General features: G+C 56.2%; 46 protein-coding genes, 4 tRNA genes and 1 pseudogene (1 of these 51 running past the window's edge). 24 read left to right on the forward strand and 27 right to left on the reverse strand.

All coding sequences use genetic code 11. From position 1 onward, the window contains the following. Positions 1 to 44: 44 nt before the first annotated feature. The gene (locus L8V01_RS10490; protein ID WP_269946995.1) at positions 45 to 2,096 is read right to left on the reverse strand and encodes a glucose PTS transporter subunit IIA; all 2,052 of its coding nucleotides are present in this window, start codon (positions 2,094 to 2,096) and stop codon (positions 45 to 47) included. Positions 2,097 to 2,401: 305 nt separating this feature from the next. Next, a complete protein-coding gene (gene rpsA, locus L8V01_RS10495) occupies positions 2,402 to 3,862 on the reverse strand; it encodes a 30S ribosomal protein S1 (RefSeq protein ID WP_023021654.1) in 1,461 nt (486 codons plus the stop codon). Positions 3,863 to 4,111: 249 nt separating this feature from the next. On the opposite strand from rpsA, the gene L8V01_RS10500 reads away from it, so the two are divergent. Both L8V01_RS10500 and L8V01_RS10505 read left to right on the forward strand, forming a co-directional pair. Next, complete coding sequence (locus tag L8V01_RS10500; RefSeq protein ID WP_269946996.1) at positions 4,112 to 4,831, forward strand: class I SAM-dependent DNA methyltransferase; 720 nt, start codon at positions 4,112 to 4,114, stop codon at positions 4,829 to 4,831. 9 nt (positions 4,832 to 4,840) lie between these two features. Next, positions 4,841 to 5,311 (forward strand): RDD family protein, encoded by a 471-nt coding sequence (locus L8V01_RS10505; RefSeq protein WP_269946997.1) that lies wholly within the window; start codon positions 4,841 to 4,843, stop codon positions 5,309 to 5,311. Here the strand turns inward: L8V01_RS10505 and L8V01_RS10510 are convergent. The 3 genes and pseudogenes from L8V01_RS10510 to polA form a co-directional block, all read right to left on the reverse strand. Continuing rightward, positions 5,275 to 5,565, reverse strand: a complete 291-nt coding sequence (locus L8V01_RS10510; RefSeq protein ID WP_269946998.1) for a hypothetical protein — start codon at positions 5,563 to 5,565, stop codon at positions 5,275 to 5,277. The genes L8V01_RS10505 and L8V01_RS10510 overlap by 37 nt on opposite strands. Before the next feature lie 141 nt (positions 5,566 to 5,706). Continuing rightward, a pseudogene (locus tag L8V01_RS10515) lies at positions 5,707 to 6,666 on the reverse strand (DNA glycosylase AlkZ-like family protein). Continuing rightward, entirely contained in the window at positions 6,650 to 9,298 is a 2,649-nt protein-coding gene (polA, locus tag L8V01_RS10520; RefSeq protein WP_269947037.1) for a DNA polymerase I, read from the reverse strand. Before polA ends, L8V01_RS10515 begins: the two are co-directional and overlap by 17 nt. 150 nt (positions 9,299 to 9,448) lie before the next feature. Here polA and L8V01_RS10525 point away from each other — a divergent pair. Continuing rightward, positions 9,449 to 9,522: transfer RNA gene (locus L8V01_RS10525), tRNA-Leu, on the forward strand. Positions 9,523 to 9,579: 57 nt separating this feature from the next. On the opposite strand, the gene L8V01_RS10530 is transcribed toward L8V01_RS10525, so the two are convergent. Beyond that, on the reverse strand, positions 9,580 to 10,095 hold the full coding sequence (locus L8V01_RS10530) for a hypothetical protein (RefSeq protein ID WP_269946999.1): 516 nt from the start codon (positions 10,093 to 10,095) through the stop codon (positions 9,580 to 9,582). Positions 10,096 to 10,573: 478 nt separating this feature from the next. Further along, complete coding sequence (locus tag L8V01_RS10535; RefSeq protein WP_269947000.1) at positions 10,574 to 12,757, reverse strand: LamG-like jellyroll fold domain-containing protein; 2,184 nt, start codon at positions 12,755 to 12,757, stop codon at positions 10,574 to 10,576. A gap of 423 nt (positions 12,758 to 13,180) precedes the next feature. On the opposite strand from L8V01_RS10535, the gene L8V01_RS10540 reads away from it, so the two are divergent. From L8V01_RS10540 to L8V01_RS10555, 4 genes are read left to right on the forward strand one after another with little or no spacing between them, the layout of a single operon-like run. Further along, entirely contained in the window at positions 13,181 to 14,017 is an 837-nt protein-coding gene (locus tag L8V01_RS10540) for a DUF368 domain-containing protein (protein ID WP_269947001.1), read from the forward strand. Continuing rightward, the gene (locus L8V01_RS10545; RefSeq protein WP_269947002.1) at positions 14,017 to 14,904 is read left to right on the forward strand and encodes an ABC transporter substrate-binding protein; all 888 of its coding nucleotides are present in this window, start codon (positions 14,017 to 14,019) and stop codon (positions 14,902 to 14,904) included. The genes L8V01_RS10540 and L8V01_RS10545 overlap by 1 nt, the downstream gene beginning before the upstream one ends. Beyond that, a complete protein-coding gene (locus L8V01_RS10550; protein ID WP_259887212.1) occupies positions 14,897 to 15,850 on the forward strand; it encodes an amino acid ABC transporter permease in 954 nt (317 codons plus the stop codon). Before L8V01_RS10545 ends, L8V01_RS10550 begins: the two co-directional genes overlap by 8 nt. After that, the gene (locus L8V01_RS10555; RefSeq protein ID WP_269947003.1) at positions 15,850 to 16,614 is read left to right on the forward strand and encodes an amino acid ABC transporter ATP-binding protein; all 765 of its coding nucleotides are present in this window, start codon (positions 15,850 to 15,852) and stop codon (positions 16,612 to 16,614) included. Before L8V01_RS10550 ends, L8V01_RS10555 begins: the two co-directional genes overlap by 1 nt. A gap of 37 nt (positions 16,615 to 16,651) precedes the next feature. Here L8V01_RS10555 and L8V01_RS10560 read toward each other — a convergent pair whose 3' ends face one another. Genes L8V01_RS10560 through L8V01_RS10595 form a run of 8 tightly spaced genes read right to left on the reverse strand, consistent with a single transcriptional unit; the run spans position 16,652 to position 23,876 of the window. Beyond that, a complete protein-coding gene (locus L8V01_RS10560) occupies positions 16,652 to 17,395 on the reverse strand; it encodes a TSUP family transporter (RefSeq protein ID WP_269947004.1) in 744 nt (247 codons plus the stop codon). After that, positions 17,392 to 17,865 carry a pantetheine-phosphate adenylyltransferase gene (gene coaD, locus L8V01_RS10565; RefSeq protein ID WP_269947005.1) on the reverse strand — a complete coding sequence of 158 codons (474 nt, stop codon included), beginning with the start codon at positions 17,863 to 17,865 and terminating at the stop codon, positions 17,392 to 17,394. Before coaD ends, L8V01_RS10560 begins: the two co-directional genes overlap by 4 nt. A gap of 29 nt (positions 17,866 to 17,894) precedes the next feature. Beyond that, positions 17,895 to 18,476 carry a 16S rRNA (guanine(966)-N(2))-methyltransferase RsmD gene (gene rsmD / locus L8V01_RS10570; protein WP_269947006.1) on the reverse strand — a complete coding sequence of 194 codons (582 nt, stop codon included), beginning with the start codon at positions 18,474 to 18,476 and terminating at the stop codon, positions 17,895 to 17,897. Then, positions 18,477 to 18,689 carry a biotin/lipoyl-containing protein gene (locus tag L8V01_RS10575; RefSeq protein ID WP_269947007.1) on the reverse strand — a complete coding sequence of 71 codons (213 nt, stop codon included), beginning with the start codon at positions 18,687 to 18,689 and terminating at the stop codon, positions 18,477 to 18,479. It abuts the gene before it with no gap. Between the two features lie 19 nt (positions 18,690 to 18,708). Then, the gene (locus L8V01_RS10580) at positions 18,709 to 20,841 is read right to left on the reverse strand and encodes an ATP-dependent DNA helicase RecG (protein WP_269947008.1); all 2,133 of its coding nucleotides are present in this window, start codon (positions 20,839 to 20,841) and stop codon (positions 18,709 to 18,711) included. Between the two features lie 2 nt (positions 20,842 to 20,843). Then, positions 20,844 to 22,187, reverse strand: coding sequence for a DAK2 domain-containing protein (locus L8V01_RS10585; RefSeq protein ID WP_269947009.1), 1,344 nt, complete (start codon positions 22,185 to 22,187; stop codon positions 20,844 to 20,846). 10 nt (positions 22,188 to 22,197) lie between these two features. Beyond that, complete coding sequence (locus L8V01_RS10590; RefSeq protein WP_269947010.1) at positions 22,198 to 22,836, reverse strand: uracil-DNA glycosylase; 639 nt, start codon at positions 22,834 to 22,836, stop codon at positions 22,198 to 22,200. 2 nt (positions 22,837 to 22,838) lie between these two features. Then, the gene (locus tag L8V01_RS10595; RefSeq protein ID WP_269947011.1) at positions 22,839 to 23,876 is read right to left on the reverse strand and encodes a thiamine-phosphate kinase; all 1,038 of its coding nucleotides are present in this window, start codon (positions 23,874 to 23,876) and stop codon (positions 22,839 to 22,841) included. On the opposite strand from L8V01_RS10595, the gene L8V01_RS10600 reads away from it, so the two are divergent. After that, a complete protein-coding gene (locus tag L8V01_RS10600) occupies positions 23,824 to 24,723 on the forward strand; it encodes a DUF3515 domain-containing protein (protein WP_269947012.1) in 900 nt (299 codons plus the stop codon). The two genes, L8V01_RS10595 and L8V01_RS10600, sit on opposite strands and share 53 nt — an antisense overlap. A 13-nt stretch (positions 24,724 to 24,736) precedes the next feature. On the opposite strand, the gene L8V01_RS10605 is transcribed toward L8V01_RS10600, so the two are convergent. Beyond that, the gene (locus L8V01_RS10605; protein ID WP_269947013.1) at positions 24,737 to 25,798 is read right to left on the reverse strand and encodes a D-alanine--D-alanine ligase family protein; all 1,062 of its coding nucleotides are present in this window, start codon (positions 25,796 to 25,798) and stop codon (positions 24,737 to 24,739) included. 22 nt (positions 25,799 to 25,820) lie between these two features. Beyond that, entirely contained in the window at positions 25,821 to 26,819 is a 999-nt protein-coding gene (locus tag L8V01_RS10610; protein ID WP_269947014.1) for an NAD(P)H-dependent glycerol-3-phosphate dehydrogenase, read from the reverse strand. A gap of 159 nt (positions 26,820 to 26,978) precedes the next feature. Between L8V01_RS10610 and L8V01_RS10615 the strand changes: the two genes are divergently transcribed. Further along, positions 26,979 to 27,977, forward strand: coding sequence for an NUDIX hydrolase (locus L8V01_RS10615; RefSeq protein ID WP_269947015.1), 999 nt, complete (start codon positions 26,979 to 26,981; stop codon positions 27,975 to 27,977). Between the two features lie 100 nt (positions 27,978 to 28,077). On the opposite strand, the gene L8V01_RS10620 is transcribed toward L8V01_RS10615, so the two are convergent. The 3 genes from L8V01_RS10620 to leuC all read right to left on the reverse strand — a co-directional run bounded on the left by L8V01_RS10620 (position 28,078) and on the right by leuC (position 31,209). Then, complete coding sequence (locus L8V01_RS10620; RefSeq protein WP_269947016.1) at positions 28,078 to 28,974, reverse strand: hypothetical protein; 897 nt, start codon at positions 28,972 to 28,974, stop codon at positions 28,078 to 28,080. Positions 28,975 to 29,175: 201 nt separating this feature from the next. Beyond that, complete coding sequence (leuD, locus tag L8V01_RS10625; protein WP_269947017.1) at positions 29,176 to 29,766, reverse strand: 3-isopropylmalate dehydratase small subunit; 591 nt, start codon at positions 29,764 to 29,766, stop codon at positions 29,176 to 29,178. A gap of 21 nt (positions 29,767 to 29,787) precedes the next feature. Next, positions 29,788 to 31,209, reverse strand: coding sequence for a 3-isopropylmalate dehydratase large subunit (gene leuC, locus L8V01_RS10630; protein ID WP_269947018.1), 1,422 nt, complete (start codon positions 31,207 to 31,209; stop codon positions 29,788 to 29,790). 52 nt (positions 31,210 to 31,261) lie between these two features. Here leuC and L8V01_RS10635 point away from each other — a divergent pair, with 52 nt between their 5' ends. The 6 genes from L8V01_RS10635 to L8V01_RS10660 all read left to right on the forward strand — a co-directional run bounded on the left by L8V01_RS10635 (position 31,262) and on the right by L8V01_RS10660 (position 39,867). Further along, entirely contained in the window at positions 31,262 to 31,945 is a 684-nt protein-coding gene (locus L8V01_RS10635) for an IclR family transcriptional regulator (RefSeq protein WP_269947019.1), read from the forward strand. A gap of 179 nt (positions 31,946 to 32,124) precedes the next feature. Further along, positions 32,125 to 32,418: a hypothetical protein gene (locus tag L8V01_RS10640; protein ID WP_269947020.1), complete on the forward strand. Its 294-nt coding sequence runs from the start codon at positions 32,125 to 32,127 to the stop codon at positions 32,416 to 32,418. 218 nt (positions 32,419 to 32,636) lie between these two features. Beyond that, positions 32,637 to 35,285, forward strand: coding sequence for a YhgE/Pip family protein (locus tag L8V01_RS10645; protein WP_269947021.1), 2,649 nt, complete (start codon positions 32,637 to 32,639; stop codon positions 35,283 to 35,285). A gap of 3 nt (positions 35,286 to 35,288) precedes the next feature. After that, entirely contained in the window at positions 35,289 to 37,496 is a 2,208-nt protein-coding gene (locus tag L8V01_RS10650; protein ID WP_269947022.1) for a YhgE/Pip domain-containing protein, read from the forward strand. An 866-nt stretch (positions 37,497 to 38,362) separates the two neighbouring features. Next, positions 38,363 to 38,953, forward strand: coding sequence for a DUF6932 family protein (locus L8V01_RS10655; RefSeq protein ID WP_269947023.1), 591 nt, complete (start codon positions 38,363 to 38,365; stop codon positions 38,951 to 38,953). Beyond that, positions 38,950 to 39,867 (forward strand): hypothetical protein, encoded by a 918-nt coding sequence (locus tag L8V01_RS10660; RefSeq protein WP_269947024.1) that lies wholly within the window; start codon positions 38,950 to 38,952, stop codon positions 39,865 to 39,867. Before L8V01_RS10655 ends, L8V01_RS10660 begins: the two co-directional genes overlap by 4 nt. 99 nt (positions 39,868 to 39,966) lie before the next feature. Here L8V01_RS10660 and L8V01_RS10665 read toward each other — a convergent pair whose 3' ends face one another. The 3 genes from L8V01_RS10665 to L8V01_RS10675 all read right to left on the reverse strand — a co-directional run bounded on the left by L8V01_RS10665 (position 39,967) and on the right by L8V01_RS10675 (position 44,158). Beyond that, positions 39,967 to 40,635, reverse strand: a complete 669-nt coding sequence (locus L8V01_RS10665) for a hypothetical protein (protein ID WP_269947025.1) — start codon at positions 40,633 to 40,635, stop codon at positions 39,967 to 39,969. Positions 40,636 to 41,484: 849 nt separating this feature from the next. Continuing rightward, a complete protein-coding gene (locus L8V01_RS10670; RefSeq protein ID WP_269947026.1) occupies positions 41,485 to 42,912 on the reverse strand; it encodes a hypothetical protein in 1,428 nt (475 codons plus the stop codon). Between the two features lie 883 nt (positions 42,913 to 43,795). Continuing rightward, on the reverse strand, positions 43,796 to 44,158 hold the full coding sequence (locus L8V01_RS10675) for a helix-turn-helix domain-containing protein (protein WP_269947027.1): 363 nt from the start codon (positions 44,156 to 44,158) through the stop codon (positions 43,796 to 43,798). Between the two features lie 233 nt (positions 44,159 to 44,391). Here L8V01_RS10675 and L8V01_RS10680 point away from each other — a divergent pair, with 233 nt between their 5' ends. Further along, positions 44,392 to 45,588, forward strand: a complete 1,197-nt coding sequence (locus L8V01_RS10680; protein WP_269947028.1) for a hypothetical protein — start codon at positions 44,392 to 44,394, stop codon at positions 45,586 to 45,588. Between the two features lie 5 nt (positions 45,589 to 45,593). Further along, complete coding sequence (locus L8V01_RS10685) at positions 45,594 to 46,139, forward strand: hypothetical protein (RefSeq protein ID WP_269947029.1); 546 nt, start codon at positions 45,594 to 45,596, stop codon at positions 46,137 to 46,139. A gap of 214 nt (positions 46,140 to 46,353) precedes the next feature. On the opposite strand, the gene L8V01_RS10690 is transcribed toward L8V01_RS10685, so the two are convergent. From L8V01_RS10690 to gltX, 4 genes are all read right to left on the reverse strand, one after another. Continuing rightward, a tRNA-Glu gene (locus L8V01_RS10690) sits at positions 46,354 to 46,429 on the reverse strand. A gap of 651 nt (positions 46,430 to 47,080) precedes the next feature. Beyond that, positions 47,081 to 47,156: transfer RNA gene (locus L8V01_RS10695), tRNA-Glu, on the reverse strand. Positions 47,157 to 47,195: 39 nt separating this feature from the next. Further along, positions 47,196 to 47,267: transfer RNA gene (locus L8V01_RS10700), tRNA-Gln, on the reverse strand. A 234-nt stretch (positions 47,268 to 47,501) separates the two neighbouring features. Continuing rightward, positions 47,502 to 48,995 (reverse strand): glutamate--tRNA ligase, encoded by a 1,494-nt coding sequence (gltX, locus tag L8V01_RS10705; protein WP_269947038.1) that lies wholly within the window; start codon positions 48,993 to 48,995, stop codon positions 47,502 to 47,504. A gap of 232 nt (positions 48,996 to 49,227) precedes the next feature. Here gltX and L8V01_RS10710 point away from each other — a divergent pair, with 232 nt between their 5' ends. The 7 genes in view from L8V01_RS10710 to L8V01_RS10740 are tightly spaced (at most 36 nt apart) and all read left to right on the forward strand, a layout consistent with a single transcriptional unit that may run on beyond the window. Further along, positions 49,228 to 51,645: a choice-of-anchor M domain-containing protein gene (locus L8V01_RS10710; protein WP_269947030.1), complete on the forward strand. Its 2,418-nt coding sequence runs from the start codon at positions 49,228 to 49,230 to the stop codon at positions 51,643 to 51,645. A gap of 36 nt (positions 51,646 to 51,681) precedes the next feature. Further along, positions 51,682 to 53,283, forward strand: coding sequence for a choice-of-anchor M domain-containing protein (locus tag L8V01_RS10715; RefSeq protein WP_269947031.1), 1,602 nt, complete (start codon positions 51,682 to 51,684; stop codon positions 53,281 to 53,283). After that, positions 53,283 to 54,794 carry an anchored repeat ABC transporter, substrate-binding protein gene (locus L8V01_RS10720; protein WP_269947032.1) on the forward strand — a complete coding sequence of 504 codons (1,512 nt, stop codon included), beginning with the start codon at positions 53,283 to 53,285 and terminating at the stop codon, positions 54,792 to 54,794. Before L8V01_RS10715 ends, L8V01_RS10720 begins: the two co-directional genes overlap by 1 nt. Further along, positions 54,787 to 55,653 carry a choice-of-anchor M domain-containing protein gene (locus L8V01_RS10725; RefSeq protein ID WP_269947033.1) on the forward strand — a complete coding sequence of 289 codons (867 nt, stop codon included), beginning with the start codon at positions 54,787 to 54,789 and terminating at the stop codon, positions 55,651 to 55,653. The genes L8V01_RS10720 and L8V01_RS10725 overlap by 8 nt, the downstream gene beginning before the upstream one ends. Further along, positions 55,640 to 56,374: an anchored repeat-type ABC transporter ATP-binding subunit gene (locus L8V01_RS10730; protein WP_394371665.1), complete on the forward strand. Its 735-nt coding sequence runs from the start codon at positions 55,640 to 55,642 to the stop codon at positions 56,372 to 56,374. Before L8V01_RS10725 ends, L8V01_RS10730 begins: the two co-directional genes overlap by 14 nt. After that, positions 56,371 to 57,279 carry an anchored repeat-type ABC transporter permease subunit gene (locus tag L8V01_RS10735; RefSeq protein WP_269947035.1) on the forward strand — a complete coding sequence of 303 codons (909 nt, stop codon included), beginning with the start codon at positions 56,371 to 56,373 and terminating at the stop codon, positions 57,277 to 57,279. The genes L8V01_RS10730 and L8V01_RS10735 overlap by 4 nt, the downstream gene beginning before the upstream one ends. After that, on the forward strand, positions 57,276 to 57,671 hold the beginning of the coding sequence (locus L8V01_RS10740; protein WP_269947036.1) for a choice-of-anchor M domain-containing protein. The gene runs 1,086 nt beyond the window's last position; only the first 396 of its 1,482 coding nucleotides appear in the window; it begins with the start codon at positions 57,276 to 57,278; its stop codon lies beyond the right edge, outside the window. Before L8V01_RS10735 ends, L8V01_RS10740 begins: the two co-directional genes overlap by 4 nt.

Genomic DNA, 57,671 nt, shown 5'->3' on the forward strand with positions numbered 1-57,671 from the left:
TTTGGTGTGGGGCTCCTCTGTCGAATCAAGGTGTCAGCGATCCCTTAGTCCGCTGCTTCCTCCGGCTTCGGGGGAATGCGGAGCAAAACATCACTCGGGGTAACCCGGCCGGTTTCACCGGAGACCGCGCCGAACTTGGCGGCGTTAGTGACCACAACCGGGGTAATCAGGTTATAGCCCTTGGAACGGATGAATTCTGGGTCAAAGCTAATCAACTTATCGCCCGCGGAAATGCGTTGCTTCTTTTCCACGTGAACTTCGAAGCCTTCGCCGCCCAGTTCCACGGTATCGAGGCCAACGTGGATGAGCAGCTGCACGCCATTGTCAAGGCTTAGGCCGACCGCGTGGCCGGACTTCTGAACGGTGAGCACTTTGCCGTCGGCAGGCGCATAAACGGTGTTGCCAGTTGGCTGGACCGCCATGCCAGGTCCCAGCTTTGCCCGAGCAAAGATCGGATCCGGAACCTCCGAAAGGTCTACTGCCTCACCCTCTAGAGGGGACTCCAGCACGATGGAGTCCTGCTCAGCCGGCTTGGCGGCGATGCCAGTAGCAGCAGCGCCCGCAGCGCTGGCAGGAACGGCTCCACCCTTGTCCGAGGCGTCTTCGTCCGCCCCCTTGTGGGACTTAAACTCCGAACGCGCAGCTACCTCTTCAACAGACTCTCCTTGTTCGCGCGCAATTCGCTCCAAATCTGCTTGCTTTTCTTCCGCGGTGCGGTAGCCAAAGAACAATGTCAGGAGGAAGGAGGTTACGAACGCGACGGTGATACCGAGGGCGTAGCCCAATTGCGGAGTCATTGCACTAGTCGTTAGCGCAGAGGTAAAGACAAACGCCTCAGCTCGGACATCGAAAAGACCGATGACTGCGCCACCCAGCGCACATCCCGGCAACAGCCTGTAATAGCTGCGGCGGAAACGCAATAGGATGCCGTACAGCGATGGCTCCGACACGCCGCCAAGCATGCCTGCGGCGAAGGCGCCAATGGAAACCTGGCGCATGGCATTGTTCTTTTCTTTAAAGGATATAACCATGACCGCGCCCACGACGCCGAAGCAGGCGAAGTTCCATGCACCCATTGGCCCCTGGATGAAGTCGTAGCCATAGGTAGCGATGTTTTGGATCATGATGACGTTAAGTGGCCAGTGCAAGCCCATGGGAACCAGGAATGGGTACAGCAGTGGAATAACGATTGCCAGGATAAACGGCGAGAAATCATTGATCTGGTAAAGAACCCAAGAGATGCCATTGCCCACACCAATGCCGAACGGGCCAAGAAGGAAAGCCGTTGCCGGGATCATAATAAGCAAGGAGAAGAACGGCACGAAAACCATGTGCACGGTGCTCGGAATAATCTTCTTAAGGCCCTTTTCCACCCAGTACAGGCCGATTGCTGCCAAGATGGGCGGGAAGACTTGGGAGCCATAAGAGTTGATGACCAGCGGCAAACCGAAGACGTTGACGGTATCGCCCTGTTCGCCAAGGGACAAAAACTCCGGAGTCAAAAGTGCTGCCGGAATAGCGGCAGAGACCCACATATTCGCGCCCAACTTCTGGGCTGCAGTGGCACCGACCATCACCGGCAAGAAGTAGAAGACCGACTGGTACATTGCATGTGCTAGGCGGAAGCCCTCCGGCTGCTCCTCCAGCGGAGCGCGGAAATCCTGGATACCAACAGTATCCGCCAAGATCAGCAGCATGATGATGAGCGAAGCGCCCAAAAGTGCCCAGAGGACTGGGCGGAAGGTATCCGAGAGGAATTCGAAGCAGTAATCTACCCAGTCATATTTGCCACGAACACCGTCATATTCCTTCTTAGAGGAAGAATCCTTGTCGCTGGAGGCGTGTACGCCGGGCTGCTTGATGATTTCGCTGTAGTAGTCAGCAACGCCGCCGCCCATAACCACCTGGTAGCCGTGGGCGCCTTGAGGCACGGTTCCTAGTACCGCTGGGTCGCTGTCGAGCTTGTCCTTGTCAACTTTCCCCGCATCAGCAAGTTGGAAGCGAAGGCGCGTTGCGCAGTGCGTAAGCGACGTGATGTTGTCAGCGCCGCCGATGCTTTCAACGATGTGGGTGGAAGTGTCCTTAACAGATGCCACTTCTTACTCCTCAGTTCAAAACTATTCATAACCAGCAGTGCACTGGCTATAACGTCACATTTGAGTATAAGAGTATTCCCACACGAACAAAAGCCCGTTTTGTGGACTTCTCAGGATCATTCTTCCTGTTTCCACCTTTGTTGGCTGGTCAAAAGCGTGTAAGCCTCTAAACGGCTAGCAAACGATTGCACAAGGTGTTTCAAAAATCACAAAAGCCGCGCCCACCCCATCGTGGTGATGGAGCGGGCGCGGCCGTGCAGCTGTAACGCTAAGCCATAAAGCCCACCGTGAACTAAGCGGTTATCTTAGTTGCCAGCGAGCTTGTCACGCAGTGCAGCAAGCTGCTCGTCGGAAGCCAAGGAGCCGCCAACCTCTGCCTGAGTCTCGGATGCCGGAGCTGCATCGGAGGAATCAGAGGAGTAGTTGGAGGACTCTGCAGACTCAGCAGCCTCAGCGGCTGCGGCGCGGTTGCGCTCGATCTGAGCGGTGTGCAGGTTGAAGCGACGCTCGGACTCTGCGTAGCGTGCCTCCCAAGCCTGACGCTGCTCGTCGAAGCCTTCCTTCCACTCGTTGGTCTCAGGGTCGAAGCCCTCAGGGAAGACGTAGTTGCCCTGCTCGTCGTAGGAGTCAGCCATGCCGTACTTGGACGGATCGAACTCTTCGGTGTAGTCCTCATCTGCCTGCTTAACGGACAGGGAGATACGACGACGCTCGAGATCGATGTCGATGACCTTGACCATAACTTCCTGGCCAACGGTGACAACCTGGTCCGGAACCTCGACGTGGCGCTGAGCCAGCTCGGAGATGTGAACCAGGCCCTCGATGCCCTCCTCGACGCGAACGAAGGCGCCGAACGGAACAAGCTTGGTGACCTTGCCCGGAACGATCTGGCCCACAGCGTGGGTGCGGGCGAATACGCGCCACGGATCTTCCTGGGTAGCCTTCAGGGACAGGGAAACGCGCTCGCGGTCCAGATCGACGTCCAGAACCTCAACGGTTACCTCGTCACCAACGGTGACAACCTCGGATGGGTGATCGATGTGCTTCCAAGACAGCTCGGAAACGTGAACCAGGCCGTCGACACCGCCGAGATCGACGAAGGCGCCGAAGTTGACGATGGAGGAAACAACGCCCTTGCGGACCTGCCCCTTCTGCAGCTGGTGCAGGAACTCGGAGCGAACCTCGGACTGGGTCTGCTCCAGGTATGCACGGCGGGACAGGACAACGTTGTTGCGCTGCTTGTCCAGCTCGATGATCTTTGCTTCCAGCTCCTGGCCGATGTACGGCTCCAGGTCACGGACGCGACGCATCTCAACCAGAGATGCAGGCAGGAAGCCACGCAGGCCGATATCCAGGATGAGGCCGCCCTTGACAACCTCGATAACGGTACCGGTAACAGGCTCTTCCTTGGCCTGCAGCTCCTCGATGGCGCCCCATGCGCGCTCGTACTGTGCACGCTTCTTGGACAGGATCAGGCGACCTTCCTTGTCCTCCTTGGTGAGAACAAGTGCGTCAACCTCATCGCCGACCTCAACAACCTCGTCTGGGTTGACGTCGTGCTTAATGGACAGCTCACGGGAAGGGATAACACCTTCGGTCTTGTATCCGATGTCCAGCAGTACCTCGTCGTGGTCAACCTTGACGACGGTACCCTCGACAATGTCACCATCGTTGAAGTACTTGATGGTGGCGTCTACAGCTGCGAGGAAGTCCTCTGCGGTTCCGATATCGTTGATCGCAACCTGCGGGGTATTAGAAGATGGCATATTTAAAAATGCTCCGAATAAATGTAGGAAATCGAAATTGGACAACTGCGAGTCTCTCGAAAAAAGCTTGCTACGCTGCTCAAATACAGCAAAAGAAGAAATATTCGATCCCGCCTCGTGATTGCTTAAAGCCTTCCTACAGGGACTTAGAACAAGCCGTGGCATAGACACGCCCGTCCAACACTACATCTGTCCAGCTTAAAGGGCAAATACGCGCCCCAACTTTTTCGCAAAGGATTTTCTCCCACCGTGACTTCCCCATCGCAAGCGAACCGAGCCTACTGGGATGACGACGCCGCCAACTACCACGCCGAGCACCCCGAATACCTTTCTTCTTTCTACTGGTGCCCAGAAATGCTGCACGAAGGCCAGGCGCACCTGCTTGGCAACGTCTCGAATTCCTCGGTCCTCGAAATTGGCTGTGGCTCCGCCTCGTGCACCGAATGGCTGCAGTCGCGCGCGCACTTCGCTACCGGCTTCGATATCTCCCGCGGCATGCTTAACCACGCTGCACCTGGACTCCCATTAGTCCAAGCCGATGCGCTTTCACTCCCCTACGCCACCGACGCCTTCGACGACGCATTCTCGGCGTTCGGAGCCTTTCCCTTCCTTGCCAATCTTGACTTAGCTCTAAGTGAAGTCTCCCGCGTTCTTAAGCCAAGCGGTCGCTTTGTCCTTTCGACCAACCACCCGATGCGCTGGATTTTCCCCGACGACCCCACCGATCTCAGCTATTTCGATCGCGCCTATCTGGAGCAAGATCGCGATGGCTACCTCACCTATGCTGAGTTCCATCGCACCATAGCCGACTGGTTTAAGGCCTTACAGGGCGAAGGCCCGTTCCTTCTCGGGGACATCATCGAGCCCGAATGGCCAATGGATCTCACCACCACGTGGGGCCAATGGTCGCCGAAGCGCGGCGAAACCTTCCCCGGCACGATCATTTTCGTCTGCCGGAATTGCCGCTAACCTATGGGCATGGTCTTGGATCGAATTGGCTTACTCTTGCGCCGCGGCCTCGCATGGTGGATCGATTCCTTTCTCGCAGCCGCCATCATCATGGTCGTGAAATGGATCGTAAATGCAGCGGCTGACCATCCCCTTTCCGGTGACGCCCTAGAAACCTACAACGCGATAGCGACAGCGGTGGTCTTCTTTGTTTATCGCGTGTGGGTAGAAGCCACAAGGTCCACCTCGCTCGGCAAATGGTCACTGCAGCTAGAAATCATCGCTACTCGCCCTGGGTTCTTCACCTCGTGTCTGCGCAATTCCTGGCTATTGCTGACAATGTTGACGTTGACAGGCTGGCCCGGAGTTTTACCGCTACTTCTGGGCATTCTTAGCATTAGCCTGCTTGCTTTCGGCCAAACACCTTTTGACATGTTGGCCAATTGCCTAGTTGAGCGCCGGGCTCAGATGGATACGCCTTCTTTTCGCGGCACAAGGTAATACAGGAGCGCAAAGGCCGCCAAGACAGCGAACATCCACGAAGATGGAAAAAGGAATGCTAGTGCCGTAGCTACAACCATCACCGCAGCGGCCGTTAGCCTCCTGACCTTGGGGTTAGGTGCCGCGCGGGCGATGGTCATGGCGGCCACAAAGTACGACGTTGCAATCATTCCGTACCCGATTGCGGTGACCTTATTCTCTGCAAGAAACTGCGCCAGTCCGAGGCCAGCAATATCGGACGCAAGAAGACTCACTTGAATAACCCAGAGGCTTTCAAAAAGGCGTAGAATCCATTTTTTGGTTTTCTCTTCTAGCGTCACTGCGCGGCGTTTCCTTTCATAGTTTCTACACTCGGACTCATAAATCCTTCCGCACAGAAAAGGCTACCTAAAAACTTATTGCGCATCCCGCCACAGATTCTGAACTTTCCGCTGTGCGTAGCCGGGTATCCCTAAGTCCTCGATGGCTTTCCTATTCCACGTTCCACGAACTTGGCCGTCCACAACGATGGCGCGGCGGAATACCCCACGGTTTCCTGGAACGAGTACCTCGTGGACTTCGTTAGTCATGGCAAAGTAGCGGTCCTGGTAGCCCAAGATATATTCGTCAAAAGCTCCTAGTAGAAAGACTGATTACTTCTTTCGCGCTTCGTCCATTTCCATTACTTCTGCCGACACAAGGTCCTGGGATTCTTCTCCACAGCGAATAATATCGGGCGGAAGGCATTGGGTAGCTGGCCGTACTAGTCTTTGCGGGAGCTTTGTCCACCAGGCAAAGTCTTGCAGCGTTGCGGGACCGTGCGTTCGGAAGTACCGAGTCATCAGTTCCGCAGTCGCCGCAACTATATCGCCGTTGAAGGTCTCCTCTACCCCCGGCAAATCCACCGGTGTAATAAGCTGATCGGCTCCCGAATAGACGGCGTGACCGCTTTCCATTGCTACACGCACAACGTGCCAGAAAGCCACCTCGGGCAAAGTTGTGGCAGCCCGTTCTTTGAGCTCGGCACGCGATAGCGGACGATCAATGAGCTTGTTCACCTCCGGCCGCAGCTCAACATCACCCTTGCGCCCCTTTGCACAAAGTTCGGTTATCCAGCCTATGTCCTTGATAGAAGCCGCGAAGAGGGTATTGCGGATGGGGTACCCACGCACAATATTTCCAGCATCCGAGTGGTCTTCCGCCCGCAAGGCAAGTGAGCGCCCTACGGAATGCAGATCTTGGCCTTGCATGACGCCGAAAGAACGGACTACTTCCTCAGCGCTCTTCCACCGCTGTACGGTTAGGCCTTGAGAGGCGAGCCTAAGGCGCGCCTTGTCTCTCCGGGAGAAAATAGCCGAACTAGTGGGCCGCGGCATCCCAATCCTTGCCGGCACCGGCAGAGACCTCCAGCGGTACGTTGAGCTCGATGGCGGAATCCATCTCACGTTCCAGAATCTCACGGACCTTGTCGGCTTCACCGGGAGCGACCTCGACTACCAATTCATCGTGCACCTGGAGCAACACGCGGGACTTCAGCCCCTGCAGTGCGCGGTCTACACGAATCATCGCCACCTTAATGATGTCAGCAGCTGTTCCCTGAATTGGGGCGTTGAGTGCGGCGCGCTCTGCGTTCTCGCGCGCTAGCCGGTTATCAGAGTTGAGCTCCGGCAAGTAGCGGCGGCGACCGAAAAGGGTCGCCGTGTACCCGTCCTTGCGAGCCTGGACCACGACTTCATCGAGGTACTTCTTCACGCCACCAAAGCGCTCGAAGTAACTTTCCATGATGGACTTTGCTTCCCCAGCAGGGATGCCTAATTGCTGGGAAAGCCCGAAAGCAGAAAGCCCGTATACCAATCCATAAGACATGGCCTTAACCCGGCGGCGCAACTCCGCAGTAACTTGATCGACGGGCACATCGAAGACTCGGGAACCTACATAATTGTGCAGGTCTTCGCCTTCCTTGTAGGCCTCGATGAGGCCCGGGTCCGCGGAGAGGTGTGCCATTACACGCATCTCAATCTGCGAGTAGTCCGCAGTCATGAGCTCATCGAACCCATTGCCAACGATGAAGGCGGAACGGATCTGGCGGCCGGCCTCCGTACGCACCGGGATATTCTGCAGGTTGGGTTCGGTAGACGACAAACGGCCGGTCGAGGCTACCGTCTGGTTAAACGTGGTGTGAATGCGGCCGTCGGGCTGGACGGTTTTGATAAGCCCTTCCAGTGTCGTCTTCATCTTCTGGTACTCGCGGTGCGCCAGGAGGTGGTCAAGGAAGGGATGGGGGTTCTTGGCCGCGAGCTGTTCAATCTCCTTGGCCGCGGTGGAATAACCCGTCTTCGTCTTCTTGGTCTTGGGCAGCTCGAAAGTCTCAAAGAGTACAGTTTGCAGCTGCTTTGGCGAGTTAAGGTTGAGCTTGTCATCGCCTGCAAGCTCGCGAGCGGCGCGCTCTTGTTCGGCAACTTGCTCTACGAAGGCATCCTTCTGAGTTTCGAGAATGTCTACGTCGACGGCAATCCCGGTAGCTTCCATGCGCGCCAGGATGGTTACCAAGGGCAGTTCCAAGTCGGTATATAGCTCGAAGGAGTCAATCTCCTGCAGCTCTGTGGTGAGCCTTTCTGCAAGCTCCATAATTGCTGCGGCCTGGTCCACTAGGGAGGAATCATCCAGCAGGGAAAGCTGTTCCGTGGCGGCGCCGAGAGTCTTTTGGAGGTGGCGCTGGTAGACGTCGGCAAGCGCGTAGGTGCGCTGCCCGGGGCGCAACAGGTAAGCGGCAAGGGCCGTGTCATGGGCAATGCCTGCCAGCTCAATGCCGCGGCCGGCGAGCATATGGTAAGCAGCCTTCGCCTCGTGGAAATACTTCGGCGCATCGGACTCCAACCACTGCGCTAGGGCCTTATCATCCTCGGCAGAAAGATCGCCCAGCTCCACTTGCAGGCCGTGGCGCTCTTGGTCCACAAAAGCAATCGCCGAAGCATCACCCTGCCCCGGGTTTCCCTCGCCTTGAACATAAACCGCAACGTGTTCACGGCCAGGCAGCCATTGGGACAGTGGCTCATCATCGATGACCGTCTCAAGCTCTTGGACTTCCTCGGCCTGCTGCGCTGCCTCAGCGCCGTCATTGGGGAGGGCGGCGAGTACGCGATCGCGCAGGTTGGTACCAAACTCGAGGTCATCGAACTTGGCGGCTACATCGGCGACCTTGGCTTCCTTAAAGGCTAAGTCATCGGGACCGACCTCCAGGTCCATATCGGTAATCATCTGGGTGAGCTTGCGATTCATCTGCACCTGTTCGATGCGCTCGCGGAAGTTATTGCCTACCACGCCCCTAATTTCTTCGGCGTGCTCCACCAAGGAAGCCAAGTCTCCATACTTTACTATCCACTTGGTGGCGGTCTTCTCGCCCACCTTAGGGATCCCTGGCAAGTTATCGGAAGGATCGCCGCGCAACGCGGCAAAGTCTGGGTACTGCGCAGGTGTGAGACCGTACTTCTCCTCTACCGCAGCAGGGGTGAAGCGGTGAAGGGTAGACACACCCTTCATGGGATAGAGCACAGTAGTGGACTCATTAACCAACTGCAGGTAGTCACGGTCACCGGTAACGATGAGGGTCTCATAATCCTGTGCCTCGGTCGCAAGGGTAGCCAGAATGTCATCGGCCTCGAAGTTCTCACGGGACAGGGTGGTAATTCCTAGGACCTCAAGGACCTCGCGAATGATATCGACCTGACCCTTGAATTCCTCCGGCGCAGCCTCGCGCTGCGCCTTATAGTCTGGGAACATCTCGGTGCGGAAGGTCTTGCGCCCCACATCGAATGCCACCGCGATGGCATCTGGGGTTTCCTCCGCCACGATATTGGAAAGCATCGATAAAAAGCCATACACGGCATTGGTGTGCTGGCCGCCAGAGGTAGAAAAATTGTCTACCGGCAAGGCATAAAACGCACGAAATGCCATGGAGTGGCCGTCAATGAGCAGAAGTCGAGGCTGATTAGTAGTCACCTGCCCCATCCTAGAGAACCAGGCCGACATCCGAGCACCCTGGTGCACGATTGCCGGTTGACGTGGGCATTCCCCCACTACCCCTGACCCAATTAGGAATTCGTCGATGCTCTGCGCTACTATTTTCACAGTCGAAGGCAGCCAGCCTTTACACTGTGCGCCCCTGTAGCCCAATTGGCAGAGGCAACGGATTCAAAACCCGTCCAGTGTGAGTTCGAGTCTCACCAGGGGCACAAAGAGAAAACCTCGGACCTTTTCTTACTGATTTGGTTCGAGGTCCTTTTAATGATTCAGCCCTTCTCCTCGATTTCAGTTCGATCGGATACTTGGAAACTCTCAGGTGCTTTCAATCTTTCGATGCCCAAGTAGCCCGCCAGAGCAAGGCAGATTACCGCTTGCACAGACCGCACAACCACCAAGCTAGGCAATTCCGCCCTAAGGACGAGATATCCGAATCCTATGGCTGAAAGAACTGAGTACACCCCCATAATCAGCGAACTATTCCCGTCTGACTTCTTCAGCATTTTCTTCAAATAGACAAAGGACGCTATCCACGACAGTGCTACCACTGAACGGATCAGTAGGAGCCCTCGCAGTATCCACCGCTCGACCTGTACATCTTCAATTCCGTTAAACGAATCTCGGTGAATCGAGACAAACGCGTCGGCGTATTCATCAAACGAGACAATACACAGGACCACATTAAGGGCGGAAAGCGCAAGAACAAGAACAATAGTTCCTAAGAACACCTTTTCACAGCACACATTTGCCCCCAGGCTACTTCCATCATTTCGCTGATCAGACATTTCTCAATCCTCTACTCCCAACAGACAGTGCCTCAAGGTTCACCCCATACCTAGCTATTTACTTCTAACCTAAGACATTTACCACAAAGCTATATAAACACTACAGAGTGTAAATTATTCTTGACATAGAGACGATGTATTTTTATCTTGGGTTATGTAGTTTCGATGTGTCTTCCACAATGAGGTGTTTTATGAAAAGGTTGCGAATTGAACGCACGAAAGCGGCAGTATTCACTGCATTGACAATCATCACGATTCTGGGTGCATTAGTTCTTCAACAGCCTTCACAGGCTTGGATATCAATTCTGCTGGGTGGAGCAGCAACATAGTTTTGGTGGAAGGTACACTTCTATACAAATCAGGAAGATCTATAAAACAAAATGTGCTTAAGCTCGCCCGCACGGCGCGAGAAACCTAAGCACATTTGGAACGATTGCTTGCGCAATACCACCGCCAAAAATTAGTCCTCTCACACAACCTAGTAAAGCTCAGGCAGCGTAGGTAGGTGGTACTTGCGCAGCGCTGCGTTAATCTGTGGGATGGAAGCCTTCAGCTGCGGTAGCGCTAGACCGATGAGTCCGGCCACGCCTGCGATGCCGAGGATTGCTCCCAAGATGGCGGGCTTCGAGCTCGTACTGGAGCTCAAAGCGGAGCTCCCCGTGGCAGGCTGCGTGGTATCGGCCGGCTTGCCGGCATCGTGTGCACGGGCGGTAAGCCATTCCTCCTTGCCTAGGACGCCCTGGGTCAGGCGGGTCTCGCCGATCCAGCCATACCACGGGTCCTGCGGGCGCTGGTTATCAAAGCCGCCGCCCATGACCCACTGCAGGTCGCGCGGGAGGAGGCCTTCGGCGCCTACGGCATTGCGCAAGATGGGTGCGCCGTTGATAAACATTTCCACGCTATCGCGCTCCGGATCATTGACCACGGCAATATGCATCCACTCGTCCTTGGGCACCTCGTGAGACCATACGGTAGAACCGCTCCCCTGCTTGGGTTCGGCCCACCAACGCAGCTCACGCAGGTTGGAGATACCAAACATGACGGTGGGGTCCGTGTCATCAGAGCCGTCGACCAATTTATTAATGGCAGAGTCGCGGCTGAGAGCGCTTCCCCAGCCATGCTGTGCGCCATTGAAGTCCTCTGGAATCTTTACAAAGGATTCGAAGGTATAGCCCTTGGTGGTATCCACATTATTTGCCGGCGCGTCCTTGTCGGTGCGGAACTCGGCGTTGCCTAGTGTGCCCGCTGGGTCGGACCAAAAGAGGGAGCCGGCATCAGAGGACAACGGGTGGTGGTCAGAGCTATAGGTCACCCGATCGCCTAGCATGGCGCCAGAGCGATGCAGGTCGCTACCGGAATCGCTGGCAATATCGGGGATGGTGGTGCCACGGTCGGCAGGGGCGCCGTCGGCAAGCGCATGGCCGTCTTTGTCCTGTGCCTGGCCCGGGCGCCAGTGGAATACCGTGTGATCATTCTTGGCAAAATCGTCCGCGCCCTTGGGAAGCTCGTCCTCCGCGATGGTATAGGGCCTAAAGCCTTCAGCAGCGATGTCACGTGCACGCTGTGCTAGGTCCGGCTGGTGGCCCTCACCCACGGTAAATTCAGGCGCGAAAGAGGAAAAGCGCTGCTCAAAGTCGAACGGAATGGCGTAGCTATCGCCCTTATCATCTAGGGTGAGCTTGTCGAACTGCGTAAGCTCCTCATGCGGCTTTTGTGCGACCCACGGCGAGAGCGCGGTCATCTCTAATTGCTTGCCGGAAAGATCAAATTCAAGCACGCCCAGCAGTCCGTTGCCGCCCTGGTAGGCCATTTGATAGTCCTGCAAGATGGAAACGACGTCGTGCCCGGCATCATTCTTATCTACGCGATAGCCCGCACCGTGGTGATGGCCACCCATCACCAAGAAGATCTGGTCGTTGCTCTTGATGAACTTATCCCACAGTCCCTTACCGTAGTCGTCAGAATAGAAGACGTTTCCCTCGCCATCGATATTGAGGGCTTCGTGCGTGGTGACGATGACGGGTAGATCGGGGTGCTTATCGATGATGCCTTGCGCCCATGCAATAGCCTTCTCATCGGCGCGCCACCCCAAGGCTAGGTTCAGATATTTCTGGCCCTCGGCTTCAAAGATGTGAGCCTCGGAGTCATTGTTGATGGCCGTGTAGCGTTCCTGGAAAGTTTCCGGGTTGGCGGACTTAGCACGATCAGCGCTAAACCACTTGTCGTACGGGTGGGCCGTCGCACCTTCTACGTCCATGTCGTGATTGCCCGGCAGGATGGAGTAGTTTAGGTCCGAATCATCGAGGACCTGCATGGCCTTATCGGCCACCTGCCATTCGCCCTCCACATTCCACTGGTCCACGACATCGCCTAAGTGGGTCACGAAGTCCATGTTCAGCTCGTCTTGGTGGTCCACCAACCATTGGGTTTGGGCCAAGTAGGGTTCGCTGCCGTAGCGTGCTTGGGCTAGATTTCCGGTCTCCGGGGTGGAATAGCGAGAATAGAATTGGGTATCCGGCAAAACGCCGATGCTGAAGCGGGAGCCTTCGCTTGGTGACGCCCCTTCGGGCGCCCCCTCCGCAGCGCTCGCTGCGGGCACAAAGACGAGGTTTCCCACCACTGCAGTTGCGGTGACTGCAGGCAGGACTAATCGATTCAACATAGAGAGTCCTTCTTTCTTGAAGTGCATACGAATATAGGAGAAAGACGGGAATACGCACGAGATCCTAGGCAGCGAAGCTTTCTACTAGTTGACATTCTCGTAAACGGGACACTGAATAAAAGGAAACTTATCGTTTCTGGCGGCAGGGCTGTACGTCTAAGAAGGCGCCGTATATCCTGCCCCAAACTGCATAGTTGCAATGGGGTGGATTAAACTGACAGAATGAACTTCAATCCAGCATTACCTCTACAGTTAGGGAGAAACCTCTCCCTTTCTGCGGGCGGTAACCAGCCGCCTGTCAATGAAAGATATGCACCACTTTTTACAGCGGAACCCAGCGCCTAGTCCAAGCAGCAGATTTCTCCGGCCCCGCTAGGCCAGTCGCTCTCCGTCCCAGCCATCTCCTAGGTAGATTTTTAATTTATGCAGTACATTTTGAACGCAATCCGCGGCGCCCTCATCGGCATGGCCGAGCTGGTGCCTGGCATTTCCGGCGGCACCGTGGCGCTCATTGTCGGCATCTATGAACGCGCAGTACACAACGCCAATGATTTGATCTCCGGCCGCTTCAAAAAGGTCGAGTGGGCCTTCCTTCTTTCCGTAGCCGTCGGCATGTTTATCTCCGTATTCGGTATGTCTACGGTGTTGTCCAATTTTGTGGACAATCACGTGTCCGCATCCGGCGCACTATTTTTAGGCATGGTCGCAGTATCTATTTTTGTGCCGCTTTCCATGCTGACTAAAGCCGAGCGCCTCCGCCCGTCTTCCATCATCGCATTTGTGGTCGCCACGATTGTGATCTTCTTTGTTACTGGCTTCACCTCCGAGCCGCACGAGGACCCCAACCTCATCGTGGTTTTCTTCGCCGCCGCCATAGCCGTCTGCGCGCTCATTCTGCCGGGAATTTCCGGTTCGCTCATTCTGCTTACCATGGGTCTTTACCAGCCCATCATTGGCGCGGTCTCGGACCGTGAAATGGGCACTATTGCGGTTTTTGCTGCAGGTGCCCTGTGCGGTCTAGCAGCATTCATCAAGGTATTGAATTTCCTTCTGAATAACCACCGCGCTCCCACGCTTATGGCTATGGCCGGTTTCATGCTTGGTTCCCTGCGCGCCCTGTGGCCTTGGGGAGCGGACCAAGATGCCTCCAGTGGCGTCATCGTGGGCATGTTTATCCTCGGCGCGCTCATCGTTTCTGCCTTCATTTTTGTAGATATGAAAAAGGCACAGTCCATTGCGGAAAGGACGGCGCAGAACTAATGCCACGCACGTTTTCTCGCCGCTCAATTGCCGCTGCGGTTCTCATCCCCACACTGTCCCTGAGCGCCTGCGTTACTAACGAGGAAGATTCTACCCCAGACGGCTGGGAAGAACCCCATTCCGCTATGGTGCCGGAAATTGCCGCCATGTACGACGACAATGATGGTGTCCTCACCGCCGGTACCAACCCGCCGTATGCACCATTCCAGTTGAAGGATTCGCACGGTGCGCTCCAGGGTGTGGAGCTGGATCTGGCTCGGGCGGTAGCCGGCGTCTTGGGCCTCGATTTCCAGCCGATGGAACAGGACTTTTCCATGATTCTGCCCGCCGTGCAGTCGGGGCAGATTGACATGGGTGTGTCTGGCTTTACAGATAACCCTGACCGCCGCAATGAATTCGACTTTGTGGATCACCTCTACGCTGGTATCCAATGGGCCGAGCGGGTGGATGGGCCTAGGAAGGTCGACCCGGATAACCCCTGCGGCTTGACCGTTGCGGTGCAGCGCACCACGGTCTCTGAAACCGATGATGTTCGGCCCAAGCAGGAAGCCTGCAATGGCGATCTCACTGTTTTGTCCTATGACACCGGCGATAATGCCGCGCTAGCCGTCTTGATGGGGCGTGCGGATGCCCTGTCTGCGGATTCCCCAGTAACGGCGTGGGCGGTCAATCGCTCCGAAGGGAAGATGCAGCAGGTAGGCGATATGTTCCAGGCCTCGCCTTATGGCTTCGCCGTTCCTAAAGATTCGGATTTGGGCAAGGCTTCGGCAGCAGCGCTCCAGCATCTCATCGAAACCGGCGAGTACGCAGAGATTTTGTCCCGCTGGGGCATCGAGGATGGATTAATAGACCAGGCAATGATTAATGAAAGGCCGATCAATGGTTAACGAGAATGCGGCAACGCCTGCTACGGCCACGCCCAAAGATAAACCCGCCAAGATTGAAGCGCGTCCACTACGCCACCCATGGCGCTGGGTCTTCGCTGGCGTGCTCATTGTGCTGAGTGCGTGGTTTATCATCGCCTCTGCACGCAATGAGGCTTTTGGCTGGGGAACCTACTTCCAGTACCTCTTTGATAAGCGCATTGCTATCGCTTCCCTGCACACCATCGCCATCACCATCTTGTCGATGATCATCGGCGTTGTGGGCGGTGCCGTACTCGCGGTCATGCGCATGTCTCCCAATCCGGTCCTACGGACCGTATCCTGGATTTTCCTCTGGGTCTTCCGAGGCACCCCTATCTATGTTCAGCTGGTGTTCTGGGGCTTGCTTTCGGCCATTTATCAATCCATTAATTTGGGCTTTACTGAGGTGTCCTTGCAGACCATCCTCACCAATGCCTTCTTCCTTGCCGTAATGGGCCTAGGTCTCAATGAGGCAGCATATATGGCCGAAATTGTGCGGTCCGGCATCACCTCGGTGCCGGAAGGTCAAAAGGAGGCTTCCAAGGCCCTCGGCATGTCTTGGTGGATGACCATGCGCCGCACGGTACTTCCGCAGGCCATGCGCATTATCATCCCGCCGACCGGGAATGAGTTCATTTCTTTGCTGAAAACTTCTTCCCTTGTTGTTGCCATTCCTTATACCCAGGAAATCTTCGGCCGCACCACGGATATTTCGGCCGCCCTTTTCCAGCCCATCCCGCTGCTTTTGGTTGCCGCATCTTGGTACCTCGTGGTTACTTCCTTACTGATGGTGGGCCAATACTTCTTGGAGCGCCGGTTTGAGCGCGGCGCCACCCGCGAGCTCACCGGCCGCCAACTTGCTGCGCTTGCAGACGCCGAAGGCACCATCCCCCGCAACGTATCCGTTATTCCGGAGGCAAAAAACTAATGGCTACTCCCATGATTTCCGCCCAGAACGTCCATAAGTCCTTCGGGCAGCTCGAGGTCCTTAAAGGCATTGACCTCGAAGTCCAGCCCGGCGAAGTGGCCTGCCTGTTGGGCCCTTCGGGCTCCGGCAAGTCCACCTTCCTGCGCTGCGTGAATCACTTGGATAAAGCTACCGCAGGGCGCTTATACGTAGACGGCGAGCTTATTGGCTACCGTGAGAAAAACGGCACCCTATATGAAATCAGCGAGAAGGAAGCAGCCGAGCAGCGCTCCGATATCGGCATGGTCTTTCAGTCTTTTAATCTCTTCCCCCACCGCACGGTGATTGAAAACATCATCGAGGCCCCGGTTCAGGTGAAGAAAATTCCGGAAGATACTGCCCGAGCCCGCGCCATGGAGTTGCTCGAGGATGTCGGCTTGGCGTCCAAAGCCAATAACTACCCGGTGCAGCTTTCCGGCGGCCAGCAGCAGCGCGTCGCTATTGCTCGTGCGGTGGCCATGGACCCTAAGCTCATGCTTTTCGACGAACCCACATCCGCCCTCGACCCCGAGCTCGTCGGCGAAGTGCTGCGCGTAATGAAGGACCTCGCAGCCGAAGGCATGACCATGCTCGTAGTTACCCACGAGATGGGCTTTGCCCGAGAGGTAGCCGACAAAGTCTTCTTCATGGACGGCGGTGTAGTTATCGAATCCGGCAGCCCAGCCGAGGTACTGGATAACCCGCAACAGCCGCGTACCAAGGAATTTTTGGCCTCGCTGCTTTAACGCCCGCAGCACTCAGCTGAGCGTCTGGCTCGCAGAGCTACGAGAGCGTCAAAAGACCCCGAATCAGCGCACTAGCCGCGCCAAGGCTAGCAACGCTAAGGGACAGCATGCGGGCCTTTTCTCGCGTCACGCGCTCGGCAATGCGGGTGCCTGCCCAAATGCCAACACACATCCCTAATACGCCGGCGGGCCACATCACCCAAGGCAAGCCGTCGAAATTCGCTGCCCCCGTCAGCGTCTTGGTCAGCACCGAAAAGAATCCACCCACCACAAAGATGGGCTGCAGCGTTGCGGCGTAGACCTGTTGGGGCCACTTCGCTGCCTGCGCATAGACGGTAATTACTGGGCCTGCCACTCCGGCCAAAGTATTGGTGAATCCGCCTAGGATGCCCGCGGAGATGGCAGGACCTATTCCTTCCATTGCCGGAACGAATTTCTTCCCGAACGTAACTACGGCAAGGGCGACCAGCAGCGCGGCGCCCACTACAACCATGAGGCCTGCAGTATCCATGCGCCTAATGAGCAATGCTGCAGCCAAGGAACCAATGACCATGACCGGCGCAATGAGCCCGAATTTCTTCCAGCTGACGTTTTCGCGGACGGAAACGGTGGTCAAAATCGCATTTACGCACGCTAAAACGTTAATGACCAAGATGCCTTCTACAGGCCCCATAATCAACATCAGGATAGGCCCACCGATGAGGCCTAGCCCCATTCCAGAAACCCTCTGAAGAGTCGAACCGGCTACAACAACGAGGAAGATGACCAGTGCAAGGCTCACTTGCGGTATTTCTCCTTCACCGCACGCCCCACAGCGTCTGGGAACATCCCGGTAACGTCACCGCCGAATCTTGCCACCTGCTTGCACAGTGAGGAACTAATATAGCCATACTTTTCGTCCGTAAGTAAAAAGACGGTATCGATTCCGGAAAGGCGCCGGTTCATCTGTGCCATGGGCAGCTCGTATTCGTAGTCTAGGGAGCTGCGCAGCCCCTTTACCAGCACGTCCGCCCCGTGGTCCGTGGTGTAATCCACAAGAAGTCCAGAACAAAAGTCCACCTTAATCGAGGGATCCACGCTCTGGCGGATAAGTTCCATTCGTTCATCCACGCTAAAGAGACCAGAAGGCTTATCTGGGTTACCGGTTACCAATACGGTGACCTCATCAAACATCTGATTCGCTCGGTTGATGATATCAATATGGCCTAAAGTAACTGGGTCGAAAGATCCTGGGCAGACGGCTTTAGTCATGCTGTTTTCGCTCTCTTTTCTTAAGTAGTTTAGCCTTCGGCTTCCTCGCTGCCGGGGCGAGTAAAGACCGCCATATCCATGCGGGCGATACCAAAGGTGCGCTTTTTGAGCTTTTGGCCGGTGGGCTCAAACCCTGCGGGCCACGCTGTATCCGCGGATTCTACGTGGCGCTCGATTACCACCATCGCATGATCAGTAAGCACCGGTTCGATAGCGGCAAGGAGTTCATCTACCTCATCAAAGGCATAGGGCGGATCCGCCAGCACTAGATCGAAGTGCTTGCGCGGTGCACTAGCCAGGTAGGTGCCTACCTTCATCTCCTGTACGCGCACGCCGGGGTGCTTGACGACCCCCATATTGTGCTTAATGACCTTTACCGCATCCGCCGAAGATTCCACTAGCACGGCCTCGTCTGCGCCGCGGCTGGCTGCCTCGAGACCAAGAGCGCCGGAGCCGGCGAAAAGGTCGAGCACCGAAGATCCAGCAAACCCCCATCGTGCGTTAAGCGAAGAAAATAGACCTTCACGGGCGCGGTCTGCGGTGGGCCGGGTGCCTTCTGCGGGTACCTTAATGGTGCGTCCGCGGGCTTCTCCGGCGATAATGCGCGTCATTTATGCTTCTCCAATCTCCATCAAGAGGTCCCCGCCTACTACGTCGCTAAAGTCAGCGACCACGATGCGGTGTACCTTTCCCGGGCCTGGGCATTCTACGGGGGCCTCAAGCTTTGTGGCTTCCACGGTCGCGAGAGGGATCCCAGTATCTACCGTGTCACCCACGGCCACGTGGCAGCGGACAATGCCCGCGAAGGGGGCGTAGATTTTCATGCCTCTAGGTTAGCCTTTCTTAGTTCTTCTCCAAGAATTCTTGTTCGCTTTCGCTCAAATTGCGGGTGAGCTTTTCTGCCAGCTCGGGATTGCGCAGCACCATCGCGCGCGCATCGGTATGCGTGCGCTCTACGATGTCTTGATCGTCGGCCAGATTCAGCAAACGCAAGGTACGGTGTTTGCCCGATTGCGAGGTGCCCAAAACGTCGCCTTCTTGACGCTGCCGTAAATCGAGCTCGGCCAGTTCAAAACCCGAGGATGTCTCCGCAATCTGACTTATGCGTCGAAAGGATGGGGTGTTATCGGCTGCCGTGGTATGCAAAAGACAAATGGAGGCATTTCCCCCGCGCCCCACGCGGCCACGCAATTGATGCAGCTGGGAGACTCCAAAATGCTCAGCCTCACGGATGAGCATAACGGTGGCATTGGGAACATCCACGCCCACCTCGATGACCGTGGTTGAGACCAAAATATCGATCTCTCCCCTAGCAAATGACGTCATGACCTCATCCTTATTTGGCATCTTTCCATGCAAGATTCCCACACGCAGCCCCTTGAAGGGCCCATTTTCTAGTTGCTCCGCAAGCTCGAGGACTCCGCCCTTGCCTTCGATCCGGGGGCAGACGATATAGGCCTGGTGGCCGTGGGCTACTTCCTCCCGAATCCGCTCGAGGGCGCGCAGCACCCACGTGGGTCGCCACTCGGCCACCACTGCCGATTGGATGGGCTTGCGTCCGCCAGGCAACTCGGTAAGAGTCGATACAGCTAGGTCACCAAAGACGGTCATCGCAATCGTGCGGGGGATCGGGGTCGCCGTCATCACCAAAACGTGGGGGCTTAGTTCCTCACGTGCTTTGGTGCGTAAGCTATCGCGCTGCTCTACACCAAATCGGTGTTGTTCATCTACTACCACTAGTCCCAGATTGAAAAACTCAACGTCTTCTTGAATGATCGCATGGGTTCCAATGATGATGTCTGCGTCGCCGGAGACAATATCTAGTAGGGCTTGGCGCTTTTCAGCTGTGCGCATAGAGCCGGTCAGGAGCACCACCTTGACGCCCTCTGGCACCGCTGTTCCGATAGAGGCAGCATGTTGGGACGCGAGCACCTCAGTAGGCGCCAGCAACGCAGCCTGGGTGCCTGCATCAACCGCCTGCAGCATGGCGCACGTGGCAACCATGGTCTTGCCAGCGCCGACCTCGCCTTGCAGCAATCGCATCATGGGTAGCGGACGAGCCAGGTCATCTTCAATCTCGTTGATAACGCGCCGTTGCCCTTGGGTAAGTGCGAAAGGCAGATGCTTTAGCAGCTCCTCGCGAAAGCCGCCTAGCGTAGCCGGCATGGAAATGGCAGTACGAGCTTCGGCATCGCGTTGGCGCAAAGCCATGACGAGGCCAATGGACAACGCCTCGTTGTATTTGAGCCGTTGAATAGCCCGATAAGGACCTGCCTCCCCAGGTTCGTGGATCTCCCGCACCGCCTTATCGAGGCTGATGATCATCTGATAATCCAACGGTTCCTCAATCGGCGGGGTCTTCGACAAGACATAGTGAATGGCGCCCATGATGTACCACGACGTGATCTTGGACGTAGCGGGGTACACAGGGATCCATTCTCGCTCTAAGAGGAGCTTGTCCAACCTGCCAAACTGCGACAGGTTCCGCAGCGAACCGGTGGCCTTCGTCCGATGTTTCTTTCCAGATTCGGGTGTCGGCTGGCGGTAATCATCTAGCTCGCCATCGGGACGGCCAAAGGCATCGATCTCCACAAAGTCTGGCTGTTGCAGCTGCGGCTGATTGCGGAAGAACTTCAGCTTGCCGCTCATCATGACCCGCTGCCCGCGATGCAACATCCGCATGACGTAATTGGCGTTGAAGAAGGTAGCAATGATGCTGCCATCAAGCTGCACATTGATAATGGTGGTCTTGCCCGTGTCATGGCGGTTGAATCCGGTGATAGTTCCGGTAACGGTGACGATTTCGCCCTCCGCGGCATCGCCTAAGCCGACGTCCTTGTTATGGCGGATATAGTCTCGCGGATAATGGGCTAAAAGCTCGCCGCAAGTCTCGTACCCCAGCGCTTTGGTAATCTTTGCGGCGTCTTTCGCTGCAAGTACCTCGGTCAAAGGGCGATTATCCTGCCAGCCGAGCATTACTACTCCACTCCGATTTCAGTTGCGATATCTGGAACTTCCAGCGCCATTACGTCCACGTGAAGGTGCTGGGAGATTTCTTCCTCGTCTAAGTCAAGCGCGCTCAGAATGGTGACCTGCTCCCCGCCCTCTGCTAAAAGGTCGCGGCAGGTGGCGATGATTGACTGCGGCGTTTCTTGGCTCGGATAGGCCACCCGCATGGACTTGGCGGCATCGCGCATGGCGGCGACAACGGCCCCGGTATTCGAATTGTTCGGTTCATAGACTGAAATCGCGGCTAATGCTGCAGCTAGCGATTGCGCGGGGACAACTCGCCCAGCCCCAGTATCCGTGCTTAGTCCGGTCGCAAGAACAATGTCTTCTTCCTCCGCTGTAATAGGAGCATCCGGTGAAACCACGGTAACCCCCGCAGATTCCAAAAGGTTGGTAATAGGCCCTGGAGGCGCGGCGGCGAAAACGCGACGAGAAACTGGCTTTTTAGCAGCGGGGTCGGCGTAAGCAGGCAGCACCTCAAGGCGCAGGTTGGTCACCTTTCCTGCGCCAAAGGCCGTCTCGATGACGGTGCCGGCTTGTTGGGAATGGATGTGTACGTTGGCGCTATGTTCGGTGGCGCGGGCGATGACCAGGCTATCTCCCAACGGGGTGAGGAAGGCCTGTAGTGCTTCTATGTCTCCTTCGAAAAAGAAGATTACCTCCAGCTCGGTGACTGCCTCCGGCTCGGACAAGCCTGTGTGCCCGGCGGTTCCCTCAATTTCCGCCAAGAGTGATTCCAAAAGGATCACCAAACCGGCCCCTCCGGCGTCTACCACTCCTGCCTCGCGCAGGGCTGGCAATTGCGACGGAGTGTGCTCTAGGGCGGTCCGCGCAGCGGTAATGGCAGCGCTGACAATACCGTGCAAGGTAGCGCTAGGGCGCGCGGCGGCGTTTTCCGCAGCTTCTGCGGCCGCCCGCAGAACGGTGATAACTGTGCCTTCTACCGGCTCCGTGATAGCCCGGTCCACCAGTTCCACGGCCTGCTGCAGCGAGCGAGCGAACACGCCGCCATCAATGACCGAGTCCACCGTGGATTCGGCCACTCCCCGTAGAACCTGAGAGAGCACCATTCCGGAGTTACCGCGCGCACCGCGTACAGCGCCGAGCGCGAGGGCATCAGCTACATCGCCTCCATTGTTGAGCTCCTCCACCGCGGCTTCCATAGTGTGCGTCATATTGGAGCCGGTATCGGAATCAGGTACGGGGAAAACATTGAGCGCGTTGATTTCATCGCGGCGATGGGACAGTTCGCCCACGGCGCGGGTGGCCCAATTGCGCAATCCCTGGGCATCCAGCGTGCTGGGGTATGACATGCGCAATAGTTTACAAGCGCCAGTCTATTTCCTGCGCTCCTTGGTCCCGCAAAAGGGCGTTTGCCCGGGAAAATGGGCGAGAACCGAAGAAGCCACGGCTAGCAGAAAGCGGTGAGGGGTGCGGGGACTTGATACAAGGGACGTCGGGTAAAAAGCGCTCACATCCTTGTGCGTCGCGGCCCCACAGGATGGCCACCATCGGGGTGCGGTTGAGTGCGCGAATGGCGGCCTCGGTAATTTCCTCCCACCCAATCCGGCGATGCGATCCGGCCTGGCCAGGGGCTACGGTAAGCACCCTGTTGAGCAGCAGCACGCCTTGGTCGGCCCATGCCCTTAAATCACCATCTTCGCGGCCTGCGATTCCCAAGTCATCGCTAAGCTCTCGGTAGATATTGACCAAGGAACGCGGCGGTTTCACGCCTGGGCGGGTGGAAAAGGCCATCCCCATGGCGTGGCCTGGGGTGGGATAAGGATCTTGGCCGACGATTAGCACGCGGACATCGTCCAGCGGCATCTGGAGTGCGCGACACACGTCCGCGGCTGGCGGCAGGTACTCTTGGCCATCAAGGGCTTGGGAGATCTGTGGCCACTGCTGCTCTATTACCGGTGCCAACACCGGCTCCCAGGACGGGTGATAGGTGGGAGGCATGGTTAAAAGCTCAGCCAGCCTTTCTGATAACTCGGGGTCTTGCTTCCTACCGTAACCCCGCTGCCGCGGATAACGGTGCCAATCTTGCGGAACCCGGAGGGCGCTTCCTTTGCAGTGGTGCCCACCAGCGTGTGATCTTCGCCGCCAGAAAGCACCCATTCCCACGGGTCACACCCCAAAAGATCCGCAGCTTGGCAGAGCAGGTCCTCCGGCTGCAAGGCCTCCAGATCCAGGTCCACGCGCACCCCGGAATGCTCCGCCATCGTAGTGCAGTCTTGGATCAAACCATCGGAATTATCCGTCATGGCGGTAACCCCAGCGGCGCGGGCGATAACGCCGCGGCCGGGGTTAAGCCAGGGGGCACAGTGGGCGTCGATAAGCGGTTGCAGGTGCTCGAGTCCTGCAGGAAGATCTCGGCCGAAGCGCTCCAACAAGGCCAAGCCCGCAGCCGAGTGGCCGATCTTTCCGTGCGCTACCACGTGCTGGCCTGCCCGCGCCCCGTCCAAGGTCAAGGCGGGAAGGCTGCCACCAAGGAATCCAACGGCCGTGATATTGATGACCAATAGGTCGGACTGGGTAAGATCACCGCCTACCAATTCCGCGTTATAGAAAGAGCTATGCTCCGCAATGCCCTCTGCGATCCCCCGTACGAAAGGCACCGGGGTATCGCCTGGGGCGGCAATCGCGAGAAGCGCGGCAACGGGGCGCGCGCCCATGGCCTCAATATCGGCAAAGTTGCGCAAGATAGCCTTCTTGCCAATTTCGCGCGGGGTGGACCACTCGCGCAGGAAGTGGCGCCCCTCCACCATCAAATCCGTGGCAGCCACGGTGCGGGAGTTGGGCGGGGCGCTGGGGAGAACGGCGGCATCGTCACCATTGAGCCCACTCGAGGCCACGGAGGTAATTTCCCGGATGGCGGCGCGCTCTCCCACGTCTGCGAGAGTCTGAGTTAAGTTCACCAGCTTCCTTTCGATACTATGAGCCCTTATGACATCCCAATTTAACCGCACCGCGATCTTCATTTCACTTGGGTTGTCCATAGTGATGGTTCTGGCGGTCCTCTTCGGCGCAAAGTACGTATTCAATAACATTGCCAAGGCACCCGTTGCGGTCTCCCCCGTGGAGTCCAAGGAAGCGGATTCACAAGCCTGCCATAGCTTTATCGACGCTCTGCCGGATACGGTGATGGATAAACCGCGTGCCGATATTGCCGAGCCCGTGCCTTCCGGCGTCGCAGCTTGGGCTACTACCTCTGAAGATAAGGTCACCGCCCGCTGCGGGGTAGATATGCCTTTCCAGTACACCGAGTATTCACAGCCCCAAGACGTAGACGGGGAACAGTGGTACCAAGTACGCGATGCCACCCCCGGATCCAACCTGACCACTTGGTATTCGACCCAGCGCTTCCCCATCGTGGCGATCACTGCCTCCACCGACGCCACGCCGGACGAGCTTAACGACGCCCTCTCGGCCCTCGATGAAAAACCAGCCACCGCACACGAGGCGCCACTCAAGGCGCTCAAGACAGGCGGTGACCAGATGTGCGCCGAAGTGGAAAAAGCCCTGCCGGATTCGGTGGCTGAGGGCTACCACCGCCGCGAGGTAAAGGAAAAGAATACCTATGTATGGAGCGCCGATGGCCGCGAAGAAATCGTGGCGCGTTGCGGCGTAGCCAAGCCGGAAAACTATCGCGCCGGGGTCAAGCTCCAACAGGTCAATGACATTCCGTGGTTCGAAGACACTACCTTGGCGCACGGCACAACGGCGGGCACTTGGTTTGCCCTCGGCCGCGAAGACTACCTCGCACTACACGCTCCCCAGGATGCGGCGCAGGCGGCGCTGGTAGAACTCGGCAACGTACTCGCCGAGCACACCGCCGAAAAGTAGAGCGAATTCGCCCCTACTTGGCTAGGGCCTGCTCGATGAGAGCCTCCAGCAGAGCGGGATAGTCCACGCCTGAAGCAGCGAGTACCTGCGGGTACATGGAGATCGGGGTAAAGCCCGGCAGAGTGTTGATCTCGTTGATATACACGGAGTCTTCGGTAACGAAAAAGTCTACGCGGGAAAGACCCTCACAATTCAAGGCTTCGAATGCTTTGATTGCCATATCGCGCAGCCGCTCGGTCAATTCGGGTGCAAAAGGCGCAGGGATTTCGGCAGTGACCACGTTGTCAAGGTACTTCGTGTCGAAGCCATAAAAGCCCTCATCGGAGTCATCGATGCCCGCCAGCAGTGCCGGGACGGAGGCCAGCAAGGTACCGTCGGCATAGTGCAATACGCCGATTTCTACCTCCTGGCCTACGATTTCCGGCTCCACCAGAATTTTGTCATCATCTTCTAGGGCGAGGTCAACGGCAGCAGGGAAATCCTCCCAGGTAGTAACCTTAGATACACCAATGGAGGAGCCACCGCGAGCGGGTTTTACAAAGACGGGCAGGCCCAAGCGTTGCTTTTCGTCCTCGCTGAGCTCGGTGCGGCCTTTGAGAATGACCTCGGGCGCTACAGGCAAGCCTGCTGCTGCCAGCACCTTTTTGGTAAATTCCTTGTCCATTCCCACTGAGGACGCCAAAACTCCCGGCCCGACATAGGGCAGGCCGGAAAGTTCAAAGAGGCCCTGGATAGTGCCGTCCTCGCCAAAGGGGCCGTGCAGGATGGGAAAGACCACATCGACCTCAGCAAAGAGGGTGCCATCGGTAACGTTATGAAACTGCCCTCTGGCCGTGGGGTCGAGCGAAAGCGTCAGCTCCGCGCCTCGAGTGACCTCCGGCAGGACACCATCGACAATTTCCAGGCCTTCAGTGGTGCCTGGCGTCCACGTGCCCTCGCGGGTGATGCCGATAGGTACCACCTCGAATTTTTCCGGGTCGAGGTGGTTCATGATCGCACCTGCGGACACACAGGATACGGAGTGCTCGGTGCTGCGGCCGCCATAGACAACGGCCACGCGGGTCTTTTCAGTCATGCCCGCAGATTTTACCCTCCACCTACTCCGACTTCTTGGACCGACCCATCAGAGCGATGATCATATCCTCTACCGCCATGCCCTCGTAACAGACGCCATAGACCGCATGGGTGATCGGCATTTCTACTCCAGCCTGCTGGGCCAGGCGGTAGATGGAGTCGCAGGAGTAGACGCCTTCCGCAACCTGACCGTTGGTCGCGGCCTTGGCCTCCTCAATCGTCCCGCCCTGGCCCAAGCGGTAGCCAAAAGTGCGGTTACGCGACAACGTCGAGGTACACGTTGCTACCAAGTCACCCAAACCGGCCAAGCCGGAGAAGGTAAACGGGTCGGCTCCTAGCTCCACACCAAGGCGGGTAATTTCTGCCAACCCGCGGGTGATGATGGTGGCCATCGTGTTATTACCCAAACCCTTGCCGGAGGCAATACCGCAGGCTAAGGCGATAACATTTTTGCAGGCACCGCCGATTTCCGCACCAATTACATCAGTATTAGTGTATGGACGAAGGTAGGGCGCGGCCACCGCGGCCTGCACGCGCTGGGCGCGCTCTTCATCGGGGCAGGCAATCACCGTGGCTGCTACCTGGCCGGCAGCAATCTCCTTGGCCAGGTTCGGGCCAGAAAGCACGGCGACGCGGTCTGCCGGCACATCCGCGGCATCCATGATGACCTCGCTCATGCGCTTAAGCGTGGTGGTCTCTACGCCCTTGGAAATGGAGACCAACGTAGCCTCTTTAGGCAAATGGGCTGCCCACTTCTCCACGTTGCCGCGCAATTTTTGGGAGGGAACGCCGAATACGACGACATCGGCAAGCGCCAGTGCCTCTACATCGTCGTGGGTGGCCCGTACCGCAGCCGGCAGGCGGGTATCTGGAAGATAATCCGGATTGGTGTGAGTCTCGTTGATAGCCTGCGCCAACTCCGCGCGGCGCGCCCAAAGCCGGACATCGTTTCCGGCATCCGCAAAAACTTTGGCCAAGGTGGTACCCCAAGAACCAGCGCCCATCACAGCAACGTTAACCATGGTGTCTCCTTCAAACTTCAAATATATAACCCAACTTTAAAGCATGCATTTTCACTGTGGGGCAAGGATGCACAACGCGCATACCCCGTGGGACAATGGGCCCTTAGACACTGTTTTGAAGAACCCGACAACTGTGGAAAGGCTCCGTGGAGGAAGACCATGCCGAATATTAAAAAGATGCACGAAACCGACAAGGACCAGCAGCACGAGGAATTTATATCCGGCCGCCACCAAGAAATCCCGGTGGACCCAGCCAAGGAGTTCCACCGCACTACCCTTGCTGCTGGTGCCGTTGTCTGGCGTGGCACTCCGCAGAATCCGGAGATAGCACTCATTCACCGCCCCCACTATGATGACTGGTCCCTTCCTAAGGGCAAGGTGGACCCTGGCGAGTCTCTGCCCACCACAGCAGTGCGAGAAATCTTCGAAGAAACAGGCTTTAACGTGCGGCTTGGCAAGCTCATTGGCAAGGTAACCTACCCAGTCCAAGGCCGCACCAAGGTCGTTTACTACTGGGTGGCAAAGTATCTAGGCGGCACCTATTCCACCAATAGTGAGACCGATGAACTTCGGTGGCTACCCATCAATGAAGCACAGGATCTCCTGTCCTATGACGTGGATACCGCTGTGGTAGCCAAAGCAGCCAAGCGTCTGCGCATCGCACCGGCAACTCGCGTACTCTATGTTCGCCACGCCCATGCGCACGGCAGGGCCAGCTGGGAAGGCGATGACAACTTGCGTCCGCTAGATAAAAAGGGCCGCCGCCAAGCAGAAATGCTGGTGCCGATGCTCAGCGCCTACCAGCCCACCTCCATCTACTCTGCTCTGCCACAGCGTTGCCAACAGACAGCTGCTCCGCTTGCCGACGAACTGGGCAAGGACATTTCCATTAACAAGAGCTTTGGCGACGAAGCCTGGGACAACGATCCAGAAGCAGCCAAGAAGGCCTTTCGCCGCGTGGTAAACGAGGGCGGGGTGCCCGTCATTGTCAGCCAAGGCGAAACCATTCCCGGCATCATCGAGGATCTCGCCCCGAAGTTTCTTAAAAAGCCGGTAGACAAACTGAAGTTTAAGAAGGCTTCTGTATGGGTCCTGTCCTTCAACGAAGGAGAGCTAACCGGCGCCGATTACCTTGCCAGCCCGCTGCCCGTGCGCTAGCTTTTCACTTTCCGCTTTACGACTAAGGCCCTGCCCGCCACCTGATTCGGTGGACCGGCAGGGCCTTCTGTGCACCGCTATTATGCGGCTGCGCAGCTTTCTAGCCGCGCATACCAAGGGTGCGACGGACGAAGAGAACCGAAATGAGTGTGTGCAGCGCCGGGAACAAAATTGTGCCGACGATGGTAAAGCTCAGCACGGCGTACAGGACGCCAATCAGGACGAGCACCAAGATGGTCACTCCAACATTCTTCTTTGCCACCTCGATGGATGCACCAAAGGTTTCGCCCACGGACAGCTCAGGGCGTGCAGCCTTGACGGCCGGCATCCAAGTGAAGAAGAAGGCAGCGAAGATGCCCGGGATAATCAGGAGGAAAAAGCCCAGAATGACAACCACGAACGACAGCACATAGACCGCCATGAGTCCGGCGACGTTCTTAAAGCTCAGAAAGTCCGTTATTTCCAACGACCCAGTATCTACCTGCTTATTAGCAGCCTTGTACCACGTGCTATAGGCCCAAATCAGCACAAGGAACATCGCAATAAAGACAAGAACCATCACTGCGACCAGCCCGCCAGTAAGAGCAGAATCAGACCCAGAACTACCGTTGGCTAGGGCATCAATGGATGATCCGCTGCCCGCTAGGACGGCAATCAACAGCAAATAGAGGATGAACATCACTACGCATTGGACCAGTGGGCCAAAAATCCACTGTGCCCAATTGCGGCCGAAGTAGCGGAAGCTATCACCGATGATCTGAATAGCATCTACGTCTCGGCCATACAGGGAATCGTCTCCCGGATACGAGCTTCCGGCGTATCCGGGTTGGCCGTATTGCTGCTGTCCATACTGTTGCTGGCCAAACTGCTGTTGGCCGTAGCCAGGCTGACCAATTGCATCGTGTCGATGCGATGCAGACTCATTGCCGGTTCCGGGATATTCTGCGCCATTGTTTCCTGAATTGAAGGAATCATTATTCGAATAGGGATTGCTCATAAATCTAAAGCTAGGGGGATACTTTGTTGCAGGAAACTGGAGCAAGCAATTGTTACCTATACGTTACCGAGTTATACCCCCACCTGTACCCCAAGGCGAACGCTTGAGATTCACGTATGAACGCACGGCACCCCTACAGCCCTTTCGCCTATTAGGTCTGTAGGGGCGCTGCTGGCCCACCGATTTCAAGCGGTTCTTCTGCTATTGAGCGTGAACAGCGGGCTTGAAGCTGGGGCGACGCGATTCGTATGCAACGATTGCATCTTCATTGCGGAGGGTTATGCCGATATCATCCAGCCCCTCCGTCAACCGCCAACGGGTGTAGTCATCAATATCGAAACGGTAGGTATTTTCTCCCACCGTGACCGTTCGCGCCTCCAGGTCCACGGTGACCTGGGATTCCCCTGCTTCCAGCTGCTTCCAAATGAGCTCGATATCTTCTTGCTCCATTAGCCCAGTAAGCAATCCCGACTTTCCCGCGTTACCACGGAAAATGTCGGCAAAGCGGGAGGAAAATACGGCGCGGAAACCATATTCACTCAGCGCCCATACTGCATGCTCACGGGAAGAGCCGGTGCCGAAGTCGCTTCCGGCGAATAGCACAGAGCCATCTTTAAACTGCTTTTGGTTAAGCACGAAATTTTCATCGGAGCGCCAATTGGAAAATAGCCCTTCAGAAAAACCGGTACGCTTGACCGATTTTAGGTAGCGCGCTGGAATGATTTGATCAGTGTCCACGTTGGAGGCGCGCAGCGGCACGCCCGTTCCGGTATGGGTAATAAACTTCTCCATTGTCAATGCCTTTCTTAGCGCTTAATTCAGATCAGCAGGGCTAGACAGGTACCCAGTTACGGCAGTAGCGGCAGCAACCTGCGGGGAAACTAGGTGGGTGCGGCCACCGGGACCTTGTCGACCTTCGAAATTACGGTTGGAGGTGGAAGCCGAGCGCTCCCCTGGCGCTAGTTGGTCTGGGTTCATTCCCAAGCACATAGAGCAGCCAGCGGTACGCCACTCAGCGCCGAATTGCCTAAAGACTTCATCCAAGCCCTCCTCTTCGGCTTGGGCCTTGACAACCGCAGAAGATGGAACCACGAGCATCCTAGTATCGGATGCAATGGTGCGCCCTTTAACTACCGCGGCTGCGGCACGCAGGTCCTCAATGCGGGCGTTCGTACACGAACCGACGAAGACGGTATCAATCTTGATATCGCGCAACGGTGTTCCTGGCTTCAGGTCCATATATTGAAGGGCCTTTTCCACAGTGGCCTTTTCATTATCATCACCGCAGTCTTCTGGATCCGGAACATTCTCACCCAACGGCCGGCCTTGACCCGGATTGGTACCCCAGGTAACAAACGGGGTCAACGCTGAACCATCAATCTCGACGACGGTATCGAATTCTGCCCCTTCATCTGTCGGCAGTGTTTTCCAATACTCAACTGCAGCATCCCAGTCCGCTCCCGTGGGAGCGAATTCGCGGCCCTTGACATACTCGAAAGTCGTCTCATCCGGAGCAACCATGCCGGCGCGCGCTCCCGCCTCGATGGACATATTGCAGATAGTCATGCGCGCTTCCATGGACATCTTGCGGATAGCCTCGCCACGGTACTCAATAATGTGGCCTTGTCCACCGCCAGTACCGATTTTCGCAATGATCGCCAAAATGAGGTCCTTCGCGGATACGCCTTCTTGTAATTCACCAGTAACCTCAATGGCCATGGTCTTAAATGGCTTCAGGGACAGCGTCTGGGTGGCCATCACATGCTCTACTTCTGAAGTACCGATACCCATTGCGATGGAACCAAATGCACCATGGGTAGAGGTATGCGAGTCACCACAGACAATGGTCATGCCTGGCTGGGTAATGCCCAGTTGAGGCCCCACCGTGTGGACAATACCTTGCTGCACATCACCCATAGAGTGCAAGCGCACACCAAATTCTTCGCAGTTTTTGCGCAAGGTCGATACCTGAGTACGAGAAACCTCGTCTTTAATCTCCAAAAGATTTCCGGACTTAATTCCTTGGGTGGGAACGTTGTGGTCCTCCGTGGCCAGATGCAGCTCGGGGTGGCGCAGCTGGCGCCCGGCTAGCCGCAATCCATCGAAGGCCTGCGGGCTGGTAACTTCATGTAGGAGCTGAAAATCAATAAAGATGAGGTCCGGTGCCCCAGCATCGCCCTGCTGGACAATGTGATCGCGCCATACTTTTTCTGCCAAAGTCAGCTTCTGGTTCATAAACATCACTCCACACTTGAAATCTCATAATTTGGGACGTAGATTTCATTGTATGGGAGAGTATAGCGCAGTTTCCGGAATTAAGGTGTTAGATCGAGCAATGGCCATCATGATGGCCGCAGCCAACCGCCCCTCCACACTCAATGAACTATGCGAAACCACGGGGCTACCTCGGGCAACGGCACACCGCCTTGCCACCGCACTCGAGGCACACCGTATCCTAGTTCGCACCCCCGATGGAAAGTGGAAAGCCGGTCCAGCCCTTCCCGGCAATCGCGACCATTTACTCGAGGCAGCGGGACCAATAATGGAAAAGCTCCGTGAACGCACCGGCGAATCCATCCAGCTATATGAGGTCACCGGAAACACGCGTACCTGCATTGCCACTAGAGAGCCAGAGTCAGGCTTGCACAACGTCGTTCCAGTCGGACGCCAACTGCCACTAAGCTCAGGCTCAGCCGCCCGCATAATCGCCGCATACGTGGATATTAATATCGATGACGCGCTATTTACCACCGAAGATGTCGAAGCCGCCAGGAACCAGGGATACTCCGAGTCCATCGAGGAACGCGAAGCCGGCCTAGCCTCAATCTCAGCACCGATTTTTGATTCTTCCGGAACTTTCCTTGCGGTTTTATCCATTTCTGGATCCGCCGAACGCTTCCGCCCCTCCCCTGCACAGAAGTACGCCAGCCTGCTCACCTCAGCTGCCCAAGAGTTAAGCCAGCTGCTCTAAATCCCCCTTCCTTCAGTGCCCACCACCGCTACACCCCAGCAAGTGGAGGGCGCTTTTTGCTGCCCTGCGCAAGGAAAGTTTTGGAAAATTCACCCTTAGTTATTGAAATTAAATTGAAAATACGCTTTAATGAAAACGGAGTGAAAATCAGAGCCTCCCACCAGAAAGGACAAGTCATCATGACACACACCATCCACAAAGACCACGACCACACTCACGGAACCGACTGCGGCCACGTATCGTTCCCACACGGTGACCACACCGACTACCTGCACGACGGCCATATCCACCGTGAGCATGACGGCCACTGGGACGAGTGTGAAACCACTGAGCACGTTGAAGCTGAGGCGCACACCAACCACACCCATGGCGAAGGCTGCGGCCACGTTGCAATTCCGCATGGTGACCACGTGGACTATTTGCATGACGGCCACCGCCACGCTGCCCACGGTGACCACTACGACGAGCACTAATCGCCGGCTGGGGTAGACCACCCTCCCGTCGCGCCGCCAAGACCCATTTCGTCGATGGGTCAAGGCGGCCTTTGCATTTAACGCCGCACGACAGAAGCCCGCCGATCTTGTACTACTGGAAACATATCTGCTAGCTCGACAGGACGCACTCTCTCATTTCTGTTAAAACTGACAGTCAGACTATTAGTTCTTTCCGTTTGGGTGCTACGGTTCTTCGAGTGATTACTAGTTGGAAGATTTTTCTCCAAGATTTTGTCCGCTTGTGGCGGACCCCGCAGGTCTGGGTGATCCTCATCGGTTTGATGATCACCCCAGCCCTGTATTCCTGGGTAAACATCTCCGGTTTCTGGGATCCCTACGGGAACACAGAACACCTCAAAGTTGCTGTAGTTAATGAGGACGAGGGAGCCTCCTCGGAGATGACCGGCCACTTAGACGTAGGTGGGCAGATGATTGATAAGCTGCACGAGAATGACAAGCTCGGCTGGCAGTTTATGGACCGAGAGGAAGCTGAGGACGCCGTCAAAAAGGGCGACGTTTTTGCTTCAGTGATTGTGCCCAAGGATTTCTCGGCTGATTTCGTCAGTCTTTTTAAGGGAACATATTCGCAGCCCACGCTGGAATACCACGTCAATGAGAAGCTCAATGCTATCGCGCCGAAGATTACCGATACCGGTGCCTCGACCTTGGATACCACGATTAGTTCAACTTTTAATGAGCAAGTCGCGGATTCGGTAGCCACGGAATTAAAAAACTCCGGTGGGGACTTCAGCCAGAAGATTACTAGGACCGCGGGCAAGACCGCGGATTCTTTTTCAGAGACCGCGGATACGGTTGCCAATTCCCGCAGCCAATTGGCCGATGTTCATTCCACCATTGATGAGGCGCGCCCGACCATTGCCCAAGCCCGTGATTCACTCGGCACGGTGCAGCAGACCGTCGATGATGCTCAGGCAGCGCTAAACCAAGTCAATTCGCTCACCGCCGAGGTGCAGCGAGAGGTTACTTCCTTCTCAGATGATGCCACCGCCGCGTATGTGGAAGGCACTACCGCGGTAGCGGATGGCACAGCCTCTGCCAACGCAACTGTGGGCTCTGTATCTGGCAAGCTACGCGGTGCCCTCAACCGCGTGAACGCCGCCTCTGCAGGAGCTGCAGGCATCGTGGGCGAAGCAGATCGGGCCATAAACCAGCTCGATGAACTTGCATCCTCGCCGGCCCTGCCGCCGCAGGTTTCGCAGCAGATCAAGGACCAGGTGGGCGATCTCCGCGAGCGCAATGCCCAGAACCGCGCTGTCCTCGGTGACTTGGACGCCCTCAACGGCGATACCAACGACACCATCGATTCACTCAATAAGACCACAGGCATGCTGGACAAGATGGCCGCGCAAACGCGCGATGACTCCCATGCGTTGCGCGATAATGTAGCCGAAGGCTTGCCCAAGCTCAATGCCGCGCTTGCCGACGTCACCGCTACCGCCGGAAAGCTATCGGCCTCCCTCGAGAGCCAAAAAGCGCTGGTTGGACAGACCGACGGGCTCTTGGGTGGCGTCGACGAGCAGCTTAGCCAAGCACAGAAGGTGGTAGAGCGCTTTTCTGTAGACCTCGATGGCATTGAAGAAGGCCTCCGCGCCTCTCGCAGCGATGTGTTGGCTTTGAGTAACACCGCCAATAACAACTCCATCCTGCAGTCGGTAAAGGGACTTAATACAGATGAGGTCTCTTCCTTCCTTGCCTCCCCTGCAGAAATGGAAAGCCACGCCGTATTCCCCGTCAAGCACTACGGCTCCGGAATGTCTTCGCTATTTATTAACCTCACGTTGTGGATCGGCGCATTCATGCTGCTCATTATCTTCCGCGCAGAGGTTGATCCGCAGGGCCGGAAGAACCTCACGATTACTAAGGCATATCTCGCTCGATTCCTTTTGCTTTCTTTCTTCGCCATCGCCCAGGCCCTCATCGTGTCTATCGGTAACCTGGCCATTGGTGTGGAGCATGCCAACGCACTTGCCTACGTCGGCACGGCAGTCATCGTAGGACTGTGCTACCTGAGCATTACGTATAGTTTGGTGTCTACCTTTGGCCATGTCGGCCGCGGCATCGCGGTGGTCTTTGCCTTCATCCAGATTCCTGGCGCTTCAGGGCTCTACCCAATTGAGATGACACCGGATTTCTTCCGCGCAGTACATCCTTTCTTGCCGTTTACATACGGCATCGATGCCATGCGCGAAACGGTCGGTGGCTTCTACGGCAATCATTACGCCCGCGACATTGCCGCGCTTATTGGAATGGCCGCAGTCGCCTACCTCATCGGTACGCTGATGCGCCGCGGCTTATCAAACGTCAATATGCTGGTCAATGATGAGCTGCGTAAGGGCGGGCTTGTCATCAATGAGCAAGTCCATCTCATTGGCAGCCGTTATCGTTTCACGGACCTTCTATATGCCTTGAATGACCGCGAGGCCTACCAACAAAGCTTGGAAGATAAGTGGAGCATGGCTCGGAAGAATTACTCCCAGCTGATGAAAATCACCGTTGCTGTGGGGTTGGTTCTTATCGTTGCTTTAGGCATCTATTCCCGCATTAACCCAGGAGAAAAGGCCATTATCTTTGGTCTGGCCTGTTTGGTTACGCTCATTGCGGTGGGCGTTATTTGCTCGCTCGAGTACATCAAGCAGAGCATCGCGCACGATAATCGCCTGGCGGATCTCAGCGATGAGGAAATCCAAGAGCATCTGGAACATCAGCGAGAGCATCCCAACCGCTATCTCCTCGAGGATTTAGAAGAGGATTCAGCGCCCGCCCAAGGCGCTGACACCAAAGAAATGCCCGCCGTTGATGATGCTGACACAGGAAAGGGAGAGTAAGTCATGAAAAACATCCTGACCATTCTCCGCGATGACCTCCACGCCATCCGCACCAACGTGATGACTGCGGTCATCATCTTCGGCCTTGCCATCATTCCCCTGCTTTTTACCTCTTTCAACGTGTTGGCCAGCTGGGATCCTTTTGCCAATACCAACCAGCTCAAGATCGCCGTCGCCAGCGAAGATGAAGGGCATGAAAGCGACCTCGCCTCCCTAATGCTCAATTTGGGCGATGAGGTTCTCTCGCAACTAAGCCGCAATCACGAAATAGACTGGGTCATTACGGATAGCGCCGATGCCGTCGAAGGAACCAAATCCGGCGAATACTACGCCGGTATCGTCTTACCCAAGGATTTCAGCGCAGATCTACTCACCTTCTATGTGGAAGGAACAGAGCCGAGCAAGCTCAACCTCTACACCAATGAAAAGAAGAATGCGCTGTCAACCACCATCACGCAAAAGAGTGCAGACGGAGTCATCCAGAAAATCGATGAGTCCTTTACCCGTGTGGTATCCAATGTCGGCCTCGGCGTAGTTTCCGATCTGGATAAGTACCTCGACGAAGACGATACGCAAACCGCCCTCAATAACGTCCACAACCGCATCAATAACGTAAGCACTCGCCTCGATGCTGCTTCCGGCACCGTGGGTGCGTTAAGCGATCTTGTCGATTCCACCCTGCCGCTTACGCGGGCCGCGGAAAATATTCTTTCCGAGGCTGGCCGCCAGGCCACGGAGACGGAGAACGACCAGGGCGAAAACCCGATCGATATTCTGCGCTCTACCCTCAACGAGTCGGCCGGGTCACTCGATGCATCTTTGGCTGCAACGACGCAAAGCTACGATGCACTTTCTGCCCAGATTGAGGAGCTGCTCAGCAATGCCAGCACCACCTCTGCGCAGACTGCGCAAACCTACCGAACGGCAGCTGAGCGCGTGGATGAGCAAACGAGCGCATTTGAGGGAGTACGCACTTCCATCAAGGAGCAAGCCGATAAGATAGCCCTCCCGGCTCCAGTCGCAGGCGGCTATAAGGCCATGATGGGCCAACTCGATGCCTCTATCGCACAGAGCAACGCGCTGCATGATTCGCTGGTATCTACCGCCGATGATATTGAACAAAACGGGGGAGTATCCCAAGAATCGCGCCAGCGCACAAAGGATGCCATTGCCAATGCGAAGCAGGCGGCTGAAAAGGCTCGCAATTCCTATAACGAAAACCTCAAGCCCCAACTGGATCAGCTCAACCAAAGCGTATCTGTCGTCGCGGGCGATATAGACGCAGTCAAACAGGACATCGCAGGAATTCGTTCCTCGGTCTCTCAAGACAACGAGTCACCGCAACAAAGTCTAGCGCGCGCTCGCGATACCACTGCCGGGCTGGCAAACACCTTGCGGGAACAAAGTGCCCGCTTCGCGGACATGGGCCGCAAGATCGACGATGTGCGCCAAGGCGGCGATTTGTCCAAGCTGGCAGATATCGTCGGCTCAGATCCAGAGCTGCTAGCCTCCCGCATCGCTGCCCCAGTGGACGTCGACCGCCAGCCGGTCTACCCTGTGGCCGCCTTTGGCGTGGGTATGACCCCGTTCTATCTCACCTTGTCGCTGTGGGTAGGTGCTCTATTGGCTTGTGTGCTGGTTCATACCAATGCCGAACGTAAGTACCTACGTAAAGGCGAGGACGGCAAGTACGACGAAAGCGAATTCACTCGAAGCCAGGCATTCTTCGGGCGCTTTGCCACCCTTGCGCTTGTTGGTCTTGCCCAGGCCACCTTAGTAGTGCTCAGCCTCATCTTCTTTGTCCAGATTGAACCCGCCCACCCATTCATGCTCATGTTCGCAGCCTGGGTAGTCTCACTCGTGTTCATGTTGATCATATACTCGCTGGTCATCACCCTTGATAGCGCTGGCAAGGCCCTAGCGGTGTTGTTATTGGTGATACAAGTGTCTGGTTCCGGCGGCGCCTACCCGCTGCCATTGCTGCCGGAGTGGTTCCAAAACGTTAGCCCGTGGCTGCCAGCCACCTACGCCATCGATGCCTTCCGCAGCGCCATTGCCGGTATCTACCACGGCGACATATGGCGCGAGCTGGGCATGCTACTGCTGTTTACTATCCCCGCATTGGTCGTCGGACTCCTTATCCGCCGCGCCATGGATGCCTATCACAAGCGCCTGCAAAAAGCGATTAAGAAGACGAAGGTCATGGCGTAGCCACGCTTGCCGACGCCCCCTCCGTTCAGCCCGCCAGACCCCTTTCACGGCCTGGTGGGCTTCTTTCATGCTCGGCCCCAAGCTAGTGCTGGCAATAGCACTGTACGGTGTGAGAAAGCTGCTGAAGCCGCGAGAGAGGAGGACAGGTGATCGTTTCAATTCTGACGACTGCCGCCGCACTTGGCTTGGGTGTTGTTTCCCATGCTGCCGAGCTTCGGCTGGAATAGGCTCATATTCAACATGCAGAGATACGGGCACGCTACGGCGGCCACGAGACTTAGCGCTCGGCCACTGCGCGCGGCTGCAGGTGGACATGCATGGGGATTTCTTCTTCACGGCGCCGCTGCAGTCTGCGCTGGCGCATGCGGAAATTGGGTTGTATTTCTCGTGTCGTTCACGATGGGAGTCTTCGGGCACTTCTACCCCACGATGCTCCAAAAAAATACGTGTTGACCCGTTTACGTAGTCTTTAGGACGAAGCTGAAGGCCCAACGTAGCCTTGCCTTGGGCTAGAAACAAAAAGCTGCGAGCCAAGTAGCTCGCAGCATCTATTATTTGGGCGGTTTCACGAAACTCCCCAACCAGCCTAAACCCCTGACCTTCTGATACCCCTGCACCGAGCTTGCACCACTGCAACTCCTAGTGCTGCGTATATATGCATGGCCGATGAGCAAGCTTTGGTCAACTTCAGAACTAGCACCGGTCATCTCACGAATACAATCCGTCGCTCTGAGCCCCACGCCCCGAAACAGGGTAAGTTCGGGCGCTCCTCATATTCGCCCTCTGAATCCATTTTTGAGTGCGGACAAAGTAAACTTGGTCCTGCAAGCTTTAGCGCAAATCACCGAATATTCAAATTCCCCACCATGACTACTGCACAAAACGACTACTCCACGCCGGCACCTGGCCGGATTAGGATGGCACTCCCCGAGGCCAAGGAAAAGTGGGTGACTCAAATGCCCGAATCACAACGCAGGCTACTAATTTGGGGCCAGTTTGAGACTTACCTAGCAAGGTTTGCGAAGATCGAAGGACTCGCAATTGATGAAGGTTGGATTGAGCCAACTGAGTCACTAATAACGTATCTGTGGCTAGGCGGTAGTTTCATAAGTGATAAGCCCGAGCCTGGAAATCTTGATTTCACCTTGTTTCTCAACAACAGCACATTTCAAAAAATAAAAGGAAAACCTGGAACTGGGTGGATTGGTCAAGAAGCTTTCTCAAGAAAGAAGTTAAGAAGCAGTACCGAATTCTCATGCATTACTCCTCTGCGAGTGGACTATTTTCCGGTAAAGTCAGTTTTCAAGCTTGGTGATCTTACACAGGCTGAGCTTAGCTATCTTACGGATCGAGGTGCATGGGATGACTGGTGGCAGCGCAAGAGAAACAGCGATGATAGAGCCCCAAGCCGTTCATCAGCAGCGTCTCGACGTGGATATGTTGAGGTAACCCTATGACTCCCGAAAATCGAAAGACGTTACTTGATCGAAGCCAAGATCACGACACATCATGGCTAAACGCTATCGATGAAAGAAGTGAGTTCGAGCAGCGCGTGCGCACGCACAGCTTCACTAACGAAATGCTTCGAGAGCAGTACGGCATCGATCCCTCATCTCCACAGGAACTAAAAGTTCACCTCGATGGTCCTGCCGCCAAACTCGCAGGTGTAGACAAGACACTTGAAGCTGTTCAATCCGCTGTAACTGGTCTTTTTGCGGAAAGCCCTTTCAACATAAACCTAAAATTGACTGGCATTGAATCCGGAAGCACTGTCCTAGTATATGAACCAACTCAGCGTGACGTAGTTGAAGAAGATGTCCTTGGCGATCCTAGTGTGACAGTGTCACACTCACCTGCTCACGATGCTGCTACTGAGGCCCTCGCATTTTTAAAGAACATCGAGGCCCACATCGATCAGCCGGAACAAACTAATGCCCTTCGTCGGGCATTCAAATTGAGTAAAGAGTTGACCAAGCATGATTTAACTGCCGAATTTGCTTGGTTCTCCCACACCGGCAATGCCCGAGTGGTGGCGATCACCGAGAGATTCGCTGAGTATCTAAATGAACTCAAGCGCAAGCAACTACCTTCCTCAGAGCGAAAGGTCCTTCAGGGAATCATATCTGCAGTAGCTTACGCGGAAGATGATCTCTATGTAGTCACTGTTCGTTCATCCCTTACAAAGCGCGCACAAAAGCACGAAGTCTTCGTACAACAGAGTGCGTTCAAGAATCTCGGCAAATTCATTGGGGATTCAGTGTCGTGGGACGTCAAAACGACTAAATTCACTGATGGATTTGGCTCTGAAGTTTCCGAGCGGTCTGACTTTGTGTCAGAAACAGTTGATTACTCGCAACATGGCCTGTTTTGACGTGTTTTGCCGCCCTGTATCATCGAACCATTGCGCAAGGGAAAGGCAGGCCCTAGACTCACCGAACTCCCCTGGTTTGGGGAGTTTTCTCTTTACTGCCTAGTTACGCATCCACTCCTTCACCGCCGCGTACCCCGTCACCTGCCACGCCGGTAAACTAGTCCCTTCCATCTCCGCTGCCACAGCATTCTGGATCAGCCAATGCAAGTAGTTCCGCCTCAGCTCCGAGTGCCACAACTCCAGCTCCCCGCCAGCAAGCCCATCTGGATCGTACGGGAATGTCAACAGGGCTTCAGGAGCCCAAACCCCATACTCCTTGAGTACCTTGCGTCCTTCCATCGCCGACCACTCATCGTTCATGGCCCACAGGAACAGGTCCTCGATGATGCCGCTGCAAAAAGAAACCAGCTCTCGATCCTCGACCTCGGCTGTCAACCGCGCTACGATTCGCTGAGCTTGACCAGGTTCATATAGTCTCGTCCAGCCGTCGAGCATGTCCCACTCGTTGTGCGTAGTAACATCACGGCCCGTTGTTCCCCCGCCGTGATCCTTGGTGCTCGCCTTGCATTCGACTACAACGAGTACCCCGTCGAGTCCCGGAATCCGAGCTACAAACTCCGGTGGTCCCTTCTTTCCCGTTCCGTGCTTGGACGCTGTAGAAAGAAGTTGATCGGCAACTAGATCTTTTGTTCCTTGCTCTTCAACCCCTTCGTAGTGGCACTCGTTGAGAAGATTTCTAAGTAGCTGTTCGGTATCACGTTCCGACATCACACCCTTTCGTTCATATTGACTGGTTAACTATTTTACCAGCCGAAACGAGATCTGTTCGAAGGTGAAGCGATACAAAAATTTTGTGTAACCAAAAGTTGAATCGGTGCTAATCACAGGATTGGGAACTGTTAGACCATTTACTATTCGACGTTAATTTCATCTCGAACAGAAACTTGAACACAGCCCTGCCGCCCGCTAAACACCCCTCGTTCAACTCTTCTCCTGGAGACTCTCACTACTCCAAACAGTCACAACATGAATTTTCTGTCGGGACGCTGGTAGGAATTCCCGTAGGGTGGCTCATCTGTACTACCGTATGACTGTTCGTAGGATCGCTTGTATACACCGTGTAGGGAATCTCGTAGGAGTATTCTTAGGTACAAGATCTCATACATTCAGACACAACGTTTGCCGTTCGTAGGGAAAATATAGGGCTACCGGCACACCCGTTCGACCCCTTATTTAACTCCTGGCGACACTGTTTTGCCTGTTCGAGTGTGTGCCTATGTGTGTTCCTGGCTGCATTTCGACTGAACTACCAGTCAAGCGCTATGGGTGCGAGAATCAAGCTCTCATAGGGCTATTCCCCAGCGCCCGTAACCTCACATTGAGAGCACCCCTACAAGTCCTACAGACTGCCTCGATATAGGGCGGAATATCGGGCAGGTTTATGGGAGCCACAACCCAGCCGACCTGGCGCGCGCCGCGGTGGAAGAGAACCTAGAAGCCACTCACGACCATCCTAACCGCCCCTAATCGACAGTGCTTAAACGCACCGCCGATCCGACGCACACTACACTCTCCCGCCGCAGCTACACACGTTCACGCCGCCGTGCGACAAGCAACTCAGCCCTGATACTCACCGTCCGGGAACGCGTCAGGCCACGTACTCTCGTCCTCACCAAGTACGCCAATGATCTTTTCAATCAGTCCTGCATGAGCTTTCACATCAAATGCTGGTGGGTTTGGCATTGCCAGATTGTGCCGAGGATCAAACGTGTCGAGATACTTCTCAGCCCACGTGATCCATGGACTTTCAGGCTCGTTTCGCTTTATGAAATCGACGTAATCACGTACTGCTTCAAACTGTTTCAACTCTTGAGAACGCTTGTGCAACACATCGAAATAGAAATCCTTCGCAACAGTTTTCGCTGCGATACCTTGAGCAAATTCAGCCTGCCGCTTCCTACGTTCTTCTCGCCGTCGTGAGATTTCAGAATCAACTCCGTACCAAAAATCTCTTACTCGTAACGACATGAAGTAGCGCTCGATTCCGTTTTCGATTCCGTTCGGATTGCGTTTTGTATCGTGCGCGCTCAGTCCGTAACCGACCTCGATTGTCAGCTGTCCATTGGGAATGTGATTGTAGAAACGGCGCATCGGCTCACCCTTATGCCACCGATTATGCTTCTCAATTTCTTCTTTGGTCGGCTCGCGCTCAGACTTGTCGTAGCCCTCTTTAATCAAAACCTTCGACAAGCTGCCAATACCCGCCGAAACTCCACGCACAATCGTTTTCTTCGACCAGTCGTTGTACCACTGATCGACTTCCACAGAGCCGCCGTACAGCTCAAACAACGTGAAGACGACATGCAACACCCGCTTCGCACGCGCGTAAACGTCAGGGCTGAGTTTTTCTTTGCGCCATTCAAAAGTAGTTTTCACCGCGGGATGGTACTTAGTAACCCTCTTCTCACCGCGAATCAATTCCCGCCAATCAGGAAGTCGCAACGACTCAAGTTGAAGCTTTCCCACTTTGAAACTGCCCTGTGTTCGCCAGTAACCTGGCTGTGTTGCGACATAGTCATAGATAATATTTGACTCCGGGTCGCCATAGTTCTTGACCAATGTTTTCCCGACCGGAATCCAAATTCGTTCCAACTCAGATTCACTCGCCGCACACCAAAAAGCGTCAAGATCCGACTGCTCAATTGCACTCAACACTTTCTGTACGTAAGGATCAAGATCAATCTTCGGCTCAGGTGGCGCGGGTGGTTTCACAGGAACGTGAGGGCGTGAGACAGGCACAGACGAAGTCGTGCCCTTCCCTCGCCTCTTCACGGACAGAGCTTCAGTCCCATCGTGAACACGCTCACCGCGCTTCGTTGCAACCGCTTTCCATGCTGCACCACGACCCGAAATCTTGACCAGACCGTGCCCCTCCAACATGCGTGCTGTGGTCTTGAATGTCTCGTAAGGCGGTGTGCCAGCACACCCGTCCACGATCCATTCAAGAACCTTCTTCTGCCGTTCGGTGAGTTCTTTCGCAGCCATGCACCTATTATCACGCAAATGAAACGGGGCGAAACGGGATTTCGCCTGTCCCCTTGTCGCCACCGCTGAGCCGATAAGAACTACACCAGTTCCACCCACTCATCAACTAGTGCAAGCCCTTCAAGCTTCCAGTTCTCCAGGAGCTCACAGCCAAGCTCACGAGCGTCTTGAACAATGTAGTACAACGGGTTTTAGGCGAGATACTCACGCAATTTCAGGTCATCCGCATCCTTCGCCATGTTCAAATGATATCGGAATAAGCGAAGCTTTCGAGAATAAACATTGATCGTCTTCAAGACCGCAATCTGGTTGAGATAGTCTCGCTTGTTCGCCACAGCGTGATTGCAAATGTTGGTGATGTACTTGCGTACAGCGTCACCAACGACAAGAACAGCCTCGTAAATAGCTCTTGTGTCGAACCCAGCCTCCGACATTTCGGGGAATGTGTTCTCCAGCGAATAGGTATCGTGCAGCTACTGATCAACCTTGTCGATACATGCCTTCTCGACCTACGCCGGGGTCAAGAATCCCATCATCCACGCCTGGTAGTTACGGCCAGTAGACACAACCGAACGGCACATCGTAGTGGCCCGCTTGGCTTGTGTGAAGCTCTGAAATAGGAATACGTGTAAGTGACTGAGAGCCGATGAGCCAATAGTCTTCATCGACTACTCCGCCGAGTCTTTCAAAGTGATGATGGGCCACGGGAACGACCTTTCTTCGGTTGTATAGGTCGGCACACTATCCTCGTTCTCCCCTAGTTTTCGCATGGTTTCAACCAAACACATCAGATCTCATAAACCGGGTACCCGGTCGAAAAAGAAGAATTTTTTAACTAATCCCTAGGTGTTTTCCCGATCGAACAAAAAGTTGTAGATCCCTTTCAATGCCCTCGCGAAAACCGGGAACGATCCTTCTTATGACCAAACTTCGCGATTTCGGTGCGCCTTATGCGGCGACCCTCGCCCAAACCCCTGGGCCAGATTTCGCGATCGATCCCAACTTCAATCTGGGCAATAGTCAAGACACTTGGCCAAGCGCGCCCAGCAACAAAGTCGCTGATCGTGGAGTGTCCAACGCCGGTAACCTCCGCCAAATCCTTAAGCGATTTCAACTCAATGTTGTCGCGAACGTGACGGCGAATGTTGCGAGCAGCAAGCTGCAGACGGGCGTGCGCCAGGTTCTTAATCTGGGCGTCGGGCCACTCAGGGTAGAGCTCTTTGGGGATGGGCTGTCGGGCGGGCATGTCACAAGCGTATCGAACACACGATCCGGCGCAGCTTCCGCTCGTCTGGATGTCGTCGATCTTTACCGGTACGGTACGGTACGGAATCTATGGTGCGTTTACGCACCACCAATCGGAAGGACTCCCGCCGTGTCATAGCTAGTTTCACCGGCCTCGCAACAGATTGTGGGATCGCTTAAGTGACGTTTCAGCATCCATACCACAAGTACGCGCAGGGAGGTGAACCCCAGCCCATGAGCAACCACGCTTTCACTGCCGCAGGTGACGCAGCCGAGGTCGGCATCATCAGCCTCGACGTGGTCGGCATGAACTCCCTCAAGCGTGCCATTGACGTTGTTGACGATTCGGGCGTGGAGTTGCTCATCGATACCTGGCGTGCTGAGGATGGATACGACCCGAGCAAGGGTGGCCGTCCAGCCACGATTCAGCCGCGCACAGTTCTCGCGCTCATGCCCCTGCTAACCATCGAAGCCAAGCCGCTACACATCCAGCAGGCGGTCAACATCATTACCGATCGTGCAAACAACCAGGTCCTGCGCGCCCTCGGTCTACCGCAGCGTCACGAGACCGACTACACCACTTACAAGGGCCGTCAGGCGTGGTACGAGAAGGTCTACCGCGCATGGAACAAGGTTAAGGATGTCGTGGATCCGAACCCGACCCTGACCTACCGCAAGCGCCTTACGACGGACAAGTTCGACTACCTCGTCTCTCTGGCAAACCCGGAAGAAACCCGCAAGCGTTACCTGCGGCTGACCATGTTCACCAACGCACTCATCGCCGCGTCATTGCGCCTTCTGCCCGAAGAGTACCGAGACGCATGGACGGGCGACGTAGCTGTAGACGGCACCCCAGTGCTCGCCGCTAAGTCGGGCAACCCACGTGACCGCAAGCCGAAGCGCTCGTCAGATCCTGACGCAGGTTGGTACATCCGCGAAGGTGATCACAACGGCGACAAGGCCAAGTCCGCGCCTAAAAAGATGAACTGGGCATACGAGGCCACGATCGTCACACAGACGTTCCCTGCCCGCCAGGACTACCTGCCACAGCTCATTGTCGGCATGGCAATGGACAAGCCGGGCCACGCGCCGGCGGATCGTGCCATGGATGCCTTGCAGCATCTCATCGCGGACGAATCCGTGCCGAAGGGTGCCTATATCGGCGACCACATCTACTACCCGACGAGCAAACCTGAGAAGCTGCAGATCCCGCTGCGCAAGGCGGGCTACAAGGTCATGGGCGACCTCGTCAAGGGCCAGATGGCCTACAGGCTACCTACCACGGTGCACAGCTCATTGACGGCTCCTAGTGCTTCCCTGGCAGGCCCGCCCGCTGGCGCGAGCCCAGTACTCTGTTCGCCACCGGCGAGATGGATCGAGACGAGCATTACGATTTTTTCGACCGTCGCCAAGCATTCGCTCTTCAAGTAAAAAAGATGCACGAGGATGGCTCTATCGACTTCTATTCCCCGGCACGTGGCAAGCGTACCAAGCTCAAGGTTGACGGTATCGGTGTTGACAAGACTCTAGAAGGTGCCACCCTGCGTAAGGTGTTCCCTCGTGACTTGACTAAGGAAGATCGAAACAGTGCCGTCTTCAAGCAGACACAGATTCGTATCCCTGTGGATGCAGCAGCAAAACACGTTCAGACCGGACCTTCTTGGGGAACGCAGGAATGGGCTGACACGTGCCGTCGTGGACGTAACACGATCGAGAGCCGTAACACCCTTCTCAAGAACGGTCGCATGGGATTGGGTGACAAGACTTGGCGTCTCGTTCGTGGGTTCGCTAACGCGACCCTCGTCACCGTTTTGGGCATCGTGGGTGTCAACGTTCACTTGATTCAGAAGTTCCTTCACCGAGTCGTATTCGACTTGAATACGAACCCCAGTGACCCGGTCCCGACTCAGCCGTGTAAGCGAGTTTCTGACTGGAACACGTTTGGCAACGTCGAACCACAGGCTCCCCCGGCTGCAGCCTAAAGACCAACAAAGACCACCGCCCATACGGGCCGTGGTCTACAGGTCGTGGGCTACTGCCCAATGAGACAAAATTTCGCCGTATCTCTGTTGCTTTTACGAACCAGGAATCGAGCAAGACAACCAAAATCCCGACTCTCAGTAACGAGAATCGGGATTTCGTTTGGCGTTTATCAGTTGCGTGAACTTTGCAGTTCAGAACCGTGAAACCGCCATTTGGTACCCCGTACGGGATTTGAACCCGTGTTACCGGCGTGAGAGGCCGGCGTCCTAGGCCGCTAGACGAACGGGGCGCGTTCGCAGCAATCGCACACTGTGCGTTGCGGACTTGTTAAGAGTAAACGATGGGTTAATTCAGCACAAATCGCGCGTTCAAGCAGGGTTTTGAGGACGGTCGAACGAAAATGCAAAAATTCCCGAGCCCCGTACTGCAGTGAGAGTTCTTCGTGGCCGAGGTGCGGATCGAATCAGTGGTTATTCCGCAAGCTATCTGTGGATAGTCCGTGGCCGAGAACGCTGTGCTAGTAGGACTCGGGATGGCGCTGCGCGTCGAAAAGCATATGCTGCAGGCTCCTATACTTCATACAAGCGTTGGTGGGAAGGAAGTTGTGGATTATAGCGTTACTACCTGGCATTACTTTCGGGCTGTGCGCCTTCGCTGTGGTGCGTTTCAGTTTCTGCCATCCGCTCTCCTTTCTGTCTGTTTTCTGCTGTACTTGCAGTCTATGCCAGCACATACAGGACAAAAAGGGTTTTGCAGAACTTCAAGGTGGTCTTAACCCTGGACTGAATAGCGGCGTCCTACTGGCTGCAGGAATTCTGCGGCGGTCCGGGGGTAGGTTATAACCAATTTCCAACTTGCGCATTGGACCCGTGCAGTACGGCGCCAATGTGAGGGAATACCCCATGTATGAAAAATCCTCCAGCCTTTCGGCTGGAGGTCGTGGTACCCCGTACGGGATTTGAACCCGTGTTACCGGCGTGAGAGGCCGGCGTCCTAGGCCGCTAGACGAACGGGGCATAGAACAAGTGAGCCTGCTATTTAAAGCATTTTCACTGCTGGCCTACCAGGACTCGAACCTAGAATGGCGGTACCAGAAACCGCTGTGTTGCCAATTACACCATAGGCCATTTGCAAACTTGCATTGGAAGTAAGTGCCTTTCAGGCGTTCTCCCTTGCTCACTGCAACGTGTTATAACTATAATGATCATCGCCCAAACTGCCAAATCGGCAGCTCAACCCCCCTTTTCGGGCAATAACATTTGGCGAAAAAGAAGCGGCGAATGACAGCACTGTAGTTCAGCTGTCATCCGCCGCATCGGCGCGGGATTAGACATTAAATCCCGCGTTAACTCCTGCGTTTCTTACTGCTTCGCTGGGACAAATGGGGTTACCTCACGGGCTGCGCGCAGGCGAGCCAGCGTCGAGTCCTTGCCCAGCAGTTCCATGGACTCAAAGAGCGGTGGGGAAACCTGTGCGCCGGAAATTGCCACGCGCAGTGCACCGTAGGCCTTACGAGGTTTCAGCTCGAGGTCTTCAATAAGCGCCTTGGAAAGGGCCGCTTCGATGTTTTCCGTCTTCCAGTCCGCAACGTCTTCTAGGGTCTCAATACCCACCTCGAGCGGCTGTTTCGCCTCTTCCTTGAGGTTTTTCTTCGCCGCCTTCTCATCGAGCTTCAGCTCCGCATCTGGGGTTACCAAAAAGCTCATCAGGCCGTAAGCATCAGAAAGAGTCTTGATTCGGGTCTGAACCAGGTCGGCCGCGAAGGCAAATATCTCGCCGTCATAATCGACTGGGAAGTCCGTGTATTCGGTCAAGTAGTTACGCAGACGGAAGGCAAATTCTTCTGGGTCCAGCTGGCGAATGTGGTCCGCGTTAATAGCTTCGAGCTTCTTCTGGTCAAAGCGTGCCGGGTTACCCAGCACATCGTGGACGTCAAAGTTTTCCACCAAGTCATCCATGCTGAAAATGTCCTGGTCCGCAGACAGGGACCACCCCAGCAGGGACAGGTAGTTGAGCATGCCCTCTGGGATGATGCCGTTATCGCGGTGGTTAAACAGGTTGGACTGCGGATCGCGCTTCGACAGCTTCTTATTGCCCTCGCCCATCACGAATGGCAAGTGGCCAAACTCTGGGGTGAATTCGGCGACGCCGATCTTCTTCAGGGCGTCGTAAAGCGCAAGCTGGCGCGGAGTGGAAGATAGCAGGTCCTCACCGCGCAGCACGTGGGTAATGCGCATCAGGGCGTCATCAACCGGGTTAACCAGGGTGTAGAGCGGTGCGCCGTTGGAACGGGCCACCACGTAGTCCGGTTGGGTCTCAGATTTGAAAGTCATCTCACCGCGCACCAGGTCGGTCCAAGTCCAGTCCTGCTCCGGCATGCGCAGGCGCCACACGGGCTTGCGGCCTTCAGCCTCAAAAGCATCGATCTGCTCCTGGGTGAGGTCACGGTCATAGTTGTCATAGCCCAGCTTTGGGTCTCGACCAGCAGCCTTGTGACGCTCTTCTACCTCTTCGGCCGTGGAGTATGCCGGATATACAAAGCCACCCTCAATGAGCTTGTCTAGGACCTCCTTGTAGATGTCCATGCGTTGGGATTGGCGATAAGGCCCATCTGGGCCGCCCACATCAATGCCCTCGTCCCAGCCCAGCCCAAGCCAAGTCAGGGAGTCAATAATGGCCTGGTAAGACTCCTCAGAGTCGCGAGCCGCATCGGTGTCCTCGATGCGGAATACCAGCTTGCCGCCGGTGTGACGGGCATACGCCCAGTTGAACAGTGCGGTGCGCACCATGCCTACGTGTGGGGTGCCGGTTGGTGATGGACAGAATCGAACGCGTACTTCAGTCATGTCAACCATCGTAGTGGAGCCCGCAATTCCAGTCCGCACTAGTCCAAAGTGGCCCCACACTACCCCGGCGCGCGGGCCACTTACGCCCTGCACCTACACGCAAATAGGGGTAAACGGTAATGGATTTCATTACAAAGCCGCAGGTCATTGAATCTGGTTTCCATTAGCATTACCAGAATATGAGAATCATTTTCTATAATTTTTCTGAACTTGTGAGAACTGCAGAAAGGCCTTCCCAACCGTGGCTTCCCCACGCATCCGTTTCCTTGCCACGCTGAGCACGTTGGCGTTTATAACTCCCGCCACGGCCGTCGCCGGCCCCGATGACGGCAAGCACATTGCTACCAATACCCACGTTGACTCCCCCAAGTCTTTTTGGGAAAACAACGATTTTGTCCTGAAATCCGAGTTTGGCGACCAGGCACCACCGATTACAGACACCGTTGCCTGGGTTGGCAGGGGCTATAGTGCTATGGACGGCAGCAACCAGTACCTCTATACACTGCCTGAAAACGGCACGCAGGACTATATTGGGGCGCCCGGAACCACTTACTACACCGCCCCGCACCAGGTATCGGGAAATGCCTCGCCCATCTGGCTGGGCTTTGGCGCAGATACTTCGTTGCCTACGGATATGTTCCGCGATGGCGTAGCTTTCCTTGACCTACTTAGCGTCGATGGCCCCGGCGAAGTCGAGCTTTTCACCAATAAAGACGATGAGGACGGTACGCAGCTGCACCGCATGCTTGGTTCCTTCCCGGATTCACCGCACTCGGCCTACCTCGTTGCCGGGACGCATACCCACAACTCCACGCTTTTTACCAAGCCTGGGCGATACCGCCTGACTTACCGCACCAGTGCGCGCGGAAAGGATGGCCGGCTAATTGCCAATGAACCGCAGACCACCACTATTCAGGTAGGCGGACGCAAGCCTAAGAAGGAGAAGACTTTAAGCCTCAAGGAACGCTTCGCCCAGTCCGCGACTGGCGACGCCACTGCTGCCGGCTACAGCCTGCGCATGACCTCGAAGCAAGATCCCGAAAAAGATGGCGATGACAAGCTCACCACCATCTCCTTCGACGCAAAAAATAAGGCGCAGGGTACCCTGACGCTGCTTATCGACGGCTACTTCCTCACCGATCTCCCTGTTAAGAATGGCCGCGCGCAGTGGGACGAGTACATGGGACCTGATCCTTCCCGGGTGCAGGCCGTATTCACTCCAGAGGGCGACGCCGCACGCTGGATTTCCAGGCCTTTTGAATTCCAGCCCGGCACACCTGCCCAGACAGATTCTTCTTCCTCCGCCGATACGTGGCAGGAAGCCTCCCATCCTCGCCAGCTTGCTCCCACCCAGGAAACCGAGCTGAAGGAGTTGGGCTATACCATCCGGATGCGCAAGCAGGGCAAGGGCGGCACGAAGATCGTGGTGGATACCGAGGATAAAAACTTCAACGGTCTGCTCACCGGCGGCCTTTATGACTCAAAGGACTCCAAGTACCCCACTGTGGATCTTGAGACCCCCATTACCAACGGCCACGGCGAGGTAGCCTTTGACGAAGGCGAGTACTTCACAGGCTCTTATGCCAAGGTAAACCTGTTTCCCCATTCCACTGTGAGGGCCGGACACGCAAGCAGCGTGATCACCGAGTCCTTTACCTTCGGTGAAAATTACGAAACCACAGGGCAGTTCTCCACCACCAAAGACGAGCCAGATAATTCTCCCGGCAAGGAAGACTCCCCTTCTCAAGCGCCTCGGCCAGACGACGATGAGTCGGAAGCCGACAAGAAGCAATGCAGCGAGAAAATCCTGCTGGACCGAGGGCATGTTGACATCAAGGCCCAGCCTGTCGAAGGCGGCTTCACTACTGTCCTGCGCGATGACACGGCACAGCTGGATAAGAAGTCTGTCGACCGCAAACTCGATGACGTGGTGCTCGGCATACACGATAATGCGCTCACCCGGCGCAATGACAAGCTCGCGGGCAAGGAATTCGACTTCCTAGGAAAAACCGGTGAGCGATTCTATCACCTTCCGCAGACCCAGAATCAACACATTATTTGGCCTGGCTATAACACTCAAGACTTGGATTATTCCTTGACCAAAGGCAATGTTGTCAACCTCAATCTGAAGCCAATCTCCACCCCTGAGGGCGCCGAGTGGGGTGCGTTTATCGATGGAACCCACGGCAAGGGCTTTTCGCTCCTCGCTAATTCCGCTGCCAAGGACTTCACCATCGAAACCAACTTTCCGGCACATACCCACGCGCACTGGGCATTCTCCAAGCCTGGCCTCTATACCTTCGAAGCCACCTATACGGCCACGGGTAAAGACGGCAAGGAACTTAAGTCTGAACCGCAAACACTCACCTTTGCCGTGGGCGATAAGACCCTAGATTCTTGTTCTTCCCGCAACCCGAACGACTCCGAAGGCGAGACCCCCAGCGAAAGCCCGACGGAGAAGCCTTCCACGAAACCATCCACTCCGAATCCCCCGGACAAGCCAGCCGATGACGGTAGGCCCGAAGAGCCAACTGGTTCCTCGTTTAGCCCTTGGGGCTTAGTACTACCAGCGGTTCTTGCGGTGATTTTTAAGGCCTTTTATAACTTCTTCCGCGATAACGAGGACCTCATCCGCAAGCGTTTTGGCCTCAAGTTCTAATCCACACCTGCCCACCAAACCAGACGGGAAACCACAATGCTTCGTTCGCTTTCTTCTTCACCCCGGCGCACCCTGCTGCGGCGCCGGTATATTTCAGTACTCGCTGCTGTCTTTGCCGCAGTCTTAGCCTTCTTCTCTCCCGGCGCGGCGTTGGCTTTCGATGAGGTCTTTGATTCCGGGCACGTCGATGCTTTCTACGTCACGGCTCCTAGTGGCAAGCTGCACCTTTCGATGAAAGAAGACATCACGGGATCGGGCGTGCCACGTTCCGGCGATGATGTGGCGCTCAAGGTCGTGGAGGACGCCTGGTCCGATGCCACAGAGGCGGTACCGGAAATCGGACAACCCACCTATTTCTTGCCACAGACCCAAGACCAGCGCATCATTTGGCCGGGCTGGGATACTCAGCCCGCGCGCGATGGCGGCTTCGATAACGTAGATCTGGAATTTGCCGAGGTTTCCGGCCCAGGTTCTGTGTATGTTTTTGAAACCAGCGGCTTTGGTGACGTCAAGGCTGTGACCGATTCCGGTTCTATGGAGCTCACCAGCGGCGAGGTCATCAACCAGCCTATTCCCGCCCACCGGCACGTCAACTGGGCTTTTAGCGAGGCGGGCGCCTACACCATGACGGTGCGTGCCCATTCCAATGGCGAATCCAGCAACGCGGTGACCTACACCTGGGAGGTGGGCGACAGCGGCGATGCCTCCACCTCGGGTCGCGCGGCTGACTCTGGCGGAGCCACCACTGACCAAGAAGCTGCAAGCACAAAGCAGCCTGCAGACAAGAGCGACGCTAAAGCCTCGGACACGTCCGGCGCAGCAACAGACGAAGAGTGCACCGCGGGCATCATCCCGCAAATCAAAGACGATACGGTCTCGCCCTCTGAGTGGCGCGACGCCGACGGTGCCACCTTCTACCTCTCCGATAAGTCCAGCGTAAATCTCCCCCAAGAGGTAGGACCGGTGCCTGCAGGACAGGCCTGGATGATTGGTTCTACCCAGGTCGAGGGCGTGCCGTGGTTGGGCGCTAATACCCAGAGCCCATCGATGCGCGAGAATATCCCCGGCGATGTCACGTGGGAGTTAGTGGGCTTCAGGGGCCCTGGACCGATGATGGTCTACTCCCAGGGCGGGCTAGGCAAGATTGTCGGCGATGAATGGTTCCGGGGTAACGCAGAGGCGGTGGAAGGCACCTATTCCATTGCTCCGAATACTCACGTGCACCCCAATTGGGTCTTTGGTGCCCAGGGAACCTATGACGTCACCATCCGCCAGGTGGCTAAGACCAGTGAGGGCAAGCAAATCGCCGGTGAGGCGACGCTCCACTTCGTCGTCGGCGGTGATAAGCCGGCTGAGGCCTTTGACAATGGGCACTTCGACCTGGGAGCTGCTGTGAACCCGAACGGCGGTGACTGTGGGAATGGTGCGGCGACAGGTGGGGCGTCGGCAAGCGAAAGTGGCTCTGCAGCACACGCTGGATCGGAGAATGGTCAGTCGGCGCAGGCGCAAGGCACGGGTGGCTCTTTGGCCAATACTGGCACGCCCATCGTTCCCCTCGGCATTGGAGCGCTGGGCTTGGGTATGCTCTTCCTCGGCTTGGGAATTGCGCGCCTAGCAGTAGCTAAGGCAGCAGACTAATGGTGAGTGCGCTTTCCCACAATCATGGACGACGGGCTGTGGGTGCAATTCTGGCCTCCTGCCTGCTCACCGCAGGCTGTGCGTCCTCGGCCGCACTGGATGCGGAAGGTGGAGGAAAATTCAGTGTGGTGGCCACCACCCCAATCCTGGCAGACCTAGCGGGCAACGTGGCTGGCCACGATGCTGAAGTAAAGAGCCTCATTCCCAGCGGCAAGGATCCGCATACCTTTGAACCAACGTTGCGCACCGTGCGCGATGTAGCCAACGCCGACCTGACGCTGAGCAATGGCTATCTGCTGGAGCCGCAATCTCTCATTGATACATTGCACGAATCCACCGACGCCCCCTTGATGGAGGTCGCCGATGCAGCCTCCACCCGCGGTGCCACGCTGGTGCCGCTAGTAGAAGATGTCTCCTTGGATGCTATTTGGCTGGGCCTGCGCATCAGCGGCGCCGCGCAACATTCTTCCGGAGTGGATTTTCGCATGGTCTCGGCCGACGGTCCGGGTGACGTCGCGGCCTATGTGGTCTCCACCTTCGGCACCCCGGAGGTCCTCTTTAACACAGCCGATGGCGTCGATAGCAAGGAAGATTCAATAACCCTTCCAGCCAACGCCCACACCCACGTCTCCTGGGGATTTTCCCAGCCCGGTATCTACCGCCTTGGGTTCCAAGCTGACGACGCCGAAGTCCAACACCTCACCGTAGCCGTAGGGGTAAACCCACCTAATGGCATGCAGGCCATAGATTCCGGGCACCTGGATATTGAGGGCAACCTGGCCCAGCACCGCATTGACCTGCGCGATCAAGACAAGCGATTCGACCCCGCCACCACTGCGGTGTCCATCCCATCGTCAGTGCTGCAACCCATCCCGCCGGATCCGGCCTACCGCTTCCTCGGCGCGCCGGGCTCGGATACCTACCTCCTGCCGCAGGCCGTGCTGGGCAAGCACATCCACGGCGAGGTAGATCCGCACTTGTGGCACAACGTGGACAATGCTATTGCCTACGTCGACGTCATCGCTGAGGAGATGGCGCAAGCAGATCCCTCCCACGGTGCCGCCTACCGCCAACGAGCAGAGGCTTATATCAAGCGCCTGCGGGACACGGATACCTATGTGGACCGCGCCATTTCCTCTATCCCCACCGAAAACCGGCACCTAGTGACCACCCACCATGGTTACGCCTACCTCGAGCAAGGCTATGACATTTCGGTGGCAGGCTTCGTCACGCCCAACCCGGCCATCGAGCCTTCCCCGCGGGATGTCATAACCTTGCGCCGCACGCTAGAGAACCTGCATCTGCCGGCTGTGTTTGTCGAGCCCGTGCAACAGGAAAGCACCGACACCCTCAAGCAAGCCGCTGCGGAACAAGGCGTAGAGCTGTGCCCCATCTATGGCGACACGTTTGACGACGCCGTCGGTTCCTATATCGACCTCATGAAGTTCAACGCTGACTCCTTCCAGCGTTGCCTCAACCCAATTTCCACCGATGGAGATAAAAATGCTTAAATTAGCTACTCGCACCGCCGCCTGTCTCCTTACTGCAGGCCTTGCGTTCTCTTCTAGCCCTGCCTGGGCCGGCGACCTCGCGCAGGTGGTCGGTGCCGAGGAACACGTTGCCCCGCAAGGCGAGGACAAAGTCATCGGCACCGGCCACGTAGACGTAGGTGCTTTGCTCGATGGCACCGATTCCGAGCTCATGGCCCGCGATGATGCCGGCGACAAACCCGTCTGGCGCCACCTGGATGACCTTGTCTTTGCCGTAGGTGATAAGGCGCAGCAAACCCTGCCCGAGACCGATGACTTTGGTTTCGTCGGTGCGAATTCCGGCGATAAGCTCTGGGTGGTTCCCCAAACCGAGCAGGTCGGGGTTCCCTGGCTGGGCTGGAACACCCAGGCGCCCTCGCTTATCGACGCCGCCGATCGCGGAGTCACGATGGAATTCCTCGGCCACTCCGGACCGGGCGATTTCTCCCTGTTTTTGCAAAACGGCGGCTTTGAAACACCACAGCTCTTGTGGTCTACCGTGCAAAAGAGCGACGAGGACTTCTGGGTCGACCTCAATACCCACACCCACGCCAATTGGACGTTTACAGAGCCAGGCACCCATCAGGTCGGAATCAGGATCAAGGGCAAGACCAAGGACGGCGCCGATTTCAGCACCGATGGCGTGCTCACCTTTGCCGTAGGCGATCATGCCGACGTTCAAGCGGCCCAAGATACTACCTGGAACCCAGACGATGCCCAGAGAGCAGGCTCTTCCATCCCCACCTGGGTGTTGATCCTCGCCGGCGTGGGTGCTGTCGTACTCTTGCTAGCCGTTGGCCTAGTACTGCGTTTTTCCAAGCGGGCCGATAGCCGTGGCTAAACCGCTCATTTCTGTTTCCGACCTGGACGTATCGCTGTCCCACCGCCGCGTTATCACTGGCGCCAACCTGGAGGTTCACCCCGGCGAATTTATCGGGCTTCTCGGGCCCAATGGCGCGGGCAAGACCACACTCATGCGCGCTATTTTAGGGCTTATCCCCTGCTCCGGAACCCGAAACATCGGGGGAATCGTGGGCTACGTACCTCAGCGACACGAGGTGGAATGGCACTTTCCCATCAATGTCTATCGCACCGTGCTCAGCGGGCGTACCGGCATTATCGGCTGGCTCAAGCGGCCACGCGCTGCAGACCACGCCGCGGCAGCGGAAGCTCTTCGCCTGGTGAATATGGAAGATTTTTCCACCCGCCCTATCGAGGAACTCTCCGGAGGTCAGCGCCAACGCGTCCTAATCGCCCGAGCGCTCGCCACGCAACCTGACGTGCTGCTGCTCGACGAGCCTTTCACCGGCCTCGATGCCCCCAATACCGAATCACTACTCGAGCTGTTTGAAGATCTTTCCCACCGCGGAAAGTCCATCATCATGTCCACCCACAACCTGTCTGAAGCGGCTCATGCTTGTCACCGCCTCGTCCTGTTTAACGGCACCGTGGTGGCCGATGACTTCGCTACGAGCCTTCTCCACCAGACCAAACCGTGGACGCAAACCTTTGGCGTGCGTGCCGGTTCTCCCCTGCTTTCTGCCATTGGAGTCTCCGCATGATAGAAATTTCCTTTCTCGATTTCCTGCGCGATCTTGCCAACCCCCACCTGGATTTCCTCGCCCGCGCAGTGGGCATCTCTGTGCTGGCGGCCATCGTCTGTGGGGTCATCGGCTGCTACGTGGTGCTGCGCGGCATGGCCTTTATTGGCGATGCCGTCTCCCACGCCGTCTTTCCCGGACTCGCCATTGCCTTTGCCCTGCAATCCTCGGTGCTCGTCGGTGGCGCGGTTGCCGGTGTGGTTGTGGCCTTGCTCATCGCCGCCTTTTCGCAGCGCCGCCACGTGCGGACAGATTCCATCATCGGTATCTTCTTCGCCGCGGCCTTTGCCTTGGGTATGGTGATCATCTCACGCACCGATGGCTATAGTGCTTCGCTCACTAGCTTTCTCTTCGGTTCACTCACCGGCGTATCCCGCACCGATATCATCGTTGCAGCCTCTGTGTGCGCACTGGTTATCGCCATCGTTATAGCCTTTGGCCCCCAGCTCAACACCACTTGCTTGGACCGGGAGACTGCCCGCGCAATGGGTTTGCCCGTCTTTGCATTGGACATCATCTTGTACCTGTGTGTGACAGCCGCAGTGGTCATTTCCGTGAGCACCATCGGCAATATCTTGGTCCTCGCGCTTCTCATTACTCCGGCCGCGACGGCCCGCCTGCTTACCGCAAACCTAACCACCATGATGTGGCTTTCCGCCCTCATCGGCGCATTAGCAAGCTTCCTCGGCCTCTATCTAGGGTGGGCCATTGACCTGCCGGCCGGCGCCACCATCGTGCTCACTCTCACCGTCATTTTCTTGAGTGCATGGGCCATTCACCCGCTCCTCGGCGCCCGAAAGGGCACTAGTGCCACACTTTCCGACGCCCCACATCCCACCCCACGAAAGGAATCTGCCTCCTCATGAAACCAGTCTGCCGCACCGCAGTAGCCCTTGGCGCCGCCGGACTCATTGGCCTCGGCGCACTTCCCACAATGGACGGTGCTCCCTTTAGCCCCGCCACCGCCTACGCAGAAGAATCTGCAGAAGCGTGCTCTGCGAGCGACTTTGATCTCATTACTAGGGGCCACCAAGACATGGCACTCAGCGGCGATTCCGGCGATTTAAGCTTTACGGTCAAAGATGATGCCAAGAGTATCGAGCATGACTCTGGGACCTTTGCTTTTGAAGTTTCTGATGACCTTCAGCAGCCGCTATCTGAGCTCGGCGATAGTTCCTTGCCTGAGCGAGGCTGGGTTCTGCCGCAAACGCAGGACCCCAATGCTCCCTGGCTGGGCTTTAACACCCAGGAGCTCTCC

It is taken from the genome of Corynebacterium curieae, from assembly GCF_027570035.1.
Classification (GTDB): Bacteria; Actinomycetota; Actinomycetes; order Mycobacteriales; family Mycobacteriaceae; genus Corynebacterium; species Corynebacterium curieae.

Coding starts and splice junctions, on each gene's coding strand:
- rpsA (WP_023021654.1), bottom strand. CDS start 3,862: ATGCCATCTTCTAATACCCCGCAGGTTGCGATCAACGATATCGGAACC.
- L8V01_RS10505 (WP_269946997.1), top strand. CDS start 4,841: ATGGTCTTGGATCGAATTGGCTTACTCTTGCGCCGCGGCCTCGCATGG.
- polA (WP_269947037.1), bottom strand. CDS start 9,298: ATGGGGCAGGTGACTACTAATCAGCCTCGACTTCTGCTCATTGACGGC.
- L8V01_RS10530 (WP_269946999.1), bottom strand. CDS start 10,095: ATGTCTGATCAGCGAAATGATGGAAGTAGCCTGGGGGCAAATGTGTGC.
- L8V01_RS10535 (WP_269947000.1), bottom strand. CDS start 12,757: ATGTTGAATCGATTAGTCCTGCCTGCAGTCACCGCAACTGCAGTGGTG.
- L8V01_RS10540 (WP_269947001.1), top strand. CDS start 13,181: ATGCAGTACATTTTGAACGCAATCCGCGGCGCCCTCATCGGCATGGCC.
- L8V01_RS10545 (WP_269947002.1), top strand. CDS start 14,017: ATGCCACGCACGTTTTCTCGCCGCTCAATTGCCGCTGCGGTTCTCATC.
- L8V01_RS10550 (WP_259887212.1), top strand. CDS start 14,897: ATGGTTAACGAGAATGCGGCAACGCCTGCTACGGCCACGCCCAAAGAT.
- L8V01_RS10555 (WP_269947003.1), top strand. CDS start 15,850: ATGGCTACTCCCATGATTTCCGCCCAGAACGTCCATAAGTCCTTCGGG.
- coaD (WP_269947005.1), bottom strand. CDS start 17,865: ATGACTAAAGCCGTCTGCCCAGGATCTTTCGACCCAGTTACTTTAGGC.
- rsmD (WP_269947006.1), bottom strand. CDS start 18,476: ATGACGCGCATTATCGCCGGAGAAGCCCGCGGACGCACCATTAAGGTA.
- L8V01_RS10575 (WP_269947007.1), bottom strand. CDS start 18,689: ATGAAAATCTACGCCCCCTTCGCGGGCATTGTCCGCTGCCACGTGGCC.
- L8V01_RS10580 (WP_269947008.1), bottom strand. CDS start 20,841: ATGCTCGGCTGGCAGGATAATCGCCCTTTGACCGAGGTACTTGCAGCG.
- L8V01_RS10585 (WP_269947009.1), bottom strand. CDS start 22,187: ATGTCATACCCCAGCACGCTGGATGCCCAGGGATTGCGCAATTGGGCC.
- L8V01_RS10590 (WP_269947010.1), bottom strand. CDS start 22,836: ATGCCTCCCACCTATCACCCGTCCTGGGAGCCGGTGTTGGCACCGGTA.
- L8V01_RS10600 (WP_269947012.1), top strand. CDS start 23,824: ATGACATCCCAATTTAACCGCACCGCGATCTTCATTTCACTTGGGTTG.
- L8V01_RS10595 (WP_269947011.1), bottom strand. CDS start 23,876: ATGGACAACCCAAGTGAAATGAAGATCGCGGTGCGGTTAAATTGGGAT.
- L8V01_RS10605 (WP_269947013.1), bottom strand. CDS start 25,798: ATGACTGAAAAGACCCGCGTGGCCGTTGTCTATGGCGGCCGCAGCACC.
- L8V01_RS10610 (WP_269947014.1), bottom strand. CDS start 26,819: ATGGTTAACGTTGCTGTGATGGGCGCTGGTTCTTGGGGTACCACCTTG.
- L8V01_RS10615 (WP_269947015.1), top strand. CDS start 26,979: ATGCCGAATATTAAAAAGATGCACGAAACCGACAAGGACCAGCAGCAC.
- L8V01_RS10620 (WP_269947016.1), bottom strand. CDS start 28,974: ATGAGCAATCCCTATTCGAATAATGATTCCTTCAATTCAGGAAACAAT.
- leuD (WP_269947017.1), bottom strand. CDS start 29,766: ATGGAGAAGTTTATTACCCATACCGGAACGGGCGTGCCGCTGCGCGCC.
- leuC (WP_269947018.1), bottom strand. CDS start 31,209: ATGAACCAGAAGCTGACTTTGGCAGAAAAAGTATGGCGCGATCACATT.
- L8V01_RS10635 (WP_269947019.1), top strand. CDS start 31,262: ATGGGAGAGTATAGCGCAGTTTCCGGAATTAAGGTGTTAGATCGAGCA.
- L8V01_RS10640 (WP_269947020.1), top strand. CDS start 32,125: ATGACACACACCATCCACAAAGACCACGACCACACTCACGGAACCGAC.
- L8V01_RS10650 (WP_269947022.1), top strand. CDS start 35,289: ATGAAAAACATCCTGACCATTCTCCGCGATGACCTCCACGCCATCCGC.
- L8V01_RS10655 (WP_269947023.1), top strand. CDS start 38,363: ATGACTACTGCACAAAACGACTACTCCACGCCGGCACCTGGCCGGATT.
- L8V01_RS10660 (WP_269947024.1), top strand. CDS start 38,950: ATGACTCCCGAAAATCGAAAGACGTTACTTGATCGAAGCCAAGATCAC.
- L8V01_RS10665 (WP_269947025.1), bottom strand. CDS start 40,635: ATGTCGGAACGTGATACCGAACAGCTACTTAGAAATCTTCTCAACGAG.
- L8V01_RS10670 (WP_269947026.1), bottom strand. CDS start 42,912: ATGGCTGCGAAAGAACTCACCGAACGGCAGAAGAAGGTTCTTGAATGG.
- L8V01_RS10675 (WP_269947027.1), bottom strand. CDS start 44,158: ATGCCCGCCCGACAGCCCATCCCCAAAGAGCTCTACCCTGAGTGGCCC.
- L8V01_RS10680 (WP_269947028.1), top strand. CDS start 44,392: ATGAGCAACCACGCTTTCACTGCCGCAGGTGACGCAGCCGAGGTCGGC.
- L8V01_RS10685 (WP_269947029.1), top strand. CDS start 45,594: ATGCACGAGGATGGCTCTATCGACTTCTATTCCCCGGCACGTGGCAAG.
- gltX (WP_269947038.1), bottom strand. CDS start 48,995: ATGGTTGACATGACTGAAGTACGCGTTCGATTCTGTCCATCACCAACC.
- L8V01_RS10715 (WP_269947031.1), top strand. CDS start 51,682: ATGCTTCGTTCGCTTTCTTCTTCACCCCGGCGCACCCTGCTGCGGCGC.
- L8V01_RS10720 (WP_269947032.1), top strand. CDS start 53,283: ATGGTGAGTGCGCTTTCCCACAATCATGGACGACGGGCTGTGGGTGCA.
- L8V01_RS10725 (WP_269947033.1), top strand. CDS start 54,787: ATGCTTAAATTAGCTACTCGCACCGCCGCCTGTCTCCTTACTGCAGGC.
- L8V01_RS10735 (WP_269947035.1), top strand. CDS start 56,371: ATGATAGAAATTTCCTTTCTCGATTTCCTGCGCGATCTTGCCAACCCC.